General features: G+C 43.1%; 40 protein-coding genes and 2 tRNA genes (2 of these 42 cut by a window edge). 9 read left to right on the top strand and 33 right to left on the bottom strand.

Features of this window, described 5'->3' with window-relative positions; translation table 11 throughout:
* On the top strand, window positions 1-1426 hold the 3' portion of the coding sequence (locus tag L4C35_RS17320; protein WP_428464067.1) for an ATP-dependent helicase. It extends 863 nt beyond the left edge of the window; only the last 1426 of its 2289 coding nucleotides appear in the window; the start codon falls outside the window, past its left edge; it ends in the stop codon at window positions 1424-1426.
* A gap of 92 nt (window positions 1427-1518) precedes the next feature.
* Here L4C35_RS17320 and L4C35_RS17315 read toward each other — a convergent pair whose 3' ends face one another.
* The 3 genes from L4C35_RS17315 to L4C35_RS17305 all read right to left on the bottom strand — a co-directional run bounded on the left by L4C35_RS17315 (window position 1519) and on the right by L4C35_RS17305 (window position 6860).
* The gene (locus L4C35_RS17315) at window positions 1519-2163 is read right to left on the bottom strand and encodes a murein L,D-transpeptidase catalytic domain family protein (RefSeq protein ID WP_428464066.1); all 645 of its coding nucleotides are present in this window, start codon (window positions 2161-2163) and stop codon (window positions 1519-1521) included.
* 495 nt (window positions 2164-2658) lie between these two features.
* Window positions 2659-5790 (bottom strand): chitinase C-terminal domain-containing protein, encoded by a 3132-nt coding sequence (locus tag L4C35_RS17310; RefSeq protein ID WP_428464065.1) that lies wholly within the window; start codon window positions 5788-5790, stop codon window positions 2659-2661.
* A gap of 425 nt (window positions 5791-6215) precedes the next feature.
* Window positions 6216-6860, bottom strand: coding sequence for a YccT family protein (locus tag L4C35_RS17305; RefSeq protein ID WP_428464064.1), 645 nt, complete (start codon window positions 6858-6860; stop codon window positions 6216-6218).
* Window positions 6861-7304: 444 nt separating this feature from the next.
* On the opposite strand from L4C35_RS17305, the gene L4C35_RS17300 reads away from it, so the two are divergent.
* Window positions 7305-10133, top strand: coding sequence for a hypothetical protein (locus L4C35_RS17300; RefSeq protein ID WP_428464063.1), 2829 nt, complete (start codon window positions 7305-7307; stop codon window positions 10131-10133).
* Window positions 10134-10207: 74 nt separating this feature from the next.
* Here the strand turns inward: L4C35_RS17300 and L4C35_RS17295 are convergent, their stop codons facing one another.
* Together L4C35_RS17295 and L4C35_RS17290 are read right to left on the bottom strand one after the other, a co-directional pair.
* Window positions 10208-11398, bottom strand: coding sequence for a class I SAM-dependent methyltransferase (locus tag L4C35_RS17295; protein ID WP_428464062.1), 1191 nt, complete (start codon window positions 11396-11398; stop codon window positions 10208-10210).
* 198 nt (window positions 11399-11596) lie between these two features.
* The gene (locus L4C35_RS17290) at window positions 11597-12997 is read right to left on the bottom strand and encodes a methyl-accepting chemotaxis protein (RefSeq protein ID WP_428464061.1); all 1401 of its coding nucleotides are present in this window, start codon (window positions 12995-12997) and stop codon (window positions 11597-11599) included.
* Between the two features lie 89 nt (window positions 12998-13086).
* Here L4C35_RS17290 and yccX point away from each other — a divergent pair, with 89 nt between their 5' ends.
* Window positions 13087-13359, top strand: a complete 273-nt coding sequence (gene yccX, locus L4C35_RS17285; protein ID WP_428464060.1) for an acylphosphatase — start codon at window positions 13087-13089, stop codon at window positions 13357-13359.
* 53 nt (window positions 13360-13412) lie between these two features.
* On the opposite strand, the gene L4C35_RS17280 is transcribed toward yccX, so the two are convergent.
* The 6 genes from L4C35_RS17280 to L4C35_RS17255 all read right to left on the bottom strand — a co-directional run bounded on the left by L4C35_RS17280 (window position 13413) and on the right by L4C35_RS17255 (window position 19085).
* The gene (locus L4C35_RS17280; protein WP_428464059.1) at window positions 13413-13742 is read right to left on the bottom strand and encodes a TusE/DsrC/DsvC family sulfur relay protein; all 330 of its coding nucleotides are present in this window, start codon (window positions 13740-13742) and stop codon (window positions 13413-13415) included.
* 193 nt (window positions 13743-13935) lie between these two features.
* A complete protein-coding gene (locus tag L4C35_RS17275; RefSeq protein WP_428464058.1) occupies window positions 13936-14601 on the bottom strand; it encodes a Bax inhibitor-1/YccA family protein in 666 nt (221 codons plus the stop codon).
* A gap of 290 nt (window positions 14602-14891) precedes the next feature.
* Window positions 14892-15647, bottom strand: coding sequence for an amino acid ABC transporter ATP-binding protein (locus L4C35_RS17270; protein WP_428464057.1), 756 nt, complete (start codon window positions 15645-15647; stop codon window positions 14892-14894).
* A gap of 14 nt (window positions 15648-15661) precedes the next feature.
* Window positions 15662-16759, bottom strand: a complete 1098-nt coding sequence (locus L4C35_RS17265; RefSeq protein WP_428464056.1) for an amino acid ABC transporter permease — start codon at window positions 16757-16759, stop codon at window positions 15662-15664.
* Between the two features lie 3 nt (window positions 16760-16762).
* The gene (locus L4C35_RS17260; RefSeq protein ID WP_428464055.1) at window positions 16763-17986 is read right to left on the bottom strand and encodes an amino acid ABC transporter permease; all 1224 of its coding nucleotides are present in this window, start codon (window positions 17984-17986) and stop codon (window positions 16763-16765) included.
* A 73-nt stretch (window positions 17987-18059) separates the two neighbouring features.
* Entirely contained in the window at window positions 18060-19085 is a 1026-nt protein-coding gene (locus L4C35_RS17255) for an amino acid ABC transporter substrate-binding protein (RefSeq protein ID WP_428464054.1), read from the bottom strand.
* A gap of 398 nt (window positions 19086-19483) precedes the next feature.
* Between L4C35_RS17255 and L4C35_RS17250 the strand changes: the two genes are divergently transcribed.
* A tRNA-Ser gene (locus tag L4C35_RS17250) sits at window positions 19484-19574 on the top strand.
* A 331-nt stretch (window positions 19575-19905) separates the two neighbouring features.
* On the opposite strand, the gene L4C35_RS17245 is transcribed toward L4C35_RS17250, so the two are convergent.
* Both L4C35_RS17245 and L4C35_RS17240 read right to left on the bottom strand, forming a co-directional pair.
* Window positions 19906-20277: a hypothetical protein gene (locus L4C35_RS17245; RefSeq protein WP_428464053.1), complete on the bottom strand. Its 372-nt coding sequence runs from the start codon at window positions 20275-20277 to the stop codon at window positions 19906-19908.
* A gap of 24 nt (window positions 20278-20301) precedes the next feature.
* Window positions 20302-20607 carry a monooxygenase gene (locus L4C35_RS17240; protein WP_428464052.1) on the bottom strand — a complete coding sequence of 102 codons (306 nt, stop codon included), beginning with the start codon at window positions 20605-20607 and terminating at the stop codon, window positions 20302-20304.
* Window positions 20608-20753: 146 nt separating this feature from the next.
* Between L4C35_RS17240 and L4C35_RS17235 the strand changes: the two genes are divergently transcribed.
* A complete protein-coding gene (locus L4C35_RS17235; protein WP_428464051.1) occupies window positions 20754-21650 on the top strand; it encodes a LysR family transcriptional regulator in 897 nt (298 codons plus the stop codon).
* 7 nt (window positions 21651-21657) lie between these two features.
* Here the strand turns inward: L4C35_RS17235 and L4C35_RS17230 are convergent, their stop codons facing one another.
* The gene (locus tag L4C35_RS17230; protein WP_428464050.1) at window positions 21658-22377 is read right to left on the bottom strand and encodes an RluA family pseudouridine synthase; all 720 of its coding nucleotides are present in this window, start codon (window positions 22375-22377) and stop codon (window positions 21658-21660) included.
* 471 nt (window positions 22378-22848) lie between these two features.
* Here L4C35_RS17230 and L4C35_RS17225 point away from each other — a divergent pair.
* Window positions 22849-22939 (top strand) — tRNA-Ser (locus tag L4C35_RS17225).
* Between the two features lie 455 nt (window positions 22940-23394).
* On the opposite strand, the gene L4C35_RS17220 is transcribed toward L4C35_RS17225, so the two are convergent.
* The 7 genes from L4C35_RS17220 to L4C35_RS17190 all read right to left on the bottom strand — a co-directional run bounded on the left by L4C35_RS17220 (window position 23395) and on the right by L4C35_RS17190 (window position 38561).
* Window positions 23395-24654, bottom strand: coding sequence for an FAD-dependent oxidoreductase (locus L4C35_RS17220; RefSeq protein ID WP_428464049.1), 1260 nt, complete (start codon window positions 24652-24654; stop codon window positions 23395-23397).
* The gene (locus tag L4C35_RS17215; protein ID WP_428464048.1) at window positions 24627-26243 is read right to left on the bottom strand and encodes a phytoene desaturase family protein; all 1617 of its coding nucleotides are present in this window, start codon (window positions 26241-26243) and stop codon (window positions 24627-24629) included. Before L4C35_RS17215 ends, L4C35_RS17220 begins: the two co-directional genes overlap by 28 nt.
* A 190-nt stretch (window positions 26244-26433) precedes the next feature.
* Entirely contained in the window at window positions 26434-27720 is a 1287-nt protein-coding gene (locus L4C35_RS17210) for a DEAD/DEAH box helicase (RefSeq protein WP_428464047.1), read from the bottom strand.
* Between the two features lie 186 nt (window positions 27721-27906).
* Window positions 27907-29085 carry a dicarboxylate/amino acid:cation symporter gene (locus L4C35_RS17205; protein ID WP_428464046.1) on the bottom strand — a complete coding sequence of 393 codons (1179 nt, stop codon included), beginning with the start codon at window positions 29083-29085 and terminating at the stop codon, window positions 27907-27909.
* 372 nt (window positions 29086-29457) lie between these two features.
* Window positions 29458-31062 (bottom strand): ABC-F family ATPase, encoded by a 1605-nt coding sequence (locus tag L4C35_RS17200; RefSeq protein ID WP_428464045.1) that lies wholly within the window; start codon window positions 31060-31062, stop codon window positions 29458-29460.
* A gap of 268 nt (window positions 31063-31330) precedes the next feature.
* Window positions 31331-36130 (bottom strand): fibronectin type III domain-containing protein, encoded by a 4800-nt coding sequence (locus L4C35_RS17195; RefSeq protein WP_428464044.1) that lies wholly within the window; start codon window positions 36128-36130, stop codon window positions 31331-31333.
* Window positions 36131-36467: 337 nt separating this feature from the next.
* Entirely contained in the window at window positions 36468-38561 is a 2094-nt protein-coding gene (locus tag L4C35_RS17190; RefSeq protein ID WP_428464043.1) for a methyl-accepting chemotaxis protein, read from the bottom strand.
* Between the two features lie 337 nt (window positions 38562-38898).
* On the opposite strand from L4C35_RS17190, the gene L4C35_RS17185 reads away from it, so the two are divergent.
* Window positions 38899-39513: a cob(I)yrinic acid a,c-diamide adenosyltransferase gene (locus L4C35_RS17185; RefSeq protein WP_428464042.1), complete on the top strand. Its 615-nt coding sequence runs from the start codon at window positions 38899-38901 to the stop codon at window positions 39511-39513.
* A gap of 116 nt (window positions 39514-39629) precedes the next feature.
* On the opposite strand, the gene L4C35_RS17180 is transcribed toward L4C35_RS17185, so the two are convergent.
* The gene (locus L4C35_RS17180; protein ID WP_428464041.1) at window positions 39630-41939 is read right to left on the bottom strand and encodes a cytochrome-c peroxidase; all 2310 of its coding nucleotides are present in this window, start codon (window positions 41937-41939) and stop codon (window positions 39630-39632) included.
* A 633-nt stretch (window positions 41940-42572) separates the two neighbouring features.
* Here L4C35_RS17180 and L4C35_RS17175 point away from each other — a divergent pair.
* Window positions 42573-43871, top strand: coding sequence for a phosphatase PAP2 family protein (locus L4C35_RS17175; protein WP_428464040.1), 1299 nt, complete (start codon window positions 42573-42575; stop codon window positions 43869-43871).
* A 112-nt stretch (window positions 43872-43983) separates the two neighbouring features.
* On the opposite strand, the gene L4C35_RS17170 is transcribed toward L4C35_RS17175, so the two are convergent.
* From L4C35_RS17170 to punC, 10 genes are all read right to left on the bottom strand, one after another.
* A complete protein-coding gene (locus L4C35_RS17170; RefSeq protein ID WP_428464039.1) occupies window positions 43984-45216 on the bottom strand; it encodes an L-lactate MFS transporter in 1233 nt (410 codons plus the stop codon).
* Window positions 45217-45559: 343 nt separating this feature from the next.
* Entirely contained in the window at window positions 45560-45805 is a 246-nt protein-coding gene (locus L4C35_RS17165) for an HP1242/YdcH family protein (protein WP_428464038.1), read from the bottom strand.
* 293 nt (window positions 45806-46098) lie between these two features.
* Entirely contained in the window at window positions 46099-47322 is a 1224-nt protein-coding gene (gltS, locus tag L4C35_RS17160) for a sodium/glutamate symporter (protein WP_428464037.1), read from the bottom strand.
* A 747-nt stretch (window positions 47323-48069) separates the two neighbouring features.
* Window positions 48070-48414 carry a hypothetical protein gene (locus tag L4C35_RS17155; protein WP_428464036.1) on the bottom strand — a complete coding sequence of 115 codons (345 nt, stop codon included), beginning with the start codon at window positions 48412-48414 and terminating at the stop codon, window positions 48070-48072.
* Window positions 48415-48490: 76 nt separating this feature from the next.
* A complete protein-coding gene (locus L4C35_RS17150) occupies window positions 48491-51631 on the bottom strand; it encodes a putative bifunctional diguanylate cyclase/phosphodiesterase (RefSeq protein ID WP_428464035.1) in 3141 nt (1046 codons plus the stop codon).
* A 352-nt stretch (window positions 51632-51983) separates the two neighbouring features.
* A complete protein-coding gene (gene artM, locus L4C35_RS17145) occupies window positions 51984-52652 on the bottom strand; it encodes an arginine ABC transporter permease ArtM (protein ID WP_428464034.1) in 669 nt (222 codons plus the stop codon).
* The gene (gene artQ, locus L4C35_RS17140; RefSeq protein WP_428464033.1) at window positions 52649-53344 is read right to left on the bottom strand and encodes an arginine ABC transporter permease ArtQ; all 696 of its coding nucleotides are present in this window, start codon (window positions 53342-53344) and stop codon (window positions 52649-52651) included. The genes artM and artQ overlap by 4 nt, the downstream gene beginning before the upstream one ends.
* A gap of 11 nt (window positions 53345-53355) precedes the next feature.
* Window positions 53356-54099, bottom strand: coding sequence for an arginine ABC transporter substrate-binding protein (locus L4C35_RS17135; protein WP_428464032.1), 744 nt, complete (start codon window positions 54097-54099; stop codon window positions 53356-53358).
* Between the two features lie 125 nt (window positions 54100-54224).
* Complete coding sequence (gene artP / locus L4C35_RS17130) at window positions 54225-54953, bottom strand: arginine ABC transporter ATP-binding protein ArtP (RefSeq protein ID WP_428464031.1); 729 nt, start codon at window positions 54951-54953, stop codon at window positions 54225-54227.
* A gap of 392 nt (window positions 54954-55345) precedes the next feature.
* On the bottom strand, window positions 55346-56554 hold the full coding sequence (punC, locus tag L4C35_RS17125) for a purine nucleoside transporter PunC (protein ID WP_428464030.1): 1209 nt from the start codon (window positions 56552-56554) through the stop codon (window positions 55346-55348).
* A 106-nt stretch (window positions 56555-56660) separates the two neighbouring features.
* Between punC and punR the strand changes: the two genes are divergently transcribed.
* Window positions 56661-57563, top strand: coding sequence for a DNA-binding transcriptional activator PunR (gene punR / locus L4C35_RS17120; protein ID WP_428464029.1), 903 nt, complete (start codon window positions 56661-56663; stop codon window positions 57561-57563).
* Between the two features lie 73 nt (window positions 57564-57636).
* Here punR and L4C35_RS17115 read toward each other — a convergent pair whose 3' ends face one another.
* Window positions 57637-57671 carry the 3' portion of an FMN-dependent NADH-azoreductase gene (locus tag L4C35_RS17115; protein WP_428464028.1) on the bottom strand. 556 nt of this gene lie beyond the right edge of the window, so only the last 35 of its 591 coding nucleotides appear in the window; the start codon falls outside the window, past its right edge; its stop codon occupies window positions 57637-57639.

Raw genomic sequence — 57671 nt, 5'->3', positions numbered from 1 at the left:
CCATACCTTAGCCTTGGCTGCTGGGCAGTTGATTGCTCAAAATAAAAACCGTTTTCAGGACTTTATCACTGTTGCGAATGCAAAACCTGATAATACTCATGTATGCGTGCAGGGGAGTGGTCGTCAGGTCGGTGAAATTGCGCAATCCATTCATGATCATCTTGCGAATGATGTTCAAAGCCATGATATTGCTATTTTGGTCCGCCGTTGGTCTCAAGCTTTGCTTTTTGAGCTCGCCTTTCTTTCTAAGCAGATCCCCTATCAGATGCCGATACCCTCGGTGCTTTCTAATAGCCGTGAGGTTAGATTGCTCATGGATCTGATGATATTTACGACTGGACGTTTTAAGGAAGGGACAGAGCAGCAAAAATCAGGTTTATTATTCAACTTAATGTGCTTTCCTCACTGCTATGTGCCAAATAAAACATTACAGCCTATGTGTGCAGCTGTTGCTGCACTGCCAACGGGTCAATGGCTAAGTTATGCAGAAAAGCAGAAAGCGCAAATTAAAGACGCTAACCTTGATAGCTTTATTGATCGGTTAGAGCTACTGACTCGCATTGAGCGGAAAGGATCTTTCAAGGCTGTAGAGGTGTACCGTCAGTATCGAAAAGATAGCTTGTTAGACAATTGGATTTGGAAAACTGAAGCAACCAGCTCTGAGATTGAAGAAGCGCTCGAACGTCTAGATAGTATTGAAACCGTATTGGATACTATGGATCAAAACTGTGCTAAAGCGCTACAGTACTTTGAATACTATACCCACCAAACAGGGCAGGTGCATCAACGTGAGAAAGCGGCGCATGGCGTGCAACTTACAACAATATTCAGAGCGAAAGGCTGTGAGTATCGCCATGTGTATTTGCCTTATTGGGATAAAGACGCCTTCCCGTATGTTAACCGTTCAGCTGCAAGTATTGGTGCCGATACAGAGGAAGAGCGCCGTTTAGCATATGTTGCTCTAACGCGGGCAAAAGAAACCGCAAGTGTGTTTTATACAACTGAAAATGCTAAAGATAGTGAGCGTTTGTGTGCCAGTTGTTTTGTGCCAGAAGCTAAAGTCAGTATTGCAACAGATGCCGGTGAAGCACTGTACCAACAAGGTGAAGTGCCTTATTACCGTTCTGAATTGGTTCATCAATATTACGATAAAGTCGGTCGAATTGATGATATGGCAAAACCTCCTGTCGAAGTGCAAAAAACATCACCCAAAAGAGGTGATTACAGTTACTTGTGGGCACTAGAACAACCGATTCCGACCAATGCTGAAAAGGTTATTCGGTCTTTAACTCAAACGAAAACGGTGAAGTACTTAGATGGTGAAATTACGCGAGTACTAAGGGAATTAGGGAAAGCGAGTGCTACTAAGAAAAAAGTATTAGAGAATCGCCTGATTGCGGTTTCACGAGCAAAAGCCAGAAAGTAATCTACATTTTTAATATTAAGTATCATAGAGTTAATAGAAGAATTAACTCTATGATAAATAAATACCGAAGAATTTATTTATGCTTTACTTTATTAAGCGTGAGCGTAAATAACACTTCCACCTTTAATGGTATTAATAATTGATTTTGAAAGGGCTTTTGGTAATGCAGGACATCCCCAACTACGGCCTAAGTAACCATTGCGCTTAATGAAGCTTTCATTGGCATAGTCAGCGCCGTGGATAACAATGTAACGACGTCGAGCGTTGTCGTTGATACCTTTTGTTAAACCATCTAATTTAAGTGAGTAGCCATTACCACCTTGGTAGGTCGTATCAGTCAGGAAAGTACCTAAAGAGGTTTGTTTTGAATTTACAACGTTAGAAAAACGATTAGCAACCTTGCCACCACTATTAACACCATGGGTGACATAGGTATAGTAAAGTAGCTTGTTTCTTTTTAAATCAATCACATAGAATCGTTTTTGTGTGGATGGTTTGCTGTAGTCAATAATGGTTAATATTGATTTCTTTTTATTTTTTGTATGATCATAAGCTAAATAACCATCTTTAAATAATTGATAATCCATTATATTTTCAAGTTTTGCAGCTTTAAATGCGTATTTAATTACAACATCTTGTGTCTGTGTTTTATTGGTTTGCTGAGTGAAGTTCGCAGCAAGACTGTTAAAAGATACAAACCACAAAGCCAATAAAACTAGACGAGTGAACCTTTTCATTTTCCTTAAATACTCATTTAATTAGTAAATTAAAAATTGGAGTCAGACTTTACCATAAAAAATGAATATGTTTAGCTATGCTTCTTACAATGAGATACATGATAAAAGAGTTAAAATCCTAGGATTATTTTAACGTGGTTGATTCTTAGATACTAATAACAAGTGCTTATAAACCAAACGCTGTTTAATTGAAGTTTAGTTAATCCTACAAGGCCAAATGGGTTAATGAACAAAAATGGTGATTATTTAATAATAAGTATCTGTATTTTAATGTGAATGAATATTTTAACCAGATAAAAGTGAGGAAATGTAACTGTTGAACTGTTTGGTCGGTTTTTGAGCGATTTGTCGCAGATTTTCACTGTTAGAGCCAATGTAAGCTTGCCGTTGGAAAAGATGAGGGTAACCAGATTGTTACTGATGACGATAGAGTATGAGAACTGGGAATAAAAAAGTGCAGGGCAATCCCTGCACTTGATACGTGATTAACAGATGTTATTTCACCTTACACACTTTAGTCCAACTGCCACCACTGCCAGGAATTGCACTTGTCCACCAGTTGGCTTTATAGACGACGCCACTGTGTACGATTTTATCGCCTTGGTTAGCATGGCTTGGCTTGCCTCCCCAGTCGGTCTGTGGCCAATTAGGGTAGACGTTAAGGCCTACAGTGCTACATTTGCCACCGTTATTACCGCCACTGATATCACCAATTGGTAAGTCAGGTTGCTCAAACTTAAAGGCGTATTCTTTACCATTCACAGTGACCGCATAGTTTGCAGGGCCAGAGATAGGTAGGTAGTAAACCATATCAAGTTCGTAAGTACCGCCTGCTGGCAATTCTTTCCATGATGGCAGCGTAAAGGCCACACGGTGCATTTCACCCGTTAGACCGCCAATGTTGTTTGCCTGAGTATGACCAGATGCGATAACTTTCAGACCACCACCTGATTGATCTTTCGCATTATCAGGCGCAGAGGTTGGAATATCGAATTGGAACTCAGTGCCACCAGGTAACGGATGGCCCGTATTATTGGTGAAGGTGATTTTAGGGTTAATTGGGTAGTTCTGATCACCGACTTTGAACCCACCTACAGAGATAGTAATGTCGAGTGCTTCTGTCGGAATCGCCCCTGTTGCAACCTTATTACCGTAAGGCGCTGCAGACTTAAACTTCTCGTACATTGCTTTGGTCATAGTGTTACCCATATGGTATTCACCAGTCCCGTTCTTACATGACATTTCACTGACGTCTACGCCAGTACGATTACCATTGGCATCGAGTACATAACAGTTGTAATCCCCTGCAAGCTCCCAGAACATGATGCCACCAATGCCTTTGTCGATGACGTAATTAGCTTTGACATTGATAGAGTCTTTATCTTCCGTTGAGAGGAATACTTTTTTCTCTGCGTTCCATAACCACGGTGCTACAGCGACGCTGTCGTAGTGACGAGTATACGTACCTACCAGCTTATCTTGTGGATCATTAACTGGGTCTAAACCGTAAGCTGCGGTGTAGGTGCCGTAAATACCTTGCGCAAGGTTCTTCGCATGCCACATTGGGTTGGAACCCGCTCCCATCTCGTTACCAGCAGAGTTGAGATCGTGCCACATGTTATCGATACCCAGAGCACCGTTACCACAGTTGTTCTTCTGACCTTCGCCAGTACCTGGCGCACAGTCAGCTTGGTTTGGTAGTGCCGCACGGCCCCATAAACCATTCTCACCACCAGTTACACCTTGCCAGCCGCGGGTATAATAAGGAACACCAATATTGATACGCCCTGCAGGCATTGAACCTCGGAAGTAGTGGTATGCCCAGTCAGTATTTAAGTAACCAATACCGCCGTATGCCGCAGTGTTGTAGACATTCCACATTGCTAGCTCTGAATCTTTACCTGTATCGTAAAGCGCAGCATTATGGCCAACATGGTCATTCCATGCACCGTGTAAGTCATACGACATGATATTGACGTAATCGAGGTACTTGGTAACGTCGAATGTTTCCATACCGCGAAGTAGATAGCCTGACGATGGTGCCGCGATGGTTAACATGTAGTGAATGCCATCTTGCGCAGATGCATTATCCAGCTTCTGACGTAATACTTTCATCAGCTCTTGGTACGAAGCCCATAGGTAAGCTCGGCGAGGTTCCATGAAACCTTTATCGTCTGGGTTACCTGCACCCGCCATAGAGGTTGGGTACTCATAGTCAATATCTAAACCATCAAATTGGTACTTACGCAGCATTTCCACTGCTGACGTTGCGAATTTCTCGATACCTGCATGGTTAATAGAGCCATCAGCATTGGTGGTCATAGTGTAGAAACCACCATCGGCAACACGTTTGCCATCAGCACCAAAGTGACCGCCAGTTTCAGCCCAGCCACCAATGGAAATCAGTGTTTTAACGTCGTGTTTCTTCTTATAGGTTGCCAGTGCACCAAAGTGGCCTTTGAAGCCGAGTGTTGGGTCAATCTCAACGCCTGGCCATTCTTTACCTGTTGCAGCATTGTTCGGATCTGTGACATCGCCAACATTCACTTTACCGTCTGAACCAATGCTCACGAATGCGTAGTTAATGTGGGTCAGTTGTTCCCATGGAATGTCTTTAACAAGGTATTGTGCTTGTGGGTCATCACCAGAGCGCCAACTTGTGAAATAACCAATCACACGGCGAGGGTGGTCAGCCCCCATCTGTTCACGGCCATCTTGATCATAAATAGTACAATATGGAACATTGACCCCTTCAGTTTGGTATAGGCCATCAGGACGACAGTTATTCACAACTGCGCCGTTCTTCACGGTCAGTGAAACAATTGCCGAATCTCCCGTAGCGCCTAAATCATCGGTGGCGCGGCTAAATACCTTTAGTGAGCCCGCTTTAGCCGTGGTATAAGCCAATGTATATGGCGCGGTTGCTGCTGTTCCTACTAGTGCACCATCAACGTAAAAATCAACTTTAGCCACAGTGCCATCGGTATCGGAGGCTGTCGCTGTTAAGGTGACGACATCGCCGAGCGTGATGTTATTGGCTGAAAGTGTCACAGCCGTTGTTGGCACAGTATTAGATGAATCTGTAACATTCACGGTTGTTACAGATTCAGCTGTCGCGCCTTTGTCATCGAAAGCAATGGCTTTAATGGCTTGGTTACCTGTAACGGCAGTCCAATTCGTTACATAAGGTGCTTGGGTAATAGTCGCAAGCAAGGTTGCGCCTACATAGAATTCAACTTTAGCGACAGTTCCGTCAGCATCTGCAGCACTCGCTGTAATGGCAACCAGATCACCAGTAACAATTGCATCGGAAGATGAAGGGGAGGTGATGGCAACTGTTGGTAATTCGTTAGTCCCACCATTGATACAGTCGTCAACAAAACTCCACTCTTGGTGAGCGCCTGAGTGCGAGGCTGGGTTATTTCCTTGTGTCCACCAATTTGCTTTAAAGACTTTATTCGCTTCTTGTACTTGGGTGCCACCACTATAAGCCGTAGTACTGTTCCAAGTCTCTATGTTGCTACAATCCATTGCAGCTTGTGCATTAAAAGCTAGAGCACATGAAACGGCAAGTGTACTAAGCATAAAGCTTTGCTTGAGTGCCTTTCCTTGTTTCGAGTGGTTCATGACATCATCCTTAAATAATAGTAATGAAATTCGCATTCTGTAACGACAAGGTGAAACTTTATATTTGCCGTAAATCAACTATAGATAAGGCCTGAAATGATTCACTTAAAAATGTCTAGTTTTACATACTTAGTCCCAAATGGATGTTGATTTCATGCAACAAAATCCCACTTATTTTGCAGCGGTAACTTAATAAAATAGCAGTATTCCTATGGGGTATGCTGGTGAAATGTTGATAAATTAGAGTGTGATAGATTGTTGAGGTAATTAGGTAAGAATAGGGTTGCGACTCTAGGCTTGGTGCCTAAGTCGGTAATTGACAATTTTATAGCGCTAACATGGCGTATCAAGTGGGAGAAGGTAGGAAGCCAGGGGGACTGAACTAAGCGCAACACTGTGTTGCGCTTAATTAAATTGCGGGTATGTTACTGGCTTATACGTGCTTTAAAGCGTGCCTTTGTTGCCTCATCAGCTTGTGAATACCAGTAGTTCAGCATGTTTTCAGCTGTATTCTCACCTTGTTGTACCACAGGGGCAGCATTGTTTTTTGCCGGTGTTGTTGGCGATATAACAGCTGGTAGTGTTGTTACAGCAACTGCGCCTGCAAGTGCGGCTGGCTGGGATGTTTGGTTATAAGCTGCAATTTCGGCTTCAAAATCACGACCAAATTGGATGCCATTTTTAATAAGGCGACCTTGTTCAAAATTGGCCGCTTTACCACTTGCATCAGTTAGGTTAATAACCGGCTTTTTATTGAAGCGGTTGCCTTCAATCTCTGAAGTGATTTTCGGTAGCTTTAGCGTGTAATCAGCATTTGCCGCATCAAATTTAATGATCATAACATTCGAGCTAAATAGCGAGTAATCACCATTTTCGCGGTAACCGCCTTCGTAACGGAATGCAACTTGGTTAGCGCCATCTTTTAGCGTTAAGGTGTTGTTACCTCCAGCACTCTTTCCATTTACTAGAACGAGTTCAGCAGTTGATGGCAGTGTTAGTGTTACGTCAGCTAGCGCAGGTAGGCTCACACTTGCAGCAGCAAGCGCAATAAATGCGGTTCGAAGTTTCATATCTTATCCTTGAGTCAATGCGTGATATCGCAGCTTGATAATTTACACCGTCCACTTTAACAGAAAATGAATGTAGCAAGGGATAGTATCGCCTAAATTGTTATATAAGTTTGATACTTTACCTCTGGTTACTAAGCATTATTGTTAATCCATTAGGGACGGTTTTATATTTAAGTGAGGAAAATAGTGGGCAGATCTTTCTTCGTTTTTTAAATATTGCTCAATTTACTAGACATTACTAAGCAAATTATGCTTATATTGCCACTCAATAAAACACTGTTCACTTTCTTGGTTGTTAGTTCGTGCGTCATTTTGTCGTGCTGCGCGAACTGCATATTTAATTAGGAATAGCGGTTTTATTTAAGCTTGCGAACTGTGAATCACAACAGCATTGAATATAAAAATATGCCTATATTACATCAGGCAATAATAAGATATGGATTTATGAAAAAAACACTTACGCCTTTTGCCTTAGTCGGTGCACTAGTAGCGCCTTTGGTTATTGCTCCCAACGTGGCGGCTGAGCCTGTTGCATGGGATAAACAAGATCAAAGCTGGCTTACTCAAGAATCAGCACACTTTTCAATTAGCTTTCGTACTGGTAATGAGCAAGATGCTAGCCGAGCATTAAACATTGCTGAAAGAGTGCATACAGAATTACTTCCATTTTTTAAAACAGCCCCAAACCTAAAGACACAACTCGTTCTTGTTGATGATCTTGATGAGTCAAACGGCTCAGCAATTCCTGTACCTTACCCTCAAATTCGCCTGTATATGTCGCCACCAAATGAATCAAGCAGCTTAAGCTCAAATGATGAGTGGATGCATACTTTGATACGACATGAATACACTCACATTATGCAAATGGAATTGGGTAATGGGGCAGTGAAAGGTATTCGTCATGTTTTAGGACGACATGCCTTTTTGTTCCCACATGCGCTTACCCCAACCTTGCTTGTTGAAGGCTTAGCGGTTTATTTAGAAACCAACAAAGCCCTTGGCTATGGGCGTTTGCAAAGCAATATGTTCGATATGCAAATGCGAATGGAAGTTGCGCAAGGGCAGAAGTCGCTAAAACAAGTGGTTTCTTCTGCGCGAGAACAACCTTTCAATACGCATTACCTTTATGGCGCCTATTTTTATGAGTATTTAGCGTCAACCTATGGTGAAAAAGCCATTGAAGATTATATGCAAGACTATAGCCGTAAAGTTATTCCTTATTTCTTTATCAGCGGTTCAGCTGAGAGAGCGTTTGGAAAAGATTTTATAACGCTGTGGCAAGACTTCGAACAGTATCTTGGTCAAAAATATGCGGCGCAAATTACTAGCCTTGAAACCCATGCTGTTATTGGTCAGGACATTCAAACTAACCCTTATCCGCAAATAACAGCTCCTAGTGAACTCGGACTATTGGTTAACTTGTCAAATGGTGAAGATCGTCCAGTGCTGAGTACCTTAGAGCAAAATAGTGGTGATACTCAGTGGAAAGCTGTGGTGAATACCAAAGGTATTGCAGCGCTTGACGTTCATCCTAAAGCGGGTATTGCAGCTTCTCGCGCCATTAGTTATGTCGATGGGCGTGTAACGAATGATGTTTTCATTTATAAAAATGATAGCTGGACACGTATTACCGATCATTCTCGATTCCAGAAAGTTCGCTGGATGCCAAATGGTCAGCAGTTAATCACGAGTCGTAAAGTTGATGGACTTAGCGAATTATGGTTGATTGACGCGAAAGCTGATAGTCACCAAGAAAAGTTATGGCAAGGTAAAGAAGAATTTGTATTAGGTAACTATGCAGTTACTGCTGATGGTTCAGCATTAATCGCAAGTTTGAAGCGACCACAGCAAGGTTGGAATCTTGAACGGTTTGATTTAGCCACGCAGCAGTGGCAAGCCTTAACAGATACAAAAGCGATTGAAAGTACACCTGTCATACTGCCTGATGGCCGTGTGATGTACAGCGCTGATTATGATGGGGTTTATAATATTTATGTCATGGACCTTAATAGTGGCGACGTCGAGCAATGGACAAGTGAAGTTGGTGGAGCCTTTGACCCACAATGGCAACCGGGGTTAGGTTTAGTTTATCAAGCCTATGGTTCAAAAGGCTATGCGTTACGGAAAATACAGGCGCCAAACGCCATTGAGAGATTCAATATCACGAGTAAGCAAGGACGGTACAATTATCCACCAGCAGTTGCAAACTCGGTCGAAAAATCTCAGCCAGAGCCTTACAGTGCACTTTCAACCATCTATCCTCGAAGTTGGTTACCTATACTAAGTATTGATGATCAACAGTCATTAGTGGGTGTAACCACTTCTGGTACGGATGCATTAAATCGTCATAGTTACCAAGTTTCTGCAAGTTGGGATTTTTCTAATAGCTTGGCAAACTATAATTTACAATATGAGTATGATACGCGCTGGCTTGTGTCTGCTTCTCGTAGCTATGAATTTGAAAAAGCGAAAAAAGGGAAGGATCAATACCGTATATCGAGCGAAGATAATCTTGCTATTCAGCGCATGAATATTGTCAATGCTTTTGAAGATCAGTTAAGTCTTAATGCGGGTGCGGTATGGAATCATGAAGCGGTTGAATCTGAACCGACCAACAGCGGCTTAAAACCTTTTAATAGTGCTAATGAGGCCTTAGTGGGGCTTGGGGTTGTGTTTGATAATCGCGAACGCTATTTAAATGTGCCTGGCACAGGGTGGGGACATTATGCTGACCTTATTGTAGAAACCAATGACGCTTTTAAAACCGACTACCAAGGCCAGAAATATCAAGCGCAATGGCTAGGAACATGGGATCTACCATCTCGTATGACATTAACTGCGCGTCTTGGTGCGGGCTATGCCGACAGCGAAGCAAAAGCATTTCGATTAGGTGGCAGTAATACAGCGGAAGAAGCGATACGTTTTGGCCGTGATACCCAAGCGTTACGTGGTTACGGTGATAATGTTCAACGAGGCCATCGCTATTTCACGCAGCGTTTAGAGCTTGAATCTTGGCTTGGGCGCGTCGAGAAAAACTGGGATCTTTACCCGGTTGGTTTAGGTGATATTTCAGGTTCTGTCTTTGTTGACTCTGGTGCAATGTGGGATAGCGGTCAGGAAAGAAAGCAACTCACGGGGGCTGGTTTGCAGCTAACCGTAGAAGCGAAACTGGGTTATAACTTTATCCTGCCTGTGTCATTTGGTTATGCACGCGGCTTAGACAAAACACTCGGTCAAGATCAGTTCTTTGTGAAGCTAAAAAGTAACTTTTAATAGAAATAGTTATGTGATCAATAATAAGCCCAGCATTTGCTGGGCTTATGTTTTTATTTTCAGGTAATGTACGATTACTTAACGTAACACGCAAAACCTTTCAGATAGAAACCTTCAGGGTAAGCACTGTCTAGAGGGTGGTCTGCCGCTTGGCTAAAACGCTCAATAAACTGTACTTCACGGTGTGCATCTAGTGCTGCATCTGCAATGATTTTTTGGAATAAATTATTATCCATTAAACCAGAGCAAGAATAAGTCAGAAGCGTACCGCCAGGCTTAAGGATTTGCATGGCTAGCATGTTGATATCTTTGTAACCACGGCAAGCACCAACCAGCTGGTTTTTCGACTCAGCAAATTTAGGTGGATCCATAATCACAACATCAAATAGCTCACCGCGTTCACGATATTCACGTAGCAGCTTAAATACATCAGCATTTAAGAACTCAGCGTTTTCGACTGGAAGACCGTTAATTTCAGTATTCAAGCGAGCGGTATCAAGTGCGTGTTGAGAAACATCAACGTTCACAACTTTGCTTGCGTTACCTTTCAGTGCGTATAAACCAAAGCCGCCGGTATAACAGAAACAGTTAAGTACGCGCTTACCGTTAACGTATTTCACCGCTGCTTCACGGCTATCACGTTGGTCTAGGTAGAAACCTGTTTTGTGACCACCCATAATATCAACGTTGATTTTTACGCCATTTTCTTCAATGACTACAAACTGCGGTGGCTCTTGGCCTGAAAGTACGCCAGTTCGAAGTTTTAAGCCTTCTTTTTTACGAACCGCAACATCAGAACGTTCGTAAATATTACAATCTGGGTAGCACGTATTTAGTGCTTCAATCAGTGCGTCTTTTTGTGCTTCTGCACCTGCACTTAGTAGCTGACAAACAAAGTAGTCTTGGTAACGGTCGATAGTGATACCTGGCAGGCCATCCGATTCTGCTGCAATTAAGCGGTAACCAGTCAGACCATCACGTTCAGCTAAAATGTCACGTAAACCTTGCGCTTTTTGAATGCGATTAATGAAGAAGTTAACATCAACTTTTTCTTTTTTGTCAAACGTCCAAACGCGAACACGGATTTGAGATTGTGGTGAGAATGCACCACGAGCAAGCCATTCGCCTTTGTGATCGTAAACGTCAACTGTATCGCCCAGTTCAGGTTTACCTTCAATGCGTTGAATGCCGCGAGAAAAAATCCAAGGGTGACGGCGGCGAAGCGACTTTTCACGTCCCTTAACCAAATAGATAGATGCTGTCATGACGAGCCTAATAGGGTATTCAGATTGGGGCGCATAATAGCAACTTCTGGCCGTAATACCAATCTGAACAAGGTATTGAGCCGCTTCACAGAGAATATTGTGCTTTAGCTCGTCGCGAGGGGATTAGGCCGCACATAAAGAAAAGACAAGTCGCAGAAGCAACTTGTCTTTTGAGTCGTTTGATAAGGCAAAGCTAAACTAGGCTTTTAAACCGCTCATTAACGACTCCAGTACATCAGCTTGTTGATTCAAGCGTTCAATCTCACTGGATGATGCTGAAATCATCTCTGCAATTTGACGTGACTGCCCGCGTACTTGTTCTACGCTGTTAGCGATGTTATCAGCGACAGCCCCTTGTTGCTCTGCAGCGGCTGCAATCTCTGTACTACGATCGGAAATTTGTTGGTTACGTTCGGTAATTTGGCCGATTTCATTATCAACATTATCCATTAGTTGTTCGCTGTTAGATGCATTCTCCACTGTGTTTTTCATTACTGACATCAGCTGCTGGCTATTAGCTTGCAATGCTTCAATCATTTGCTGAATTTCAACAGTGGCACTCTGGGTACGCCCTGCAAGCGTACGTACCTCATCGGCAACCACAGCAAAACCACGTCCTTGTTCACCAGCTCGCGCTGCTTCAATAGCGGCATTTAATGCGAGAAGGTTAGTTTGTTCAGAAATGCTATTGATGGTGGTGACAACGTCATCGATTTTTGCAGCATTGCTATCAAGCTCGTTAACCGCTTCAGAGGCTTGGTTTATTTCGCCTGATAGAGTTGAGATTGCCGATTTAGTTGCATTAACTTGCTCACGGCCTTTTTCGCTTACCGCTTGCGCTTCACGAGTTTGATCGGATGTATCGTGAGCATGTGTGGCAACTTCACGAATAGATGAAGCCATCTCTTCTGTTGCACTGGCAAGTGAATCAAGGTGTTGCTGTTGCCCTGAAGAAAGTGATTCGCTTTGTAGGGTACTCTGGCGTAATTGACTGCTGATTTGCTGCATTAATGCCGTAGCTTCTTGTGTTGCCTGAACCAGTTTTTGCTCACGCTCTGCTACGCGGTCAATTGTAATGGCAATCATGCTGAATTCATCACGTACTGGGAAGAAATTTAAGCGGCCTGTTAAATCACCATCAGCCAAGCCTTGTAGTGCTTTGTGCATAGTAAACATCGCACCACCAATGAAAGACATGATGTAATATACCGATGCCAACATAATGATCAGCAATACAGTAGAAAAACCAATTTGAAGTGGCGATAAATAACTGAATACGCTGGCTGACTCAACAGCACTAATGGTGTAGTTCATCCCCTGAACGGTAGAAGAAATTTCACCCGAGCCTACATGTACACCACTGTTGATAAGTAAAGACATCGCATCCGAACGTTCAATCTGCTGAGAAGAGAGTAATGCAGACATTGAAACGACATGATTTGTTGTATTTTCAATACGGTGTTTACTTGCAGCATCGACTAAAATTGCACTGACGCTGATAACTGCGATAAAAGGCAAAAGAAAAAGTAGATAGAACTTTTCCTGTAGTTTCAGGTGAATAAGGTATTTATCAATCCATCGAAAAGCAACTTCTTTCATGTGTGTTCCTATATAAACATTAATGCGCAGCTAGATAATAAAACTGTTAGTACTATATCGGGAATGTGAATGTAATCTTGAGGTGAGCCATGTCACAGATTTGTGTAAAAGCAAGGATAAAAGGACGAGTTCAGGGGGTGGGCTTTCGTTTTCATACTGCTCATGAAGGCTTAAAATACGGTTTAACAGGATATGCGAAAAACTTACCTGATGGTTCGGTTGAGGTGCTTGCGTGTGGTCATGAAGAAGCAATAACCCAGTTACTGTCATGGTTACAAGAAGGGCCTAAAACATCAAAGGTAACTGATGTCGAAGCAGATGAGGTGGAATGGCGCCACGTTGATGGTTTTGAAATTTTGTAGGTGCTGGATAAAAAAGAGCAGCTATACCGTGATGGGGAGCTGCTCATTTTAAGCTAGATACATTTTACGGGCTTAGGCAGACCTGCAAGCTTAGTCGCTTGTTTTGCTGGCCCTTTAGGGAAGAGCTTATAAAGGTAGCGAGAACTGCCTTTTTCTTCACCGTACTTTTTCGCCATGGCTTTAACAAGCATACGAACAGCAGGCGAGGTGTTGAATTCTATATAGAACTCACGCACGAAATGAACAACTTCCCAATGTGCTTCTGTTAGCTCAATGGTTTCTTCTTCTGCCAGCATAGGAACAAGTTCGGGTGTCCAATCCTCAACGTTTTTTAAGTAACCCTGAGCATCGGTTTCAATAGTTTTACCTTGGAATTCAAGCATGGTACGCCTCAACATTTGGAACGATGCCAGAATAGTGATTCAAAGGAACGGCTGCAAGTAGAAGTTACGATTTTTCCTTGGCATGAACGACACGCGATTCTATTCAGTTGACGGAGGAACATGGCGTATTGGTGTGAATAGCAGGCATAAAAAAAGCACCTCAGAAGGTGCTTTTTAGAATTCTTAGTAACGATTAATCGTCGCCACCCATGATGCCTAGTAGCTGAAGTAGGCTCAAGAATAGGTTGTAGATAGAAACATACAACGTAACCGTTGCTGAAATGTAGCTTGTTTCACCACCACGAATGATTGATTGAGTCGTCAACAGAATGGCTGCTGAAGAGAACAATACAAACATTGCGCTAATCGCTAGAGAAAGCGCTGGTAGTTGCAGGAAGATATTCGCTACAACAGCGGCAATAATTGCAAAGAAGCCTGCCATTATCATGCCGTTAAGGAACGATAGATCACGCTTAGTTGTTAGCGCGTAAGCAGAACAAGCAAGGAATGTTAGTGCCGTACCGCCAAGAGCTGTAATGATCGCATCACCCATACCTGCACCAACGTACATGTTTAGGATAGGGCCTAGGGTGTAACCCATAAAGCCTGTTAGTGCGAATGTGCCCACAAGACCCATAGAGTTGTTACGATTCTTTTCAGTAAAGAACATTAAGCCGTAAAAACCCACAAGCGTAATGATTAGGCCTGGATGCGGAAGGTTCATCGCCATTGCGAAGCCCGCAACAACAGCAGACCAGACTAATGTCATTGAAAGTAAGAAGTAGGTATTACGAAGTACCTTGTTTGTAGAAAGCACGCTTTCGTACGCACCACTATGGTTGACACTACGATCGTTCATGAAGACTCCCCTTAGGGTTAATAATATTGTTATCTGTTAAGACATATATGGGGTTAAAAGTTCACTAATGCAAGTTTGTGCCCACATTTTATTACTTCCTAACACGAATATGTCTTAGAGCTAGTGGCTAGATAATACTTAACATTTCGTTAGCGTGAGCATCGAAGTTGTAAATGAATGTTACAACTCGCCAGTTTTATGAGTGAACTCACATTTTGCATTATAAAGAAAACAACCCTTTGCTCAAGCTATAACCAAAACAGAGGGCTATTATGCGCTTGATCGATTGGTTAATGTAAAATTTGACTCAAAAATAATTGTGTTCGATCTGATTGAGGGTTATCGAAGAAATCTTGTGGGTTATTTTCTTCAATGATTTCCCCTTGATCCATAAATATCACTCTATCAGCAACTTGCCGTGCAAAACCCATTTCATGCGTCACACACAGCATGGTCATTCCTTCATTGGCGAGCTCTACCATGACGTCTAGTACTTCACGAACCATCTCTGGGTCGAGTGCCGATGTCGGCTCATCGAACAGCATGATTTGTGGATTCATACAGAGCGAGCGTGCAATCGCAACCCGTTGCTGTTGGCCACCTGACAGTTGACCGGGGTATTTATCTGCCTGATCTGGGATTTTTACGCGCTCGAGGTAGCGCATCGCAATGTCATCGGCTTCTTTCTTCGGCATCTTTTTCACCCAAATAGGGGCGAGCGTGCAGTTCTCTAAGACTGTTAAGTGCGGGAAAAGGTTAAAGTGCTGAAAGCACATCCCCACTTCTTTTCTCACCAATTCGATATTTTTAAGATCGTCAGTTAGTTTATTTCCTGCTACCAATATTTGGCCTTTTTGGTGTTCTTCCAGTCGGTTAATACAACGGATCATAGTCGATTTGCCAGAACCTGATGGGCCGCAAATCACAATCTTTTCACCTTTGGCAACGTTAAGGTTGATGTTTTTCAGGACATGAAATTGTCCATACCATTTGTTGACATCAGTTAGCTGGATCATCGGATCCGTGATAATGGTGCTGTCTGTCATAATGCTATCCTTGCTTAACGTTTATGGCCGGTATGCAGCTTATTTTCTAAATAAATGCTGTAACGAGACATGCTGAAACAGAAAATCCAAAAGACGAGGGCAACAAAAACGTAGCTCTCTGTGGCGAATCCAAGCCAATTGGGGTCGGTATTTGCTGCTTGGCCGATACCGAGCACATCAAACATACCGATAATGAGCACTAAACTGGTGTCTTTAAATAGGCCGATGAAGGTGTTTACAATGGATGGAATAGTAATTTTTAGCGCTTGCGGTAAAACAATTAGATACATTTTTCGCCAGTAGGTCAGCCCTAAGGCATCTGCCGCTTCGTATTGACCTTTCGGGATAGCCTGTAAACCGCCACGTACCACTTCTGCCATGTAAGCAGCACTGAACATGACCACCCCGATTAATGCCCGTACTAACTTGTTCATTTCCATTTCACTGGTCAGGAACAATGGCAACATTACTGAAGCCATAAAAAGCACGGTAATGAGTGGTACGCCACGCCAAATCTCAATGTAAACAGTGCAAATACTGCGGATTATTGGCATATCTGACCGTCTGCCGAGGGCAAGAAAAACCCCAATCGGTAGCGAAACCACAATACCCACGATGGCAATAATAAGGGTGACTAATAGGCCGCCCCATAAATGCGTTTCAACAACGTCTAACCCAAACAAACCACCGTAGAGCAAGATGGCAGCAAAGAAGGGGTAGATATTGACGAAAATTAGCCAAATCCATTTACGGCCTGGTGTGGACTCGATGGCAAGTAAGGTAATAAATATGGCGAGCGTAAAGTAAAACAGTTGTGGTCGCCATAACTGATCGGAAGGATAGAAACCAAACATAAACTGCTCAAAACGCACATTGATGAAAACCCAACATGCCCCTTCACTGGTACAGTCATCACGGGTTGTTCCCACCCAATCTGCGGTTAAAAAAGCCCAATCAAAAGCACTCCAAATGCCCATCAGTGCAATATAGCCAAGAACAAAAGTTAAAATGGTGTTTAGCGTTGATGAGAACAGGTGTTTTCTAGACCAGCCGACAATACCTATCGTATTAGCTGGTGGCGGTAGGTCGGGCTGGAATTGATGTTTACTCATACATTACCTCTCCACCAAAGCGACTTTGCTGTTGTAGATATTCATTAAGTACGATGTCACCAAACTTAATGTGAGGTAGACCCCCATTGTCATTGCAATAATTTCTATCGCTTGTCCTGTCTGGTTTAGCGTTGTGCCTGCAAAAACTGAGACTAAATCGGGATAACCTATTGCCATCGCAAGTGAGGAGTTTTTGGTTAGGTTGAGATATTGGCTCGTGAGAGGAGGGATGATGATACGCAGTGCTTGTGGAATAACGACAAAACGAAGTGTTTTCCCCTGCGGTAGCCCTAGCGCTAAGGCGGCTTCTGTTTGACCATAACTCACCGCATTAATACCAGAACGCACAATTTCAGCAATGAAAGAAGCGGTATAAATACTCAGAGCCAACAACAAAGCAGCAAGCTCTGGCAGGATGCTAATGCCGCCACGAAAGTTAAAGCCTTTTAGTTCTGGGTATTCCAGCGAGATAGGCATACCAGACAAAAGATAGGCAACAAACGGTAAGCCGATAGTAAGCAGCAATACAGTACGTAATATAGGTGATTGCTGACCGGTTAAGCGTTGTTTACGTGTTGCGACAATGGCATAGGCAATACTTAGTATTAACCCGATAGCCAGTGCCAATCCCATCCACATAGAACCTTGCTCGAAAACGGGTTTAGCGAAATATAATCCACGTACATTCAGGAAAACACTTTCACCCAAACTCAAGCTTTGACGTGGAGAGGGGAGCACTTGCAAAACCGCAAAGTACCAAAAAAAGATTTGTAGTAAGAGTGGAATGTTACGGAAAGTTTCAATGTACACTGCCGCTAAACGGCTGACTATCCAGTTAGATGACAATCGGGCGATACCGATAATAAAGCCCAATAGAGTGGCCAATAGAATGCCAAGCACAGACACTAATGCCGTATTGAGCAAACCGATAATAAAGGTGCGTCCGTATGAGTAAGTTTCGTTGTATTCAATGAGGGTTAAGCCAATACCAAAGCCAGCTTCTTGCTCTAGAAAGCCAAACCCTGTGGCGATACCGCGGGCATCGAGGTTAGCAAGGGCATTGCTGACGATGGTGTATAAAAAGAAAAACAGCCCAACAACGGCTAAAGCTTGGAAAATAATGGCACGGAAGGTGGGATTATAGAGCAAGCTTTGTTTCTTATCTGCTGGGAGTGATACATCCGATGTACTTGGTGTTTTTAAAGCTTCTGTCGTTTTAGGAGCCATACAACAACCTCAGTCCCTAGATGGAATAACAAAGAAGTGAGGCGGCATCATGCCGCCTCTTTATTTATGATGATTAACGGATAGGTGCTGCGTAAAGAATACCGCCGTCTTTCCACAGTGCGTTTAAGCCACGTTTGATTTCTAGTGGTGAGCTTTCGCCAATAGTTCGTTCGAAACTTTCACCATAGTTACCGACTTGCTTGACGATTTGGTAGCCCCAATCATCGCGTAGCCCTAAGCCTTTCCCTTTAGGGCCATCAAGGCCGATCAGGCGACGAATATTTGGGTCGTTAGATTTTTTCATCTCATCAACATTGGTAGATGTTACACCGAATTCTTCGGCATTAATCATGGCATTAAGCGTCCACTTAACAATGTTGAACCACTGGTCATCACCTTGGCGCACAACTGGGCCTAATGGCTCTTTAGAGATAATTTCAGGTAGTACAACTGCAGAACCTGGGTCTTTAAGGTTTAAGCGAAGTGCGTACAGGCCAGATTGGTCGGTGGTTAATACATCACAGCGACCAGAGTCGAAACCCGCAGAGGTTTGTGGGGCGGTATCAAACACCACAGGATTGTATTTCATACCGTTTACGCGGAAGTAATCGGCAAGGTTAAGCTCTGTTGTCGTACCTGATTGTACACAAATAGCGGCACCATCAAGTTCTTTGGCACTTGAAACACCGAGATCTTTTTTCACCATAAACCCTTGACCATCGTAGTAGCTAACGCCAGCAAAGTTAAGCCCTAGTGAGGTATCACGGTGCAGTGTCCATGTTGTATTTCGCGATAGCACGTCAATCTCGCCTGATTGAAGCGCAGTAAAACGTTCTTTTGCTGTTAGTGGAATATATTTTACTTTTGATTTATCACCGACAGTTGCCGCCGCGATAGCTTGGCAAAACTCTACATCAATCCCTTCCCATTCACCTTTAGAGTTTGGGTTTGAAAAGCCAGGTAAACCAGCGCTCACGCCACACTGGACATAACCTTGTTTCATGACTTTATCTAGCGTGCCATCAGCTGAAGCATTAGCTGAAAATAGTGCAGTTGAGCTGGCGAGTACCGCAAAAACAACTGAAAATTTGTTAGCCATTAGTACCTTCCTTTGTAAGTTTGTGAGGCAGTGAAACACTGTCACAATGCATAATGGTGCAAAAACGCACCATGCTTTTGTATATAGTAAACATACTGTTAACAAATCTAAGTATAGAAACAGATACGGGTTCGTCTAACATCGAGTGTCGAATTGCTCACATTTTTTGCATTTAAGCACCGTTGAATAGAATGAACTGCTTGCAATTAGGCTTAACTACAAAGGCGAAAAAAGTGAACAGAGGCATAGTGAGAGGGTAATAAAATGCGTTTAGATAATAGAGTGGGGTTATCTGTTGAACTAAGCGGCGGATTGGCTAGATTATGAGTGTTTGGGTTTTTTATTAAAATTAATACTTTACATGATTTAGGTGAGCCTATATTATTCGCCGCACTTACGGAGAGATGGCTGAGTGGTTGAAAGCACCGGTCTTGAAAACCGGCATACGTTTATAGCGTATCTAGGGTTCAAATCCCTATCTCTCCGCCATATTCGAAAAAACCGCTGAAACTTCAGCGGTTTTTTTTCGCCTAAATTTTGTGATTGAAGATAGGGTGCCGAACCTTAGAGCAGGGTTCACCTGAGCGAAGCGAAAGCACATTGCCCGTGCCGAAGGCGCGAAAAGGCAATAGCCCGAAGGGCGCGAGCTTGCGAGCAGTAAATCCCTATCTCTCCGCCACATTCAAAAAAGGCGCTAATTTATTAGCGCCTTTTTTACGTTTGAGCGAAGTGAAAAGGATTTGTACCAAATCCGCCATACCCAAAGCGCTCCGCTATATTCAGCGAAAGCCCAGCAGATATACTGGGCTGTACAGATTACTTATTGCTTTTTAAGCTGTAGGTACGTCAGAACAGACAGGAAAGTGAAGAAAGCAGGATCACTCCAACCAAAACCAACAAAAATGCCTGTTACACCTGCATACACAGTAATGACTACCCCTAACATGTTCGAGATGAGTAGAGCCGTTAATAGCTTTTTAGCGGTAATACCTGCCTCGATATCTTTCAGCATTAAGCTAACAGCGGCAATACCTCCCAAGAAAATACTGGTATGTTGTGATAAGAAATACGCATATTGGTCATTAATTTCGACCCCGTACATAGGCCACATAAGGCTTGGTACAAAAAACAGTGCCAATGCAAAAACAAAATAAATGCTGCCGTGTAGTGTTAAAAACGTTTTGTTGGTCATCTTGTTACCTTACTGCTACGGCGATTAAGCCATTAGCCCTTTGTTGATGCTAGTTAGTGGTTCGTTTATGTCAAAAATAACGCCACGAACATCATTAACGCCCATTTTTTGTAAGCGTGCGGAATGCATGGCTAAATAGGCTTGGGCAGTTGCTTCATCCTCAAAAAGATAGATGCCACCACCGAGTTTATCTTGTGCGTTTTCGGTCCAAATTTTCCAAATCATGCCGGGTTCTTGGTTGATAGACTCCGCTAAACCAACCAGTGCTGTTGCCATTTCTTCGCCAAATGGACCATTAAAATCGAAATCAACTTGAAGTAATTTAGCCATGGGTATGTTTCCTCATAAATAAAAAAGAGTCGATAAAGTCAGTCACCATATCGGCTGCCATCTCTTTGCTATGGGTCTATTCTTATCTATAAAAAACGAACAGAAAAGTTCATAATATTGCGGTTAACTGTGGAAAAATTAGACCAATGAGATTAAAGAGCACGTTAGAACAGTGGCTAACCCTGTATGAGATTGATCGGGCTGGCAGCATTCAGGCAGCCGCAACGGCACTGAATAAGAGTCATACCACGCTGATATATGCAGTTAAAAAATTAGAATCTCAACTCGCGGTAGCGCTTGTGGAAGTACAAGGACGCAGAGCGGTACTAACAGAAGACGGTAAATCATTACTGCGTCGTGCCACGGCCATGCTAGAGCAAGCCCGCGAGCTAGAAGATATCAGTGAGCAGTTGGCGAAAGGGTTCGAATCAGAAATCACCATCGCGGTTGATCACCTGTGTGATCTGGCGTGGCTATATAAGCCGATGGCAGAGTTTGTGGCGCAGAACAGCACAACCTCGATTCAAATCGTCGAGACATCCCTATCAAAAACGACTGATATGGTGGTTAATGAGTTAGCTGATGTGGCCATCGTCAATTTGCCGATCACCAATTATCCAGCCGAAGCGTTTGGTGTAACGTCTATGGTGCCTGTTGTTGCTTCTTATCACTCGCTAGCCTCGAAACCGAACTTGTGTTTGGCTGATATGTCTACTGTTACGCAAATTGTGATACGTGATTTAGGTCGAGAGATTCATCAATCAGACAAGCAAGATGTAGGCTGGTTGAAATCACGCCAACGCATAACCGTGGATAACTTTGATCATGCGTTCCGTGCTGTAGAACAAGGGGTAGGGTATTGCCGCTTACCAGAGCATGTGGTGCAAAGTCGCAAGAACGACAGTGTAGTTGTACTGAAGGTTGAAAACGCCGAACAGTACCAAGTTCCTTTGCATTTAACGCTCCCCAAAGGGGCGAAAACGGGCCCAGCGGCAAAAACATTTTATGATATTTTGCTACGCTCGGCCCGTTCGAGACGATGAAAATCGTTTAAGCGCGTAGCTTCACTTGTGCAGAATGATTGCCAAGCAGTAACTGCGTGGGTGCATCAGGGTAAAAATCGCAGGGCGCAAATATGTGCATGGCTTGTTCAGAATAAGGATGTCTGAACGTTAGCTCCGCAGCATGCAATTGAAGCCGTGGCGCCTTCACGATAGCTTCTTCATGGGCATAGAACTGATCCCCTAAGATCGGGTGACCTATTGCTTGAAGGTGAACCCTTAGCTGGTGCGAACGACCTGTGGTCGGAAATAGCGCCAGTAATGTGGTTCCCTGATCCCGCGAGATCACCTTGTAGTGAGTCAGTGATGGCTTACCTGTATTGAAGCACACTTTTTGTAATGGTCGATTTTCCCAGTCGCAACTTAACGGAAAATCAATCGCCCCTTTGTTGTTTTCAACCTTTCCCCACACTCTTGCGTAGTAGAGTTTTTTGGTTTGCCTATGCTGGAACTGGCTTCGCATATGGCACTCAGCTTTCTTGCGCAGCGCGAGAACAATCAGGCCTGATGTTGCCATATCGAGGCGATGGATAATTTGAGATTGTGGATGCTCTGCCAACACGCGTGACCATACGCTGTCTTGGTGAGCGGGATCTCGACCTGGATTTGAAAGTAAACCTGATGGTTTGTTGATGGCAATAATATCTTTGTCTAGGTGTAAAACATCCAGCCATGGGGACATTGGCGGGTTATAGATAAAATCGGTCACGCGGTTTTTCTCCGATCAAGGGGAAGTCCCTCAATCACAATGTTGATCGAGCTATTTGATCTTTTTGGGGAGATCAATAAGGGTGCTATTAGTTAAAACAGTTTTCGAACGCTGGGTGCATTCGGTGTTTGTAATAAACGGTGTTGTAAAGCCTAGTTTTAAGCGATGTAATGGCTGCCGAGAGGGGATTCTGCAGTATGTATCTAGGCCATAAATTTTCGCGGATTTTACTCCAATAAGCTTTACTGTGGGAATATTATTTTTGTGTTTCTTGCTGAAATATACAATCAGAGTAAAGCATTCGATCATTCACCATTACTTGATTATGGGTGATTACTCATCAAGGAATGGATCGAGAATCATCAAGTTTGGCTATAGAAGGTGCGAATCGTTTGAGGTTTGTTCGCTTGGCTTCTTCTTTATAAATAAAGGGTTTACAGCTAAAGAGTCAATCGCTACTATACGCGCCATGGAGAGATGGCTGAGTGGTTGAAAGCACCGGTCTTGAAAACCGGCATACGTTTATAGCGTATCTAGGGTTCAAATCCCTATCTCTCCGCCACTTTCAAGAAAGGCGCTAATTTATTAGCGCCTTTTTTACGTTTGAGCGAAGTGGAAAGGATTTGTACCAAATCCGCCATACCCAAAGCGCTCCGCCATATTCGAAAAAACCGCTGAAACTTCAGCGGTTTTTTTTCGTCTAAAATTTATGATTAGAGATAGGGTGCCGAACCCTAGAGCAGGGTTCACCTGAGCGAAGCGAAAGCACATTGCCCGTGCCGAAGGCGCGAAAAGGCAATAGCCCGAAGGGCGCGAGCTTGCGAGCAGTAAATCCCTATCTCTCCGCCACTTTCAAGGAAGGCGCTAATTTATTAGCGCCTTTTTTACGTTTGAGCGAAGTGGAAAGGATTTGTACCAAATCCGCCATACCCAAAGCGCTCCGCCATATTCAAAGAAGTCAGCTTAATTGCTGGCTTTTTTACGTTTGGCCAAAGTGAAGGTTTCATACTGTCTTAATTAAAAATACCGATTTACGATATATTCTGCATATTCGCTAGTAAATCCCACACAGCTAAAATTGAATATCTCGCCGGCGTAGTAGGTATGCTGATCTCCTTGTATCTTATCGAGTTTGTCATAAAAACCATCGTTCATTTCATCGGATTCGACATGAGGGAAGTATTTCCAGTGAATGAATTGATGAATTGACGCTATCTCTCCTCCCATCTGGCGGACAAAATTTCTAAGATTATCAGTGACATCTCTTTCGCTGATGTTTTTATCTGTTAGAACGTAAAAAGAATAGATTGGCTGCCCAGTCTGTCTGTAATACCAGAAAACAGGATGTCCCTCTCGCTCTCTAACGAAGTTCTCTGGTACGTAGCCGTCCTTTTCAACAAAACCGTTAACTGTGCAAAGAATGGTTTGATAATCAAGGTACATGATTTTTTTAAACTGTACTTGCTCTTGATTACTCAAGTTCATAAACAAAGCCGCTTCGTCCAATGGCGAGGTGACGATAAGCCTATCGAATTCTTCTTCCCCTGCCTGTGAATGAATTGTGATTATTTCACCTCTGTTAATTTGGGTGATCTCGGCCTTAAATCGGACATCATGCTCTTTTGCAACACGTGTCCATAGCCCCTGTATTCCGTCGGGAAAGATATAAACTTGGCTTTTCAAGTAAGCCACAATGGTCTTCCAGTTGACGTATTTCAAAACATAAGCCGTTGGCACATGATCGGAGTAGCAATAGCCGAAGCCGGAGAGAAACAAACTGAAGATGTTGGCTAAGTCAGTAATCTTTTTCTCTTTGGCAAATTGGTCAAACGGTACAGAAATCGCTGGGGAAAGATTGTGAAATCCGGGTGATTCCAGCTCTTTATATTGCTTGAGAATACGTCGGTAGCGGAAAAACAGCTGCCAGAGCACTTTGAGCTTGTGCACCAGTGATTGCGTCGCGATTTGCTGACCGCTTTTGTCGACAAAAATACTCTGGCCAAAATGAGTTAGCTCGATGGGGATACCATATTGTTTGGCCAGTCGGAGAGGGACGGTGTTATTCTCCGTGACAATACCCGCCCCGAGTTCGTAGGTTTTTGAGCCGAGTTCGACACTCAGGCATTTTCCGCCAGCATGATCGGTGCGCTCGAAGACCGTGATGTGCTTATAGCCTTTTTGCTTCAGGGCTTCTGCGGCACTGAGCCCAGCCGCACCAGCTCCCAGAATGGCAATGCGTTGATTGAGATCTATCGTATTGTTTTGTGGACTGTCCATAGTAGGTTTTTCTTTAAAATTGTCGACGCGCATAGCAGCCCTGCCATAGTGCCCCCCGCGATACTTGCCGTCATGACATCCTGCCCTGAGAGAAATAAATTCGTGACTGGCGTAGAAACGCGCAGAAACTTTTGTCGGAAGCGCTGTGGTGAATGGGCAAGGCCATAGATCTCCCCGTGCTCATGGTGCGAGAAATGGCGCGTACTGAGCGGGGTAGAGACTTCGTAATAATCGATTTTTCCTTCCAGTTGCGGTGCCACCCGATAGAGCTGCTCCAACATTTGTTGCGCTAATTGTTCTTTGATCGCTGTATATTCTGCGCCACGGTTCTGCCATTTCGTGTTTTCCCATTGTTCAAACCAGTGATAGGGCACCAAAATGACAACTTCGGCGGTGCTTCTGTTGGGGTGTGTTTGTTCTGCTGAGGGGTCTTTTGCCCAAGGGAATGAAACAAAAGATACTGGAAGCGTGGAGGAAAAATCCTTGTATTCAGCTCGGCCTCGGTCATGATCGTACTGCCGAGGAAAAATCCAATAATTGCATTTAGGTAAATTTAATGTCGCGGGGGACGCTTTGATACCAACGTATAATCCGACATGGGCCGTTGCTGGCTCTAACTTGTCTATAAGCTTGTCTAGCTGATGCCTTTGGCGCACTTCTTTGGGTAATAAATGCGAATAGGTATTCACAATACCAGTCGAGCTAACAATAGTCTTGGCGTGAAACGTTTCTCCGTCATTCATACTAACGCCAATGGCTTTATTGTTCTCGACGATAATTTCGTGTACTTCAGCCTGTGTTAAGGCCACGCCTCCTGACTGCTCAATAATCGGCACGATGGACTCGGTGAGCTTTGATGCTCCGCCAATAGGATAAGCAGCCCCTTCGATATAGTGATTAGCAAGCAGTGCATGCATGTAAAAACTGCTCTTTGATGGCTCTAAACCGTAATCACCATATTGACAGGTCAATACGCCAATCAGTTTGGGATTGTCGGTAATTCCCCTTAATACTTCTAATGTGGTTTTGTCGGAGAATTTGAGCGTGCTGCGACGAAGAAAGTCACCAAAAATTTGTGATAGCAATGGGGGGAGGGTCTTTTCAATGTAATAACCGCTACCAAGTTTTTGGGCTTCATCGAGTAAGGCGAAGTACTTATCGATTGAGGCCCTGTTTTGTTCTTCTGGGAAGTATTGCTTAAGCTTGGCCTTAAGGTTTTCTCGTCCTCTGGGGAACACGTATTCGTCGTTGCCAAAGACCGCCCTATCATAAATGTCATCAAGGGGAGCCCATTTGAGTTTGTCTTTCGAAATATAGCGGAAGACCTTGTTTAATACGGTTCCTTCGATATGAACTTGGCCCACATAGTGCAAACCCACATCCCAGACATACCCCTTGCGGGCAAACGTATGGGTATATCCCCCGAGTACGTTATGTTGTTCCAACAGAAGTACGCGTTTTCCCGCTTGGGCTAGGAAGGAGGCGGCACTCATACCCCCGGTTCCAGAACCAATGATGATGATATCAAAGGTGCGAGCATCTTTTGTTTGAGCGGATTTAATGTAATCTTTGTATCCTTTGCCAATCATAGTGTGCACCTTTTGGTTAAAGTTGCATTATCATCAAAGTGCCTGTGAGCTGGATGACTCCATTAATCAATACTAATTACGGAAAACATCCGTTCTAATAATAGCAGCCGAATTAGGAGGCTAGCGCATATAATTAAGCCCAGCAAATGCTGGGCTCAGTGATTAAAAAGCGTTATTGAAAGAGGTTAGATTAAAAGTTGTTTAACCACACATCGATATTTGATGATGCTTTGTTTTTACGCTTCTTCTTACCAGTGCCTTCAGGTTTAGCCACTGGCTTAATCGCTGCTAGAAGTTCTGCCGTGATGTTCTCATCCACTTTGAAGCCTTCAACTTGCTCACGCTCAAGACGGATTTTGTTCTTCTTCTCGATGATTTTGAAATGGTGGTAATCTTCATAATCAATCAATGATAGTGCTAACCCCACCTCGCCTGCACGACCACTTCGACCAATGCGGTGCATGTAGTCTGATGGACTACGTGGTAAATCAAAGTTGATCACAACGGGCAGCTTTTCAATGTCTAAACCACGCGCCGCGATATCTGTCGCAATTAATACTTCAATCTCGCCTGATTTAAATGCATCAAGTACGCGAGTACGTGCGCCTTGGCCTTTATCGCCGTGGAATACTTCAGCATTAATGCCGCGCTTGTGTAGTTTGTCAGCTAAGTGCTCACAGCTATTTTTAGCGTTAACAAAAATTAGCGCTTGTCGCCATTGGTGCTGTTTGATCAAATGCGATAGTACCGCTGTTTTCTCACCTTTGTTAACGGTGAAAACACGTTGAACTAGGGTGCTAGCATCTGTACTTTGTAGCTGTACTTCTACAGGATCGGTAAGTAGCTCTTGGGTTAAGGCTTGAACCTGTTCTGGGAAGGTTGCAGAAAAGAGTAAGGTCTGCTTTTTCTTCGGTAATAATGCCAGTAACTTGGCAAGTTCTTCAGTAAAGCCAAGGCTTAACATACGGTCTGCTTCATCCAGCACTAAGGTTTTGACCTTATCTAGCTTGATGGCATTGCTTGAAATCAAATCAAGTAGACGGCCTGGCGTTGCAACCAGAATGTCAGTGCCGCCACGTAGCGCAAGCATTTGTGTATTGGCGGATACACCACCGAAAACGGCAACGGTTTTAATCACACCATTAAAATGCGTAGCGTAAGACTTAATGCTATCAGCAACTTGCTTAGCAAGTTCACGGGTAGGAACCAAAATTAGTCCACTAACGTAGTTACCTTTTCCGCCAGAAGAACGATCACTCTGTGTCGCAAGGTGTTGCAAAATAGGCAATGCAAAAGCGGCTGTTTTACCCGAGCCAGTGTTAGCGCCTGCAATTAAGTCACGTCCTATTAATACACTTGGGATAACTTGCGCTTGAATAGGGGTTGGCTGTTGATATTCCAGCTCAGTTAATCGATTTAAAAGAGGTGAAATAAGGCCAAGTTCCGTGAAGTTGGCTGGCGTTGTGGCAGTAGTCATTAAGATAAAAGGCTCAGAGCTAAGATAATAGCGCGGTATTTTAACGTATTTGTGCGCTGTTAAGTAGAGTAATGATAGATATTCGAGGAGGAGTTTAGTGGTAACTTTTTACTTATTGTATAGAAAAGCCGCTGAAGTTGAAGTGCAGCGGCTTTATGGTGATTTTATCTTTTGGCCCTTATGCTGTTAATCAGCTTGTTGGACTTGTGCCGTTGATGTGGGTTGTTTTTGAGCAAATTTATTGACCCAAAGTGAAATTGCACCATCACCTGTGATGTTACATGCAGTACCAAAGCTGTCTTGTGCCATGTATAGCGCAATCATCAGTGCCAGTTCTGCTTCACCAAATCCAAGCATTGATGCCATTAATCCTAATGCTGCCATAACACCGCCGCCTGGCGCACCTGGTGCTGCGATCATGGTAATACCTAGCATCATGATAAAAGGTAGCATTTCCAGTAATGAAGGCAGGGCAATATGTTGGCTAAGCGCCATGACTGCTGTTGAGCAAGTGACTAGCGTAATAGTGGAGCCAGACAGATGAATAGTGGCACACAATGGAATGGTGAAATTAGCAATCGACTCATCAACACCATTGTTTTTGGTTTGGCGCAAGGTAACAGGAATAGTTGCAGCAGAAGACATGGTACCAATAGCTGTGAAGTATGCTGGAAGCATGTTCTTGATCAGCTTGATTGGAGAAAGGCCCAACGCTAAACCTGTGATTGTGTATTGAATGGTGATCCATACCCAGTGCATGAACACAGCCAGCGCTAGGACAACACCAAATGTTTTCAGGGTCGTGAATACGGTTCCTTCTGCTGCCATTTCAGCAAAAATACCTGAAATATAGAATGGCAGTAGTGGAATGATAACTTTCGATAACAGCAGATCAATGATGCCACGGCCATCATCGGCAATTTCTTTTAGGCGAACACTGTTAGTAACACTGATACCTAAGCCAAATAAGAAAGCAGTTGCTAATGCTGTCATTACGCCAAACATCGGTGGAATTTCTAGGCTAATAAAGCTGGTTAGTTTAGCGCCTGCATCAACCGTGGTTTGCTCTGGGCTAGGAATACCTGTGATAACAGAGCTAGCAACAATAAACGCTAAGCTACCTGCAATGATCGTTGATCCGTATGACAGTGCCACGGTTTTACCCAGTAAGTTACCTGAGTTTTTCGGTAAGCTTGCAATACCACTGGTGATATAAAAAAGAATGATTAACGGGATAGTAAACCCGATAAGTTGGCCACCAATGGCTTTTACGGTCAGCAGTATGCGCACGATTTCATCGGGAGCAAAAAAGCCAAGTAATATACCGGCAACAATACCGGCGATCAGTTTCAATATTAATTTCATGTTATGTATCCAGCTATGTGTTTGCTAACGGTTAGCCAGTCGTTGAGAAATATCCATTAATGTGCATTTGGTAGCATTTTATTTTAAAAAATGGATGCTCAAGGCTATTATTTACAACCGTAGGTACTATTTAGCATTTTTATGCCGCTGTGTCATTTGTTGAAACTTTATTAATTTTTTTTATTTTCGTTCAGGGCTGAGCGAGTCAAAAAATTATGCTTCGAGGTTAATATTGGCGGGTGGTATAGATGTCTGATTTATTTTCAAAGTTGATATCAGCATGCATCTATTATTTTTACTGTGCTTTAATAGGGAGTTGAAGCTTAAAAAAACCGCTGACAGAGCAGCGGCTTTTGAGTGTTTAAGTATACGTTATGCTGTTGCTAACATTTTTTTCTGATGCGCAAGGTATTCGTCATACGTTCCTTGGAAGTTCACTAGCTTTTTGTCTTTTACGTCAATGATTGATGTCGCAAGCGATGAAACAAATTCACGGTCGTGGCTAACAAAAATAAGTGTGCCTTGGTAGTTTTTCAGGGCGTTGTTTAGTGCTTCAATAGCTTCCATATCCATGTGGTTCGTGGGTTCATCCATAACGAGCACATTGATATCTTGCATCATCAATTTACCAAACAATAGGCGGTTCTTTTCACCACCAGAGCAGTTCTTCGCTTTCTTGTTGGCATCATCAGCGGTAAACAATAAGCGGCCCAAAATACCGCGAACCATCAAATCATCATGCTTAGTGGTGCGCCACTGAGAGATCCAATCGAAGATGCTTAAATCGTTGTCGAAATCTGCTGTGCTATCTTGCGGGCAGTAACCGATAGAGGCGTTTTCAGACCACTTAACGACGCCTTCTTTTTGCTCTAGATCGTTAACCAAGCAGCGAAGTAGGGTGGTTTTACCTACACCATTCTCACCAATAACGGCTAAGCGCGTGCCTGCTTCTAACAGTAAGTTACCATTTTCGAACAGTAACTCGTCATCAAAAGCATGGCCTAAATCTTGAAGTTCAAGTGCTTGGCGGTGTAGCTTTTTACCTTCGCCAAAATCAATCGATGGGCTAATTCGGCTGGTTGATTTTACTTCGTCTAGCTTGATCTTATCCATTTTCTTCGCACGTGAACTTGCTTGCTTCGCTTTAGAAGCGTTTGCACCAAATCGGTTAACGAAGTCTTGCAGCTCACTAATTTCAGCCGCTTTTTTTGCATTACTGGCTAATAGCTGTTCACGGATAAGACCCGATGCTTCAAGGAAGTACTCGTAGTTACCTGGGTAAATACGCAGCTCACCGTAGTCGATGTCTGCCATGTGGGTACATACAGAGTTTAGGAAGTGGCGGTCATGCGAAATGATGATCATCGTACATTTACGCTGGTTCAACTCTTCAGCAAGCCAGCTAATGGTATGAATATCCAAGTTGTTGGTTGGTTCATCCAGTAACAGAATGTCTGGGTTTGCAAACAGTGCTTGAGCCAGTAGCACACGTAGCTTCCAACCTGGCGCGACTTGCTGCATAAGGCCAAAATGGAATTCTTCTTCAATACCCGCTTGAAGCAAGATGTCACCTGCACGGCTTTCTGCTGTGTAGCCATCCATTTCTGCGAACTCACTTTCAAGTTCTGCGACTTTCATGCCGTCTTCTTCGCTCATTTCTGGTAGCGAGTAGATGCGGTCACGTTCTTTTTTGACTTCCCATAGCTTACGGTCACCCATGATCACAACGTCGATAACGTTGTGTTGCTCGAAAGCAAACTGGTCTTGGCTTAGTACGCCAAGTTTTAGCCCCGGAGTAATAGAGACGTTGCCAGAGCTCGGAGTAAGAGCACCACTAAGAATCTTCATGAATGTCGATTTACCACATCCATTGGCTCCGATTAAGCCGTAACGGTTGCCGTTACCAAACTTAGCAGAAATATTTTCAAATAAAGGCTCGGCGCCAAATTGCATGGTGATGTTAGCGGTTGAAATCAAAGGAGTCTTCCTAGGTATAAGGTGGGCTAATTGCTTAGTCAGATATGCCAAATCAACAGAAATGAAAGCACGAATTAATAGCGGGCGAATTATACAGATATATTGAACAAATAATAGATGTGAGAGCTAAGTCACAGAAGGGGGTGGCTCGGGTATTTTTGCTTGCGTGGGAAATCGAGCAGGTTATTAGCTAAAAATGAGTGGTATTGGCAGGAATTGATCAGGAAAATACGGGCTCAAGAGGATGAGCCCGTTTGATGTTTAGTGCTTAGTACTGAGAAAACAAGGCGGATACTTCTGCTGCCGTCAGTGCTTTGTGGTACACCTTGACACTGTCAAATGCTTGAACCTCGGTGATCTGGCAGTCCTCGGTTTGGTTTTCTGCACAAACAACCGCAGTATGTCCTCCCACTTTGAAAGGTGAACCACCACCGTAGCCAGAGCTGTTCATCGCCGCCATGATAGGCTCTTGGCTGGCGAGTAAGTCTCCTTCAAACATCACATTATCTAAGTAGCCTTGCAGCTTGTTGTTCTCGCGATCTATTACCATGGCTACGTGGTGCCATTGTTCATCATCAATGGAGGCAACTTGGCTGATGATGACTTTATTATCTTTCATCAGTCGGTCACGGAAACTGACCTGCATTTCAACGCCTGTCGTAGTAGAGCGAATTTCCCAACCGCCGTACTGCATGTTGTTGGGGCCAGCTGAAGATTTGCCAATCAAAAGCTTATTACCATCGGCTTTACTCATTTTGAACCACATCGATGCACTAAAGCTTTTATGACCAGGATCGAGAGTGTGTGGTAATAAGGCGTGGCCAAGCGCATCGTTCTCCATCTTGGTTGACGCGATTAATGGAATCGTGAGGCCATTGCCATTCATTGGACCAGAAACTTGCGCATTGAGAATATCTTTGCCTGTGATCTTATCGATATCTGGCGCGGTTAAATCGTAGTGATTAGTTGAGCCATCTTTGATGATATTGCCATCTAAGGTATCCAGATCCCAATCGCCCGCGATGTCGCGCTTGATCACTTGGATCTGAATTGGGCCTGTGGTTTCAAATTGTCCATCTGTTGCCGTATAGCGGAGCTGATCGACACCGATAAAATCAGCGGGTGGGGTGTAATGCAGGGTGTTACCTGCTTGAGTAACTGTGCCACCTTTTGCTGTCGTGCGGTCAAAGTGACTGATGTGTAATATTTCACCGTTGGCATCAAAGTCGTTGGCCAGTGGATTCACTGAGCCAGATTCGTTTTGATATACCGTGATGTAGTCTTTAAATGTGGCTGGTAGCATAGGATCAGTAAGCGCTGTAGCAGCTTTGAACTTGGAGCCATGCTGTAAGCGACTCGTTGTTTTCCATGCCTGCATGTTACCCATATGGGTTGATGGGTTTTGGATTTGTTCGTTGTTATCGGTTTGCTCGCCATGGCCTAAACCAAAGTTATGACCGATCTCATGGATGAAACCCCAGTTCATTCGGTAGTTAGCCACACAGCCGACCCAGTCGCCACCGCCCCAGCAATAGCCACCGTTTTTCGGATCTTGAAATTGAATTGAAAAGTTTGCAGCATCGCGAGCGGCAGGGCGTGGGTCGGTGGCTTTGCTTGAATCTCCATTTACTTCAATTAATGATCGAGCAATATCCCAGCGAAGGCCTGTTTTTTGCGCCCAAGCATAATCAAGTTCATTAATATGCCCTTCCATTTGAGCGACCGCATTGGTGATGTTGCTACCTGCATTGGCAACGAACTGAGAGTTATTGTGCGTGAAGGTGATCCGCCCTAGATTGTTATGAAAATCAAGCCCAGGTTGTGGCAAGTACAAACGATTATTTGTCATGACAGGCATATCAAAATCGATGATGAGCTCGTCATTGGTGATTTCACTATTACCCAGCGCATCTTTATTAATGCGATCTTTAATACTTATGTCATGAGTCCAGCGAAGGCGATCCCCTCCCCATAAAGAGAGGTACATTTTGCCATTGGTATCTACAACACCCGTTACTGTGAGTGTTTGGTCATTATCTACAACGCCGCGGTATGTGCGTACTTCGGGCATAGGCACAACAGGCATAAACTGTTGTTCGCGTCTTTCATCGTAAGTGAGTAACTGATAATGCGGCGAACGAACAGAATGCTTGGTGAGAGAAAGGTCGTATTGCTTGCCTTCATGGGTGACCGATAGCGCAATTGAACGCGGCAGTGCTTCACCTGCTACCTTGCTTTCATCGATCACTACGGTATCGACAATCACTGGGGTTGATGTCCATGAACTTCCCGCTGCACCTTGGGTTTCAATGCGCACATAGTAACGACGGCCAGGGAGGATATTGTCTAATATTGCTTTGTTTTTACCTTCTCTTAAATCGCTAAGCTTGATGCGGTATTGCCAGCCTTGGGCATTATTGCCCGCATCTCTTTCTCCGTAATAGACCCATACATCGCCATCGACAGCGCTTTGATCAAGCAAGAAATCAACAGTGATTTGGTTGCCATAGCTGGTTAAGCCACTCTGATAACCATTTTCGATGATTGCCATTGCAGGGTAGAGACTACTATGCGGGATTAAGTTATCCCCTTTTAATAGCTGCTTAGTAATACTTGGCCCTTGCCATGCCACTGATAAGTGGTCACCACCGCCGCCTTCTTTGTGCATGGCTTCAATGTAGTAAAGCTGACCCGCATTGAGCTGTATGTTTTTGGTAACTTGGTAGTGGTTGCTCCAATTGTCGATAGAGGTATAGCCATTGATTCGTGCAGCAACCACGCCTTTTTCTGGCGTTAGGTCTTCACTAATACGCAGTTCGCTGCCATCGTCAGAGGCAACCCAGAAGTTGTACTGGCCTGTTTCGGGTACGCGCAAATAGCCAGAGATTTTCTGGCCATAGTTGTCACCCATGCCTGCAATACTTTTAAATTCAGGCAATACGGCTTGCGATGAAATTGGTGCTAGAGTGTTGATGTCGTTGATTGAGTTGCCAGAAATCCCCGTCCAAACTTGCTGCAGCACGCCATGTTGTTGCAGTTGCGCAGCGGCAAGAGCAATGATTTTAACTTTTGATGTGGTACTTAAAGCACCATCTTTAATTTGAACTGTGAGCAAGAAGCTTGGCGTATTGGCAGCTGTTGTCGTGGAAAGTGCTTTTACGATCTTGATATTGCCTTGGTCATCGATAGCGAAGTAACCATCATTGTTACCTGATTCAATGCTAAAGACTGGTGGGTTGTTACTGGTATAAGAAAGTGCCCCCACTTGACTGTTAGCGAGGCTATTGTTAGCAAAAGCAAACGTATAAGAAGCATAGTTAAAGGTCGGTGTACCTGCTGCGAGATCCAATGTCGTGGCTTGTTGCTCATTTGATAACGCGCTGCTATTACCCGCTGCATCGATGGATTCAATTTGGATTTTATAGAGCTGGTTTGCCTCGAGTGCCGTTAGTGGGTAGTGAGTGGCATAGGTTTGGCCAGCAAGTTTGCCATTCGCATAAATTCTGTAGAGTAGGTTAGCTTGGCGCGCGTCGTCAGGTGCCACCCAGTTAGCCGTCAAGCTATCGTGACTGATATTGGTCAGTGTAACCTGATTGACGGGCGATGGTGGGATAATATCGTTAATGATAATAACCCCAGTTTGACTGCTGGCAGATTCATTCCCCGCTTTATCAACGGCTTTAACGGTAATGTTATAGCGGGTGTCACTTGTTAGCCCTGTTAACTCAAGGTTTAGCCCATTGACTGTCGTGAGTAATTTACCATTGTTATAAACAGCGTAGTAATCGACGCCGACATTGTCAGAGGCTGCTAACCATTCTAATAAAATGTCATTTTTGCTTTTTTTCAACCAGTTAAAACCACTGATAGCCGTTGGGTTTTCAGTATCAACAGGCTGGAGTAGGTAGTCAGTAGTAATGATTTCGCGTGCACTTCCTGGGATGGCCCAAGCGACATCGACAAAATCAGCACCACCACCTTCAGCCATTATCGCACGTAACAAATAAGGCTTGCCCGCTTCGAGCGTGATCAGCGTAGATTGTTGTTCAGGACTTTTATCCCATTGGTTGATCGAGGTGTGCGTTGGGGCTGCGGCTATCTTAGTGAAGTCTTTTTCACTGGTGGTGCTACTGAGTAGCAGTTCTGCTTCATCATCTGCCGCGATCCAGAATTGATAGTCGCCGGTAACAGGCGGAATAATATAGGCAGACATACGCTGCCCGTACCAGTTTGCGGTATTACGAGGTGATGAAAAATTTACTTCAGTGCTGACCGAAGAAGGGGCTTGCGGGTAGGTCGGGTGGACTTTAAGCGAAGCAAGGTTGCCATGCATGTTGGCACCAGTATACACCTCACGATGTACCCCTTTTTGTTGTTTGCTGATAAAGCCAAGTTTCAGCTCGGTCGTTGAGACGCTTAATCCATCACTGACTTCAACCAGCACTCGCATGACTTTATTGGCCAGTTCAACAGGGGAGGCTTTTACCGAAAGTATCCCTTGTTCATTAATGCTAAAGAAACGTTGAGCATCAGCTGTCGCAAGGTGGTAAGTCAATGGATCATGGTTTTTATCTGTCGCGAGTATTTGACTCACTGAGTAACCACGAGGTGCATCTGCAGCTAACACAATAGGCGTTGGCTGACTGGTAATCTCAGGCGCATCGTTGGCTTGCGGTGTGGCTTTAAAGCTAATCGGTTCAGACACTTTACCATCATCATTAAAGCTTAATACTTCATAGAGGTAGCTTTGATTAGCGGTTAAGCCATTGTCTGTAAATGTGTGGAAGCCTTGTTTGATCACCGCGATTTGTTGGCCGTCACGGTTTACATAGTAGCCTGATGCATTGTGAGCGTCTTGCCAACCTAAGGTCACCGATGTTTCTGCAGTTGCCAGTAAGCGTAGCTGGGAAACTGGCGGCATAGGTTTGGTTACATCAGGTTTTTCTGGTTCTACGGGAATGCTGGGAGTAACAGGTTTTTGGGTGTCTGCATCACCACCTGACTCTCCACCACAAGCGGCAAGAAGCGCCATGGAGGTTATGATAAATAAAGGCTTAGTAATATTCATGTCTGCGTAATCTTTATAATTATTGATTTATAGCAATCTGGCTAACCAGCGCGGTTTTTTTAAAAAAAATACCAAGTTTGATGAGTACCTTACTTTTTATATAAGCGTGGCGACTGATTGGCTTGTGGAGTAATTATGACGGTTATTAATAGAAGTGAAAAGATGCTGATTATCTAAATTAACGTTAAGTTATCTGCAACTTGCGGGGCAATTAACAGAGTTGTGATCTTGATTCAGTCGGTGAGTTTGCTGAGGTATACGGCGCTTTAATAAGAAAAAGCCAGCTAACAGGGTTAACTGGCTTTTATTATTTTTTAAATTTAATGATAGCAGCAGCTTAGGTGCGGAAGTTATTTAACTCTTTACGTAAATCTGTTGCGCTATCAGCAAGGCGAATAGTGATATCTGCAGAGTCATTCATGCTGTCCATCGCATCGGTTGCTGTTTCGTTAATGATGACAACATTACGGTTCACTTCTTCAGTTACCGAGCTTTGCTCTTCAGCGGCAGAGGCAATCTGATTATTCATATCGTTAATCACATTGATAGCAGCATTGATTTCTTCAAGTGCAATTTGCGCGGCTTGCGTTTCTTCACGTGTGTCCGACGCTTGCTGTTGGCTTTCTACCATTAAGGTCACGATAGACTGCGTTTCGTCTTCTAGACGAGCCAGCATGCCTTGAATCTCTTCGGTCGATTTTTGAGTACGGTTTGCCAAGTTACGTACTTCATCGGCTACAACGGCAAAGCCACGACCATATTCGCCAGCACGCGCGGCTTCAATTGCGGCGTTAAGAGCAAGTAGGTTAGTTTGATCGGCAATACCACCGATTTCAGACAAGATGCTCTGAATAGCGGCGCTTGAAGCGGCTAGACTTTGAATTTGGTCTTGTGCGTTGTGAATGCGCTCAGCCAGTTGGGTGACTGATGTCGCAGCATAGTCCATTTTAGCGATGCCATCTTGGCTGCTGGTTTGAACTTGATTAGCTGCCGTTGCTGCTTGTACTGCAGAGTTTGCTACTTCTTGTGCTGTTGCGCTCATCTCGTTAATGGCAGTGGCTAATGAATTCACTTCATTTAGCTGAGTCATTAATTTTTCTTTGGCTTGATCAGCTTTAATACGACCTTCACTTGCGTGAGTATCTACACTTTCAGCCGTTGATGTTGCGTGGCGCAGTGTTTCTTGCATACGAGTAAGGAAAGTATTAAACCACTGTGCTAATTGACCCGTTTCATCTGCGCTATTAATTTGGATACGGTGGGTTAAATCACCTTCGCCTTCAGCAATATCACGCATACGATCAACCAGTTCAGCCATAATATTACCAATACGGGTCGCGAGTACGAACATAGCAACAATGCCGGCGATTGCGGCTAATACGCCTGCCAGAATGCCTTTTGAGATCGCTTGTTCACTTTGTGCTTCACTCCAAGCCGTAAAGTTTGTGACGTCTTTTACTAAGATTTCTGAAGGAATAGATACAATAACAACCCAAGGATTTCCTGTTGTATTTACAGAAGAAACAGCAACCATTTCGTCACCGATGGTGAGTAGTTCGTTGCGATTGGATGATGCAAGCGCTTGGATGTTAGTCCATTGCTGTTGAGTCTGGCCAGAGACTTTACGGCCTACATCAGACGCCTTTTTACTGTGCGCCATAATGTTACCGTCCCATGAGGTAATCATTATATCGCCCTGACCTTGATATAGCTTGCGAGCAAGCTGTTCACTTTGGCCTTGGAATTCAGCAAGCGACCAGTCGAAACCTAATGAGCCAACGATTTTGCCATTCACTTTTAACGGCTGGCTGATGGTTGTGATCAGTTCTTTGTTACCACGTACATCGTAGTAATACGGTTCCATAACAAAAGTTTGACCAGACTCGAATGGCGCTAAGTGCCATTCATCAATGCGTTCACCATTGTTATTTAATGCTTGGTTGCGGAACGAGGCCATTGCTGCTGGCTCGAAGCCGCCAGAAGGTGTTGGAGAGAAGAATGGCGATAAATAACCTTGTTCGTTGACTGAAGCGATACCGTTAGCGGTTGTTGCATCGCTCCATACTTTGTCTTCCCAAACCATGTAACCGGCAAAAACACTTTCATTCTGTGTTTTTAAGCCAGCGATAAACTGATCAACAAGTAGATCTGCACTCGCATTTGCGGTGCTGCTTAATTCAAGCATCGCTTGTAATTGATCTAAGTTTGCAAGCACTGGCGCTAGTTGGCTATTTAACGTGTTACTTTGCTCTTTTGCGGTTGCGAGTAAGTTGTCTTTGGTTGCTTGAGTCAGCTGTTCAGAGACTTGTGCGGTAATTTGTTGTTGTACGTTACTAAATGAAGATGTCGTAAAAGCCATTGCAATGCTAAGTGTGAATACCATTGCTAGGCCGGCACTGACTGCGATTCGTGTTTTAATAGATTTAAACACGTTATTCCCTCTAGTGTAAGTTATTAATAAAAAGCGCTTTTTAATGCTATGTATGAGCAGGGGTTACCTTATAATTATGCGTACACATTTTATATTAACTTTGTAAATAGGTGATTTAGGCTTGTGTAATCTTAATGCCTTGTATTAATGGGATGTGAATGGATCGGCGTGGTTGAAAAATTGGTTTTATTTAAAGCAATTCCTTGTGATTAATACTTATTGGGTATTATCATAATTGTCTAATATATTCAGACGATTAGAGTTAGCGCTTCAGTATTCTTGCTCCACTTAGACGTAAATTGATATATTGATTCGAAATGAAATCAAAAGGTAAGTTATGCTTACAATTAAAGAAAAAAATCAGCTGGCACAACAAACTGCGCGTCATAAAGCCATGAAAGTAAAAGTGCATGAAAAGTCAGACCTTGCTATTAAGGATACACGCCGTGTTTTGGTATTAACAGGTAATGGTAAGGGAAAAACCAGCTCAGGTTTTGGTATGATTTTCCGTGCTTTGGGGCATGGCCAAGGCTGTGCGGTAGTGCAGTATTTAAAAGGTGATGCTGAAAGCGGTGAGCGAAATGTCTTAATCCAGTTAGGTGTTCCAGTGGTAACAATGAACACCGGGTGTTCATTTAAAGATGGCTACTGTGCTGAAAGAGAGCGCATTCGTGCCCGCGAAGTGTGGCAACAAACGTTAGTTTTTTTACGTGATCCTAATATTGATGTGTTACTGCTTGATGAAGTGACTTATATGGTGGCGCGTAAACACCTTGATGTTGATGAAATGCTAGCAGCTTTTGAAGCACGCCCTGCTAATCAATCTGTCATTTTAACGGGTAGGGCGGCACACAGAAAGTTACGAGAATACGCAGATACGGTATCACGGGTGGATTGCATTAAGCATGGTTTACATATTGGTTTGAAAGCGCGAAAGGGCATAGAGTTTTAATCTGATCCGTAACCTGACGATGAATATTCTTCCTCCTATAATTAAGCCGCTGGTGGTATTCATCAGCGGCTTAATCTTCTCTAGCATAACCTGATGCTCAGTGAGTCAGGTTGGTATTACCAGTGCGTTTTAATTTGAATCGTCGCGGTGTTAGATACATTACCTGCTGTATCTTTTACTCGGTAAGTGATCGTCACATCTTTGTTTTTGTTCGCCTTATAAGTCAGATTACCATCAAGATGATTAATCACCTTACCTGTCATTGATGTTGGCTTATCAATAATTTCTACTGAGCCAATATCAAGCGGTAAATCTGATATATCATTATCAAGCACATTAACTGTAATCGCCTGATAATACGGGCCTGTTGCACTGTCATCAATAGCTTTAGGGCCGTTAGGTATAGGCTCTACGGTGCTGGCGGTTAGAAATGGTTCTAGTGCAGGTAAGCCTTTCGCTGCGCGTCCATCTGCACCAACAGCTGGGATCTCAAGCCAGTCTGTTTCTGCTCGTCCTTCATGGTTAACCGAGACCGCGTGTTCATCACCGACATGGCCGTTTGCTACGTACAGTTGAGGGTGATCAAATGGGGCTTGCTCCCAGCGAACACGTTCATCGGTTAAGGCTTTAAGGAAAGCAACAAGGTCGGCTATTTGCTGCTCATTAAGCCCCAGCGGCCTAATGTCACGGTCACGATTGGTATTGGTATCGCCATAAGCTGTTGTGTTAGAGCCGTCAGGTAAGTCTCGGCTATTACCACCACGATTATAGAACTCTACAACTTGCTTCAATGTAGACATGCTGCCGTTATGCATGAAAGGCCCTGTTAGCTCGACATTACGCAGCCCTGGTACTTTAAAGGCACCATCAATTGCATTGGTTTCGTCTTTGCCTGCGGGTACACCTGCATCAACAGCAAATTTATCACTATCAACATCGAAGTCATCTGGAACATGTTGCCCATCCAGTCCTTGTTGTAGCTGACGTGTAAATGAAAGTGGATAACCGTGGGGATCTAAACGACCTAAGCCTAGATCTTCCTCTGTTGGTCGAACACCAATGTTATAAAAACCTGTATCATAAAGTGCTTTATTGTTGTCACTCATGATCATCCGGTCGACAAGTTCGGCACGGAAATTTTCAGGAATTATCTCTTGTGCAGCTGCTGTAAACGCTAAGCCACCATGACAGCGTACACACAGACCTTGACCAAAGAAGACGCCGAGTCCACGCCTTTCAGCAATGGAAAGTGCTTGTTGGTCGCCATCTAAGAAGCGATCAAAACGGGTATCATCAGATATAAGCGTACTTTGATAAAGCTGGATCGCGAGTCCCCAAAATAAAGAGAAGTTAGCCTCTATTTGGCTAAATCCATTTTTACCTGTTGGGCTCATCCAATATTCGCGATTAAACGCATCCATAATCAAGGTGCGATAATCTGTTTTAAGTCCTTTGGCAGGGTAAGCAGATAACCAGCCGAGTTGACTGTCTTTTGGATCAACGAGCTGAAGCGCTAATGGTGTCGTGTTAAGCAGTTTGCGACCAATATGAGGGAAGGTTTTACCACCACAAGCCATTTCAAACTCATCAACGGCAGGGCCAACGGCTTGCGATGCTAAGCTTGAGTTTTTCAGGTTAACCGTTTCATGTTCAATACGGCCATATTTCAAATCAAACCGCAGAACTTTAGCTTCTGTATTTCGCTGCCCGAAGGGATCGACACCATTGAAGACATTATTTGCACGGCCATCCCATAGGTTTCGGAAGTTGAAGACGGCATTGATAACCGTTGGTGTATTACGTGGCTCAACCCTACGGGTATTAACGCCATTGACGTGGAAGACATCTTCTACGTTTTTACACTTTTCTTCATGACCAAAAAAGGAGAGTGAAACAAATTCAGTTGGAGATACGCCCTGTGATGAAATGACATCATCAGTTTCGTACAGAATCTCTGAGTTACGATTCTTCTCATCGGCAAGTCGGTAAAGAGGGAAGTCATCGCTAGTCAAAGTGTAATTAGGGCCACCGTCACTGCCTGAACCCATATATGGAAAGCTCGGCATATTGTATTTACGAGCCATTTCATCGCGTTCATGCAAAACGCTTGGACTTATTTGGTTTTTGACTCGGTTATCCGCCCCCGCACTGAAGTGACACGAACCACAGCTTTGACCCTGGCTACCGGCCTGCATGTCCCAAAATAGGGCTTTACCAAGCTTAATTGCCGCTTTTTTGTCTTTAACATAGCGTTCAATTCCTGGTACTTCTGGGGGAGCTACGCCTTTTAGTGAGTTGCTGGGGGGAGGAGAAGGTTCGGGGTTGGGTTGATGAGATATTTCTGCAAAAGCCAGTGTTGTTGAAAAGAGGCTTGAGGAAATAATCGCGCAAAGTAACCGTTTATTTCTGTAATTATTATACTTCATAGCCATTCCTAAATTCCTGTCGAAATTATTATTATGCTTGGCTGCTAACAGCTATTTAATAATGACTGATTCATCGGGTATCAGTTATTAACATTGATACTGAGGCAATGCGGTGACAACAGACTATTTAAGAAGTTTAAGAATCGTATTAAAAATGAAAGAGGTTATTAACTTTAATAGTGATTTAGCATTTATAACAATGCGAGAGGTTAACTCTAAATAGGTAGTGATGGCAGTCTTAAAATCAACGACAGAAACAGTTATGTGTTACTTAATACTAGCTGATTAATAGGCGGGACTTCCTATAATTAACGTATATAAGTATGAAAAGATGGCCAATATCTTAATAAAACTGACTTAGAAATAACTTAAAAAGGTCAAGGTCTAGTATTTTTTAAATAAAGATATGCTAATGGTTGGGTATTTATATGGCGTTAAGCGTGCGAGCTATTACGCGTGAGTGTTATATGAGCAGATTGTCAATTTAAAACACAGTCAAAGCTAAATTTAGCTTGTTTATTTGTATGGCTCTCTTGTAATATTCACCACCTTGGCAATGAATAGATTTTTCTTTATCGTATTATGCAGTAAGAGAATTATTTCTATAATAATTAAACCTAATATAAAATTAAAATGAAAAAAACAGTTATTTCTTTACTTGTAGGGGTGGCAGTAACGCTGTCAGCTAATCCACAGGCTATTGCTTCAAACCAAATAAATACTTCCGTTCAAGATGATATTGTTGTTGCTGGAGATGTATTGCAAATGTTAGTGCCAGCCACAGGATTATTTGCAGCTTGGATGTATGATGATTGGGAAGGTGCAAAGCAAGTGACGTATTCAACAATTGCTAGTGCAACGATTGTTGAAGGTCTAAAAAAATCAACAGAACGCCAGCGTCCCAATGAAGTTGGAACCAGCTCTTTCCCTTCGGGGCATACAGCAGCGGCTTTTAGTGGTGCAGCGTTTCTACAATCTCGTTATGGATCAGCATGGGGTATTCCTGCGTATGGTGCAGCGGCGTTTGTTGCTTACAGTCGTGTGCATGGTAAACGTCACCATGTTGATGATGTTATGGCTTCGGCGGGTATTTCAATTTTAGTTAATCAATATTTTGTATCACCCTATTTTGATGAAAATATCCAAGTTGGATCAATGGCGGTTGATGGTGGTGTTGGTGTTAATATAAAAATTAAGAATGCAGCTTTTAATTCTGAACGTACCGAGCGAGGTGTTCATCCAATATTACCGATACAATATGATAGTCGTTTTGAGCTAGGCCTTGGTGCGCATACAACAAATGGTGGCGCTTTAGTAGCGGGACAAGCATTTAAAGATGATCCTGAATTCGACCGAGAGTTTAAGCCATTTGTTTATATGAACTACCAACGTGATTTGAATAATGATAACCACGCAGAAATTTATTTGAATAGCACAGATTCTCGTGAACGCGGTGTGATAGCTAAAGATCAAAAACTAGGGAAAAATGAATACAACAAAGGACAAGACGTTCTTGCTAATTTCCAACATATTAAGCTAGGTGCCACTCTATATAAAGGTTATCAGCCATTTGATGCGTTATATGCCGATTTTGGTCTTGGCTTATATTCACACCTTTTATCGTTTCAAATGGATGATGATAAGAATGGTGGGAATTATGCAAAAGAAGATAGTTGGCGCCTAATGCCCAATCTAGCGATGAAGTTTAATTATGAGATAACAGATAAATTGTCACTGATTGCTAAAGGGCAGTATCAGAAATGGTCGACAGACAGCTATATAGAAGCTGAGAGTGGTGTCAATTATAAGCTGAATAAGCAGTGGGATATGGGCGTCAAGTATGTTTATGCTGACGCGTCATTTAATAGCAATGCTTTTAATGCGGTATATGATAGCCAAGCTTTCGCACTGACTTTTGCAAATCGTTTCTAATCAACGCTATTAAATGTAGCGATTAAAAAAGCCCAAATGCTTTATAGTATTTGGGCTTTTTTTTACTGTTAGCTACATAATTAAATAACTATGTAGCCACAGAGTAATCAGATTATGCGTTAGCCAGTTTCTTCTCTAGCGCTTCAGCATCTACTGGTTTAGTGATGAACGATAGGAAGATAGCCACACCGACCATAGCTGCACAGATGGTGTATGCCATTGTGTAAGTACCAGTAGTATCTACTGCTACAGCTGCAAGTACAGGACCGATGAAACCACTGATACCCCAAGCGGTGTAAAGTACACCGTAGTTAGCACCATAGTTCTTAAGGCCGTAGAAATCAGCGATGATAGATGGGAATACTGCGAGTAGCGTACCGTAACCCACACCTGCCACAGCAGCACCAATCATTAGTGTGAAGTCGCTCTTGAAGGTAACGAACATTACCATGTTGATGCCTTGCATAATGAAAGCAAGCATCAGAGTTTTAACGCCACCGATTTTGTCAGAAAGAATACCTGCAGCAACACGGCCACCAGAGTTGAAGATAGCAAGGATTACCACCAGGTAAGCGGCGTCGCTAATATCAGCTTGTAGAGAGGCAATAGACGTAATGTTACCGATGATCATTAGGCCAGCAGAAGAAGCTAGCGCGTACATCAACCATAGAGAGTAAAATTGTGGTGTTTTAAGCATACCACGCCAGTTGATATCTACTGGCTTACTTGCTTTCGCTGCATCGCCAGAAAGGCCTGCTGGAAGTGCTGGCGTGTAGCCTGCTGGTGGGTTGTTAATTGTACAAGCTAGTGGCACTGCAATAATAAGAACCGCACAGCCTAGGATAAGGAAACTAGTGTTGATGCCGTATTGCGCGATCAGTGAAGAGGTTAGCGGAGCTAGGTAAACAGCCGCAAGACCAAAACCAGCAGCGATAAGACCATTAACAAGGCCTTTCTTAGAAGGGTGGAACCACTTCATAGCAGCAGGACTTAGACATGCGTAGCCAAAGCCGATACCACAACCTGTTAGCACACCGAAAGTAAGCACTAGCATAAGAGGGGTTGTTGCAAAGCTTGATGCAATCATACCTAGGCCAACCATTACTGCGCCCATGATAAGAACGCGACGTGGACCCATGCGGTCTTGCAAGATACCAGCAACTAAAAGTGATAGAGCAAAGGTGATGATGGCAACGGTATAAGGCATAGACGCATCAGCATTTGACCAGCCTAAATCTACAACCAAGGCTTTTTTGAATACACTCCACGCGTATAGAATACCCATACATAAGTTAATGCAAAATCCTGCTACTAGGATTTGCATAGCTCTATCAAACTTTTTCATTATTACTCTCAATACACGCTACGGACGGCTTAAGGTTAAGCATCCAAAACAGCTCTAAAAAAATTAACCATTTTCAACAAAAGTTGAATATTCGTTTTAAGCGCGCGGATTCTACCAATAAAAGAAGTGCAAAAGTGACAGATACATACAATGTTACAATTGTAATATTATCTTCATTGTAGGGATGGTGAGTCTTACTGAAAAAAAAGCCAACTAGCGTAAATGGTTAGCTGGCAATGTTGATTCGATCCTGTGTTATTAGCCCGTTTCATCAAAATATAATGTTACAACTAAAGTTAAAATTGTTTAAGCCGAAGCATCTTGCCTCTGTATTCCGTTTCTACTATTTCCCTGCTTGGCCAATGATTTGAAATATTTGATCTTTTAACTGTGCTCTCTCGAGCTTCATTTGACTAAAGCTGGTATCCCCAATAGGGAGGTTTTGGTTTTCTAACCCTCTTATTGCATGGTCTAATTTGTGGTACCTGTCAGTCATCGATTTGAAATTAGCATTGGCCATTTTAAGTTGGTGGATTGTATTTTGATGTTCAGGGAACTCGATCGCAAGAGCGTGATTATCATCTAACATTATCGCTACTCCGTAAAACATACTATCGGGAAGGTTATACCAATCTCATAAGTCGCGGGGCATTTTCGCTATGCAATAACCCGAACACTTACGTGCCTGATAGGTATAACTATAACTATGTTTATTATTGACATCGCTTTGTTTAAACGCACCCCTGTGAACATATATAAGCATAGCTGCAAACATCATGTTTGGCAGTAACGTTAGCATGCGTCAGTAGCCAAAATGTACAGATACAAAAAAGCGCGCCTTATAAAAGGCACGCTTTTAGCAACAAAGTGAATGACTAACTTTTATTGAATAAAGCTGATATAGCCTTGTAAGACAACCAGGTTGGCAATATCAATAAAGAAGGCACCGACAATAGGTACAACCATAAAGGCTTGAGGTGATGGACCGTTACGCGATACTAATGATCCCATGTTCATCACTGCTGTTGGTGTCGCCCCCATGCCAAAACCACAATGACCGCCTGCGATAATCGCAGCATCGTAGCTTGAACCCATTACACGGAATGTCACAAAGTATGCGAATAGGCCTAAGAACAGTGTTTGTACTGCCAGGATAATAAGCATAGGCAGTGCTAACTCCATTAATTCCCATAGCTGTAGGCTCATTAGTGCCATCGCAAGGAATAGGGAGAGCGAGATCGTACCAAGGGCATCAACAGTTTCTCGGTTTACTTTATAGACTTTAGTACCTTCACAAACGTTAGTAATGAATACGCCAATAAAGAGGGCGTACACAAAGTCAGGGATACGTAGCCAGTTAATACCAAAACTATCGACCAGATCTTTGACATGTGAAGCACCTGCAACACAGATCAGTAAGATAAAGAGTACTTCAATCGTATTTTTAGATGTAATACGGTCTTCTTCTTTATCGCTGTAAGTCACCAGATCTGGATGTTCGATATGATGCTTCTGACCATCACCAAACGCTGATTTTAGGTTAAATTTATTGATCAGACGTTGGGCCACTGGGCCGCCAATAATACCACCCATGATCAAGCCAAATGTCGCAGAAGCCATAGACAGCTCTAATGTATGGAGACCATATTCACTAGCAAATGTTTGTGACCATGCTGCGCCCGTGCCGTGACCACCAGATAACGTGATGGAGCCAACAATAAGACCTAATAGTGGGTCTAAGCCTAATAGCGAACTTAAACCAACACCCACACCATTTTGGATGATGATGAATGCTGTTGCTAATGCAAGAAACAGAAATACACGTGAACCGCCTTGCGCAAGAAGTTTGAAGCTTGCTGCTAAGCCAACGGTTGCAAAGAACATCTGCATTAATGTGTCTTTCAAAGGAACTTTAAAAGCGATATCGACACCTTGTGCATGCATAATAGCAACGAAGATAGCAACGATTAAGCCACCTACGATTGGTTCAGGGATATTATATTTGCGTAGAACCTTTACTTTGCTATTTATAAAGTAGCCGAGAAAAAGCACGATAATCGCAATGAGCATTGATTCAAGCTCATTTATTTGAATAAGTGAGTTCATAATGTTTTCTTTGTCATACTTTTCTTAAGGACCAATTTTAGCGGCAAAAAGTGACCCTGCCTATCTTGCCTAATGGTCATTATTAGTGTAGCAGTCACCGTGTTTATGTAAAAAAATGCAGTAAACTTGCAGCGATTTATTCACTATTAACTTAGGTGTTTTGTAGAAAGCAGTTGCCGTTTCAATTATCTAACTCGTAATAAGCTCTATATTGCGTATTCTTAAATGTATTTTCCCAAGACCAGTGCTGGAATATATACAGATATAATATACCTCTTTACTTTCAATGGTTTAGGTTTTTGGTTGGTTACGCAGTTAATTGCGGGCTTTATTTTATCGATAATCTCTTAACCTGCAATTCAGCTAATTAATCTCAGCGTTAATAAATTTAGCTTTATTGTAACAAGTGCAACAAATATGAATCATCATTGAATATAAAAAACGTGGTTTTATTGTTTTTTTCTTTAATATTTTTTTCAACTATTTCTATTTCGCCCTTTTATAAGTTTCAAACCAGGCATAAATAGATTATTAAGTGAACAATGACTGGTAGTGAATAAAAATAATGAAGGATTCATTTAGCAGCAAAATGCTAATTTTTAGTCAGAGCAAACGATTGCATTTTGTCCGTCATTAATAGCAAATAAGAAGAGGAAATCGCTTAGTTATGAAGGTGAAATTGAGAGTACAAAAAAGCCACGACGTACGTGGCTTTTTATAGGCTTTATAAAAACAATAGCTAGAGCACTAACTGCGTTTTTTTAAGTGCAACTCTTTTCGAAGTTGCTGAATGTAAGCAATGCGATTTGTGTTTACAGGCGTTGGTTGAACGCGTAATTGTGCAATCGCTTGAGCTTCATTCTGCGTCACACAGCGACCGTTCACACGGTAATGGTCTTCTTTTGTTTCGATTGAAGAACGTGTGAATGCATCTTCTTGTGACTTGGCCAGCGCTTCTCGCGCAATACTCTGGCTTGTTGCGTCTGCAACTGTTTGTTGTTGACGAAAAGCAGCGCGGTTAGAAGAGGGGGCCGCAGTGCCTTTTTGGTCACGCTGCTTAATAAAGTCATCTAAATAATCGCTAAAGCTCATAGGTATCCCAGAATGCCGGTTAATCGTTGACACTTTTATCTTAATCGTTTTTTTGTTGAACCTCTAGGTTATGTCGCTAACTAATGGTGCTATCTTCCTTTTGTGGCACATTTAGACAGGTTCGCTCAAAATCGGCTAATGGCATAGGTCTGCCAAAGTAGAACCCTTGGAATTCTTCAACGCCGATGGTTTCGAGGAACTTAACTTGGTCAATGTTCTCGACGCCTTCAGCAACAACATCAATATTTAAGTTATGAGCCAGCTCAATGATAGATCGGGTAATGGTGATGCTGTCCTTATTCATGGGGAGCTCTTTCACGAATTCACGATCAACCTTGAGGATATGGATCGGGAAGCGGCTGAGGTAAGCAAGTGAAGAATAGCCAGTTCCAAAGTCATCAATCGCAATACGCACTCCTAGCGCTTCTAATTTTACTAATTTGTCAAAGGCTGCACGTACATCGGACATGACGACGCTTTCGGTTATTTCTATCTCTAAGTAGTGAGGATCGCAGCCAGACTCAGTAATCGCTTTATGCATAGTGTCGACAATATTGGAGTTGAGTAATTGGCGCGCAGAGATATTTAACGCGTAGTTAAAATAATGGCCCTGTGATTGCCATTGTTTAAGCTGTTTACACGATTCGTATATTAGCTGTTCGCCGACATCAATGATAAGACCTGAGCTTTCTAGGATCGGGATCACTTCATTAGGTGGCTGGATCTTCCCTGCGTCATCAGTCCATCGAAGAAGCGCTTCAATACCACATAGTTGGTGATTACCCGCAGAGACTTTAGGTTGATAAAATAGAGTGTAGCGTGACGTGCCTAGGGTTCGGCGAAGTTCACCTTCTAAAGAAAGTAGTTTATTGGTATCGACCGCCATTTGCTGCGTGAAGAATTTTGCTTGATTTCGACCATCGTGCTTGGCACGGGATAAGGCGATATCGGCACTTTTTACTAAAGCGTCATGGCTTTGTGCGTCTTCTGGGTACATAGCAATACCAATACTTGCACTTAGCCATAATTCTTGGCTGTTAATTGAAATTAAGCTACTTATTGTGCTAAGTAATCGGCCTGCAAGTTGGGTGATATTTTCTGGCGTGACATGCGATTTCATTAAAATAGAAAATTCATCCCCATCAAGTCTCGCGAGAATATCGTTATCACGTAATGTACTACGGATGCGTTTTGCCACAATGATTAAAACTTGATCGCTTAAATCATAACCTAGCGAATCATTGACCTGTTTAAAGAGGTCTAAATCGATATTTAGCAGTGCAAGCGGCGCGTCAGTGAGCTTGGCTTGTTGCTCTGCTGTTTCAAGCTGCTGATAGAAGAGTGTTCTATTTGGTAAGCTTGTTAGTGCGTCGTAGTGTGCGAGCTTATGGAGTTGGCTTTCAAATAACACTCGCTCAGTAATGTCTTTACCTGTTGAAATATAATGACTGATTTTCCCGCGTTCATTTCGTATTGGCGATATGGTTTTCTCTTCATAGAATGTATTGTCACCTCGTTCACGCGCTACAATACGGTGAACCGTTTGGCCTGTTTTTAGCTGATTCTGAATGCTACGCACATCGTGTAATGAGCCAAGCGTATTCTTCATTAAAGGTTCTGATTGTGACCCAATCAGTTCTTTGGCTTTCAGGCCCGATAGCTCTTCGAAGGAATGGTTAACATATTCAATAATGCCGCGACAGTCAGTGATTAATACTGTGTCGTTACTTTGTTCTAAGGCTCTAGAAAGGCTTTTGAGTTTTAATTCTCGTTTCACCCAAGAAGTCACATCACGAATAGTTAGCAGTATCTCCTTACTATTGCTGTACTGCGTTTCAACCCCGACTATTTCTAAATACTGTCTACGTGTTGCTGAAAGTTTAACTTGCGACTTTACTGGAGCGAGGCTGCCCATTTCAGCCGATTGTTTAATGCTCTCTATAAGCTCATTGATTTGTCTACGTGCACGCACACCTAATTTCAGTTTGTTAATTGGCTTACCGATAACATCGTCACTGATGACTTGAAGTATTTGTGCAGCGGCGGGATTCATTTTAGTAATTCGTTGCTCATAATCGAGTGTTATTAATCCATTTGGTGTTGTTTTAACTAAGGTTTCATATTGATGGGCGAGATCTTCAGAACGTTGTTTTAGCACTGTTTCTTGTTGTAGACGACGCGATAAATGCCAAGCCATCACTAAACAACCAGAAAGCAATGCAACAATGAGTGCGCCTGATAAGGCAAATTTAATGATCCTATCTGGCGTAAATGAAATGGCGGTGACGGCATCGTTAAGATTTATTTTCGAAATAATAGTCCATGGTAAATCTGTTCCGCCGAAAGGCAGCGTATATAGCTCTTTGCTTTTGGGTGTCTCATCAGCAAACAAGCGTGAGTAGGTGTAGAGGAAACCGTTAACAGTTACCTGACCATGTTGGTGCTCCAGAATACTTTCCCAAACCACGGGATACTGAGCATTAAAGTCGTTCTCGGCGTTTACATTGTCCATAAACAGCCATGAACTTGACTCGTCAGGCCCGAGTAGCCAATTTCCGTTGCCATTAACTAGCCAGCGATCACTATTTTTCCAGCTGTACTCTTTATTAAGGTGTGACAGGTATGTCATGCCTAAATAATTAAGAGAAACTAACCAGTCGTTACCATTAATAGCTATACGGGTAATGAAGCGCAGTGTGGGTTTTTTGGGTAATTCGATACGACCATTTTCGATATTTAAATCAAATTGTGAAGTGTATAAGCTATCAGGTGGTGATTTTAACGCTTTTTGAACATATGGACGGCTACTTTTGTCTTGCAGCTCAGAGTCAGGTAATACGACCGCTTCACCATTATGGTTATTGACGCGAATAATTTCCTGCCCATTACTGTCAAGTAGGCGAACTTGGTCGTAGAAATCGCGGGTAGCGATAATGCGTTTAAAGTCTTCGGTAATGATGTGTTTTTCATCAGAAGAAAGCGTACTGCTTATGTTTAGATCTTTTACTTTAAGCGCTAACAGCTGCAAATCGCTCACAATAGGGCTAAAGTGCAGTTGTGTCATCTGCATTGAGGATTGCTGTCTGCCTAACTCTCTGTCTTTGATCCCTTGTTCAAGCTGCTGTATGTCTTCGTTATAGATATACAAAGTGATCGTTGTGGTGATGATGAGTAACGGCAGTAGTAGTGCTAAAAAGCGTAATAAGGCTGCTTTCATATATCGTCCATGAAAAAAATACTAAAGCTTTATTGATTATAGACATTTGGTGATATTGGTTTCATATAAATGTGTGCTGATATGTATTTATGTGATGTAGGGATTCTTTGTTATCCCACGAGGGTATGTAAATGCGAGCAAGGTCATGAAAAAGACAGCTTGTGTTACTAATAGAATGAAATGTAATAATAAAATCGATTAGAAAGGTGTTTTAAATGACGTTTTTTTAGGGGGGATAGATAAGAGAATAGAGATGGGAAGGGCTAGGGTGAAAGCTCTAAATGATTGAGCGAGCACCCAATGGATGCTGCTCAGGCTAAAGCGCTAAAAATAGCAGTTTACGGTAATGGTTTTATGCCGTTTCAAAAGCGAGGGCACGCTTTTCTACTTGGCGGAAAATAAGCGTTAAAATGCCATTAACGGTTAAATAAAATGCTCCCGCTAAACCAAACACGGTCAAAGTATCATAAGTTTGAGCATTAATACGCTGCGCATAGCCCATGAGATCCATGATGGTAATAGTACTTGCCAGTGATGTGCCCTTAAAAACCAAGATCACTTCGTTGGAGTAGGCTGGAATAGCACGGCGGATTGCGTAGGGTAAGAGCACACCGAGTGTCGCGAGCTTCTCCATTCCTAGTGCTTTGCATGCTTCCCACTGCCCGTGAGGAATCGCTTTAAAGGCGCCATGGAAAAGTTGGGTACTATAGGCGGCAGTATTTAAAGCTAGGGCTAACATGGCGCAAAACCATGGTTGGCTTAACCAGTGCCATGCAATGCTTTCACGGATAGCATCAAATTGACCTGGACCGTAATAGATCAAGAATATTTGTACCAGTAGAGGCGTACCTGTGAACAGGGTAATAATAGCGCGACTTATCCAATGCACTACGGGTGTTCTAGCAATGAGTGTGATGGTCATCAAAATAGCCAAAAGGCAACCCACGACTAAAGACACGGCCGTTAGTTCAAGACTGGTTAATAACCCATCTGCGAGTTGCCACATGTGTTGTTCATTCATGCTTTAACTCCTTGTGAAAAGCCCTGTGCACTAAATTTATTGTCTAATTGTTTAACGACACGTTGTGTGATTAACGTGATGATAAGATAAATGGCAGCGGCAGCGGCATACCAAGTAAAACTTTCGTGTGTGGCGGCAGAAGTTAATTGCGCTTGTTTCAACAGATCAGTTACACCGATCAAAGAAACCAGTGCTGTATCTTTGAGTAACACGAGCCATTGGTTGGTCAAACCGGGTAAGGCGTGGCGTATTGCCTGCGGCAGTACAATCCGAATAAAACCATGAAGCGGGTGCATGCCTAATGCGCGGTAAGCTTCACGTTGACCTACAGGTACTGCTTTTAATGCCCCACGCAATGTTTGTGATGCATAAGCTGCAAAGATAAGCGATAAAGCGATAACACCAGAGATAAAAGGGCTGACTTCAATATATTGATCTGTCAGTAAAAATAAGATTTGGGTTGAGCCAAAAAAGATAAACAAGACTACTAACAATTCAGGTAAGCCGCGCAATACCGTTACTAAGGCTGTCGTTGGCCAAGCGATAAAGCGGTGGCGAGACATTTCACCACCTGCAAACATGACTGCTAATACCAAGCCGACGAGTACGCTAACCAATGACAGCTTGATGGTTACCCAACCTGCCGAAAGTAGGGCTGCGCTATATCCCGAGAGAAATTCAGGTACTAACATATCAACACCTATTACTTCGCGAAGTATTTATCGAAAATGGCTTGGTATTGGCCATTACTTTTTACTGTTTTCAGCGCTTGGTTTAGTTGATCAACCAAGGCTTGGTTATCTTTATTTACTGCGATACCAAAACCATTACCGAAGTATTTTGCGTTCGTTACTGGTTGGCCAACAAATGCAAGCTTGTCGTTTTTCTCAAACCATTCAGCAACAACCGCTGTGTCGCCAAATACCGAATCAATACGACCGTTTTGCATATCAATGAACGCATCTTGGTAGCTTGCGTAGGGGACTGCTGTTACACCTGACATTTGATCAATCAGATAGCTTTGGTGCGTAGAACCATTTTGTACTCCGATACGCTTGCCTGCTAGCGCTGCCTGATCGCTAATTTTCCCTGCTAGTGCGACAAATGCAGCAGCATTATCGTAATACGCATCCGTGAAGCTCACTTGTTGCTGACGTTGCTCGGTGATATCAATACCTGAAATAGCAGCATCGTAACGACGGAATTTAAGAGCAGGAATGAGGCTATCGAAAGGTTGGTTATGAAAACTACATTTAGCGTCAATCTCTTTACAAAGTGCGTTAGCCAAATCAACATCAAATCCTTGAATTTCATTATTGGCATCGACGTATTCAAACGGTGCGTAGGTGGCTTCCATAACGAATTTAATTTCTTGCTGTGCAGCTGCTTGAGCAGAAGATAAGCCAAGACCTAAGCCAATCATTGAGGCGAGTACAATCTTTTTCATGGTAAAACTCCGTGTGTTAAGCGTAGACCTGTCCTTATTGAATAAACTGACAGGCTTTATTTTTGTCTTTATGATTCGTTATTCATTCTCAGTAGTAACAAATAACGTGAAGGTTGAGTTTGTAGCTAGTGCGACAGGTATTCTGCAAACTTCTGGGTTATCGGTGCCGAAAAAGCTTGTTTTGTGCCGTACTCAATAATTTTGCCTTGCTCAAGATAAAGTACATGGCTCGCTACTTTTTTAGCAAAGTCGACTTCATGGGTGACGATCACTTGCGTAATACCTGTTTGGCTCAATGTTTTAATGATGTTGACCACTTGATTGGTGATCTCTGGGTCTAATGCTGCGGTCGGTTCATCAAACAATAATACGTCAGGCTTCATCATTAGCGCCCGAGCAATAGCAACACGCTGTTGTTGTCCACCTGATAGCTGTAAGGGCCAAGTCTCTGCTTTATCAGCGAGTTGCAGCATGGTCAAGATCGCCATGGCTTGTTGCTTCGCCTCTTCTTTATCTAACTTTGCAACCTTAATAGGCGCTTCTATCAGGTTTTGCAACACCGTCATGTGCGGCCATAAATTATATTGTTGAAATACCATGCCCACTTTTTTACGCAGTGCGGAACTGGCTTTTTCTTCAACGGTATTTGTAAAGTTGAATGGGCAATCAGCCACAGTCATTTCGCCGTCGGTAGCTGTTTCGAGTAAATTCAGTATACGAAGTAGCGAGCTTTTACCTGCACCACTTGGGCCAAGTAAAACAAGGGTGTCACCAGCGTCACAACTGAAACTGATATCATGCAATACTTGCGTATTACCGTAGTGTTTATTGATGTTGCTAACTTGAATACTCATGCTTAAATACTGAATTAATCATCACTTGGTGTTTATACTACCTATGTGGAATTCTTATGCAAGAAAAATGTATAAAAAATCTATTTTGTTGCATTTATGTTTGTTTTTTGTGCTTATTTAAGGCGAAGGTGCTGAATCTGGATAGGGGGCTGAATTGGAATGGGGAAGTAAAGCAATGAAAACAGTCAAGAGTGTACGGCGATCGTTGCAACGGCCTTATTTCACATGTTTAGTGAACAAGCTATTTGTATTAATAGGTAAGAGTTGCTGCGCACAGAGATCGTTAATTGTAAGGATCTAGTATTGGGAAGGGGATTAATGTGCCGGTGGTTATTAGAGAAAAGAAAGGCCGCCCGAAGGCAGCCTATAGATTGTTATGCGAGTCGCTCTACTTATGCAGTTTGCTCGTTCAGCACAGTTTGTCGACGCGCTTGAACAACCAGCGCGTAACCAGCGATAGAAAGGAAACCAGCAACGAACATCGCCGTTGTAACGGTTAATAGACCATACATTGCAAACGCTGACACAATGCCGCTTGCTGCGAAGCAGATCATGGTTTGTAGGAAGTTCAAAAGACCAGCCGCGGTTGCGCTACAGTTTTTGAAGTCTTCCAGGGCTTGGCTTACTACGATTGGGTAAATCGCGCCATTTGCTACTGCTAAGAAGCAGAATGGAATCAGGATCGGCCAGATTGTTGTTGGCTCTGTGTTAGTCGAGATTAAGAACATCACTAATACGCTAGCGAAGAACAGTTTAATCAGCCAAGGTAGAATTTGTTTACCTTCAAAACGTGCAAGTAGGGCACGGCAACCGTAACCACCAATGATGAAGCCGACAGTTTGTGGTGCGTAGCTTAAACCGATATCGGCGCCAGAGTAGCCCATCGCTGACATAACAAATGGCGAACCTGTTAAGTAAGCGAAAAACGCAGCAGAACAAGCGGCAAAGATAACCATGTTACCAATGAATTTTTTTGAACCTAAAATTTGTTGGTAATCACGCTTAAGTTGAACAAATACTTTCTCTTGTTTTTTATCAACAGGAGCACTTTCTGTTTCTTTTAGCGTCATAACTGCTAATACTGCGCCAAAAGCAACCAGTGCAATAAAGATACTGCGCCAGCCTAGTTGGTGTTCTAGTAGTGCACCTGCTAGTGGTGCAAGTGCCGGAGATAGCGCAACCAACGGCATGATGGTCGCAAAAACGCGTTCAGAGACCTTACCTTCGTAACGGTCAATAACCACTGCTTGCCAAACAACTGTTGCACTACATGCACCTAGTGCTTGTAAAAAGCGAGTAAATAATAAGATCTCGACATTTGGCGCCATCGCACAAAAGGCAGAAGCAATACTGAATAGCGTCATGCCACCAAGCAGAACTTTAATACGACCAATACGATCAGATAGTGGTCCGTAAACCAGTTGACCTAATGCCATACCTAAAAGGAAAACACTTAAAGTTAAACCAATAAGTGATTGAGAAGTATAAAAATCAGTACGGATTACTTCAAAAGCAGGCAGGTACATATCTGTTGCAAGGAAACCTAGCATACTTAAGCAAGCAAACCACACTAAAGTAAGCTTAGAAGGTTGTTTATTCATGTTTATTGACCGTATTTCATTATTGTATGGTCGCTATGATAGATCTGGCAGTTATCGCTGTGAAACGTTAATATTTCACTATTGCTTTCAAAAAAATTGATTTGATATGTTTTCGTACAATGATCTGCAAGTTATTGATGTTGTAGCGCGTAGGGGCAGCTTTTCTGCTGCAGCAGAAGAGATGCATAAGGTACCAAGTGCTATTAGTTACACCGTTCGGTTAATAGAAGAACGATTAGCTGTCGAATTATTTGTCAGGTTGCACCGGAAGGTCGAACTCACGCCAGCGGGTCACTATTTTGTTGAGCAGGCGAGAGATCTTCTCAAACAAATGGATAGCATTCGTTTACAAACACAACGAGTAGCGAATGGTTGGTCACAAAGTGTATCAGTAGCATTAGATACCGTGGTGCGAGAAAGCCGAGTAAATACCTTAGTGCGTGATTTTTATAAGGCGTTTCCTGATGTTGAGCTGCACTTAACCATGGAAGTCTTTAACGGCGTGTGGGATGCCTTGGCCGATGGGCGTGCTGATATTGCCATTGGAGCTACTGCTGCAATTCCTGTTGGTGGTAATTTTGACTACAGAGACATGGGTATATTGACGTGGAAGTTTGTTGTTGCCCCCAATCATCCGCTGGCTGATATTCAAACGCCGTTAGGTGATAAAGACTTGGCGCAATACCCCGCGGTATGTCTGGAAGATACTGCGCGAACCTTGCCTAAGCGCACAACGTGGCTGGTGGACAACCAGCGTCGTATTATGGTGCCGAATTGGCACAGTGCGCTTCAGTGCATTAAATCTGGGCTTGGTATTTCTGTTGTACCGACTCACATGGCGATTCCACGAATAGAGCAGGGTGAATTAGTGGAGTGTCAGTTGGAGAAAAAGCCGTTTGATAGCCCGTGCTGCTTGGCATGGAACAAGGAAAGTAAAAATCCTGCGGTTGATTGGCTCTTACAATATTTAGGCGATAGTGAACAATTGCACCGCGAATGGATGCGTTAACGTCGTGTGTATTTTGGAAAGGGTGGCGAAAATTGCCACCCTTGGTCAAGTTTGAAACGAATTAAGTACTGAATTAAAAAGCTTCAACCATAGCTTCAATATCAGCCT

This window comes from Photobacterium kagoshimensis, assembly GCF_050337045.1.
GTDB lineage: Bacteria > Pseudomonadota > Gammaproteobacteria > Enterobacterales > Vibrionaceae > Photobacterium > Photobacterium kagoshimensis.
The sequence above is the reverse complement of the archived record's forward strand: the minus strand, read 5'-3'. Positions and strand labels throughout refer to the sequence as shown.

Coding starts and splice junctions, on each gene's coding strand:
- L4C35_RS17315 (WP_428464066.1), bottom strand. CDS start 2,163: ATGAAAAGGTTCACTCGTCTAGTTTTATTGGCTTTGTGGTTTGTATCT.
- L4C35_RS17310 (WP_428464065.1), bottom strand. CDS start 5,790: ATGAACCACTCGAAACAAGGAAAGGCACTCAAGCAAAGCTTTATGCTT.
- L4C35_RS17305 (WP_428464064.1), bottom strand. CDS start 6,860: ATGAAACTTCGAACCGCATTTATTGCGCTTGCTGCTGCAAGTGTGAGC.
- L4C35_RS17300 (WP_428464063.1), top strand. CDS start 7,305: ATGAAAAAAACACTTACGCCTTTTGCCTTAGTCGGTGCACTAGTAGCG.
- L4C35_RS17295 (WP_428464062.1), bottom strand. CDS start 11,398: ATGACAGCATCTATCTATTTGGTTAAGGGACGTGAAAAGTCGCTTCGC.
- L4C35_RS17290 (WP_428464061.1), bottom strand. CDS start 12,997: ATGAAAGAAGTTGCTTTTCGATGGATTGATAAATACCTTATTCACCTG.
- yccX (WP_428464060.1), top strand. CDS start 13,087: ATGTCACAGATTTGTGTAAAAGCAAGGATAAAAGGACGAGTTCAGGGG.
- L4C35_RS17280 (WP_428464059.1), bottom strand. CDS start 13,742: ATGCTTGAATTCCAAGGTAAAACTATTGAAACCGATGCTCAGGGTTAC.
- L4C35_RS17275 (WP_428464058.1), bottom strand. CDS start 14,601: ATGAACGATCGTAGTGTCAACCATAGTGGTGCGTACGAAAGCGTGCTT.
- L4C35_RS17270 (WP_428464057.1), bottom strand. CDS start 15,647: ATGACAGACAGCACCATTATCACGGATCCGATGATCCAGCTAACTGAT.
- L4C35_RS17265 (WP_428464056.1), bottom strand. CDS start 16,759: ATGAGTAAACATCAATTCCAGCCCGACCTACCGCCACCAGCTAATACG.
- L4C35_RS17260 (WP_428464055.1), bottom strand. CDS start 17,986: ATGGCTCCTAAAACGACAGAAGCTTTAAAAACACCAAGTACATCGGAT.
- L4C35_RS17255 (WP_428464054.1), bottom strand. CDS start 19,085: ATGGCTAACAAATTTTCAGTTGTTTTTGCGGTACTCGCCAGCTCAACT.
- L4C35_RS17245 (WP_428464053.1), bottom strand. CDS start 20,277: ATGACCAACAAAACGTTTTTAACACTACACGGCAGCATTTATTTTGTT.
- L4C35_RS17240 (WP_428464052.1), bottom strand. CDS start 20,607: ATGGCTAAATTACTTCAAGTTGATTTCGATTTTAATGGTCCATTTGGC.
- L4C35_RS17235 (WP_428464051.1), top strand. CDS start 20,754: ATGAGATTAAAGAGCACGTTAGAACAGTGGCTAACCCTGTATGAGATT.
- L4C35_RS17220 (WP_428464049.1), bottom strand. CDS start 24,654: ATGGACAGTCCACAAAACAATACGATAGATCTCAATCAACGCATTGCC.
- L4C35_RS17215 (WP_428464048.1), bottom strand. CDS start 26,243: ATGATTGGCAAAGGATACAAAGATTACATTAAATCCGCTCAAACAAAA.
- L4C35_RS17210 (WP_428464047.1), bottom strand. CDS start 27,720: ATGACTACTGCCACAACGCCAGCCAACTTCACGGAACTTGGCCTTATT.
- L4C35_RS17205 (WP_428464046.1), bottom strand. CDS start 29,085: ATGAAATTAATATTGAAACTGATCGCCGGTATTGTTGCCGGTATATTA.
- L4C35_RS17195 (WP_428464044.1), bottom strand. CDS start 36,130: ATGAATATTACTAAGCCTTTATTTATCATAACCTCCATGGCGCTTCTT.
- L4C35_RS17185 (WP_428464042.1), top strand. CDS start 38,899: ATGCTTACAATTAAAGAAAAAAATCAGCTGGCACAACAAACTGCGCGT.
- L4C35_RS17180 (WP_428464041.1), bottom strand. CDS start 41,939: ATGAAGTATAATAATTACAGAAATAAACGGTTACTTTGCGCGATTATT.
- L4C35_RS17175 (WP_428464040.1), top strand. CDS start 42,573: ATGAAAAAAACAGTTATTTCTTTACTTGTAGGGGTGGCAGTAACGCTG.
- L4C35_RS17170 (WP_428464039.1), bottom strand. CDS start 45,216: ATGAAAAAGTTTGATAGAGCTATGCAAATCCTAGTAGCAGGATTTTGC.
- L4C35_RS17165 (WP_428464038.1), bottom strand. CDS start 45,805: ATGTTAGATGATAATCACGCTCTTGCGATCGAGTTCCCTGAACATCAA.
- gltS (WP_428464037.1), bottom strand. CDS start 47,322: ATGAACTCACTTATTCAAATAAATGAGCTTGAATCAATGCTCATTGCG.
- L4C35_RS17155 (WP_428464036.1), bottom strand. CDS start 48,414: ATGAGCTTTAGCGATTATTTAGATGACTTTATTAAGCAGCGTGACCAA.
- L4C35_RS17150 (WP_428464035.1), bottom strand. CDS start 51,631: ATGAAAGCAGCCTTATTACGCTTTTTAGCACTACTACTGCCGTTACTC.
- artM (WP_428464034.1), bottom strand. CDS start 52,652: ATGAATGAACAACACATGTGGCAACTCGCAGATGGGTTATTAACCAGT.
- artQ (WP_428464033.1), bottom strand. CDS start 53,344: ATGTTAGTACCTGAATTTCTCTCGGGATATAGCGCAGCCCTACTTTCG.
- L4C35_RS17135 (WP_428464032.1), bottom strand. CDS start 54,099: ATGAAAAAGATTGTACTCGCCTCAATGATTGGCTTAGGTCTTGGCTTA.
- artP (WP_428464031.1), bottom strand. CDS start 54,953: ATGAGTATTCAAGTTAGCAACATCAATAAACACTACGGTAATACGCAA.
- punC (WP_428464030.1), bottom strand. CDS start 56,554: ATGAATAAACAACCTTCTAAGCTTACTTTAGTGTGGTTTGCTTGCTTA.
- punR (WP_428464029.1), top strand. CDS start 56,661: ATGTTTTCGTACAATGATCTGCAAGTTATTGATGTTGTAGCGCGTAGG.